The organism is Planctomycetota bacterium (assembly GCA_035384565.1).
GTDB lineage: Bacteria > Planctomycetota > PUPC01 > DSUN01 > DSUN01 > DAOOIT01.
The window spans coordinates 1-57,671 of sequence record DAOOIT010000007.1 but is presented as its reverse complement, the minus strand read 5'-3'; the positions used below and the strand labels follow the sequence as shown (position 1 = coordinate 57,671).

General features: G+C 68.0%; 37 protein-coding genes and 1 riboswitch (1 of these 38 running past the window's edge). Of the genes, 17 read left to right on the top strand and 20 right to left on the bottom strand.

Features of this window, described 5'->3' with window-relative positions:
• The 4 genes from PLE19_04190 to PLE19_04175 all read right to left on the bottom strand — a co-directional run.
• Positions 1–1,839: the 5' portion of a HEAT repeat domain-containing protein gene (locus PLE19_04190; GenBank protein ID HPD14121.1), read on the bottom strand. 1,620 nt of this gene lie to the left of the window's left edge; 1,839 of the gene's 3,459 nt are visible here — the first part of the coding sequence; its start codon is at positions 1,837–1,839; its stop codon lies off the left edge, out of view.
• Between the two features lie 29 nt (positions 1,840–1,868).
• The gene (gene lysA / locus PLE19_04185) at positions 1,869–3,134 is read right to left on the bottom strand and encodes a diaminopimelate decarboxylase (GenBank protein HPD14120.1); all 1,266 of its coding nucleotides are present in this window, start codon (positions 3,132–3,134) and stop codon (positions 1,869–1,871) included.
• A 33-nt stretch (positions 3,135–3,167) separates the two neighbouring features.
• The gene (locus tag PLE19_04180) at positions 3,168–3,563 is read right to left on the bottom strand and encodes an FHA domain-containing protein (GenBank protein HPD14119.1); all 396 of its coding nucleotides are present in this window, start codon (positions 3,561–3,563) and stop codon (positions 3,168–3,170) included.
• Positions 3,564–3,715: 152 nt separating this feature from the next.
• On the bottom strand, positions 3,716–4,777 hold the full coding sequence (locus tag PLE19_04175; GenBank protein HPD14118.1) for a hypothetical protein: 1,062 nt from the start codon (positions 4,775–4,777) through the stop codon (positions 3,716–3,718).
• Positions 4,778–5,045: 268 nt separating this feature from the next.
• Between PLE19_04175 and PLE19_04170 the strand changes: the two genes are divergently transcribed.
• The 6 genes from PLE19_04170 (at position 5,046) to PLE19_04145 (ending at position 11,888) form a co-directional block, all read left to right on the top strand.
• Positions 5,046–6,101 carry a Gfo/Idh/MocA family oxidoreductase gene (locus tag PLE19_04170; protein ID HPD14117.1) on the top strand — a complete coding sequence of 352 codons (1,056 nt, stop codon included), beginning with the start codon at positions 5,046–5,048 and terminating at the stop codon, positions 6,099–6,101.
• A gap of 465 nt (positions 6,102–6,566) precedes the next feature.
• The gene (locus tag PLE19_04165) at positions 6,567–7,574 is read left to right on the top strand and encodes a Gfo/Idh/MocA family oxidoreductase (GenBank protein ID HPD14116.1); all 1,008 of its coding nucleotides are present in this window, start codon (positions 6,567–6,569) and stop codon (positions 7,572–7,574) included.
• A gap of 320 nt (positions 7,575–7,894) precedes the next feature.
• Positions 7,895–8,095 carry a DUF2283 domain-containing protein gene (locus PLE19_04160; protein HPD14115.1) on the top strand — a complete coding sequence of 67 codons (201 nt, stop codon included), beginning with the start codon at positions 7,895–7,897 and terminating at the stop codon, positions 8,093–8,095.
• Between the two features lie 66 nt (positions 8,096–8,161).
• Positions 8,162–9,352, top strand: a complete 1,191-nt coding sequence (locus PLE19_04155) for a VCBS repeat-containing protein (protein ID HPD14114.1) — start codon at positions 8,162–8,164, stop codon at positions 9,350–9,352.
• 104 nt (positions 9,353–9,456) lie between these two features.
• Positions 9,457–10,890, top strand: coding sequence for a Gfo/Idh/MocA family oxidoreductase (locus PLE19_04150; protein HPD14113.1), 1,434 nt, complete (start codon positions 9,457–9,459; stop codon positions 10,888–10,890).
• Between the two features lie 101 nt (positions 10,891–10,991).
• On the top strand, positions 10,992–11,888 hold the full coding sequence (locus PLE19_04145) for an FAD:protein FMN transferase (protein ID HPD14112.1): 897 nt from the start codon (positions 10,992–10,994) through the stop codon (positions 11,886–11,888).
• A 143-nt stretch (positions 11,889–12,031) separates the two neighbouring features.
• Here PLE19_04145 and PLE19_04140 read toward each other — a convergent pair whose 3' ends face one another.
• From PLE19_04140 to PLE19_04130, 3 genes are all read right to left on the bottom strand, one after another.
• Positions 12,032–13,369, bottom strand: a complete 1,338-nt coding sequence (locus tag PLE19_04140; GenBank protein HPD14111.1) for a Gfo/Idh/MocA family oxidoreductase — start codon at positions 13,367–13,369, stop codon at positions 12,032–12,034.
• Positions 13,370–13,517: 148 nt separating this feature from the next.
• Positions 13,518–14,438 carry a twin-arginine translocation signal domain-containing protein gene (locus PLE19_04135; GenBank protein HPD14110.1) on the bottom strand — a complete coding sequence of 307 codons (921 nt, stop codon included), beginning with the start codon at positions 14,436–14,438 and terminating at the stop codon, positions 13,518–13,520.
• A 121-nt stretch (positions 14,439–14,559) separates the two neighbouring features.
• Entirely contained in the window at positions 14,560–15,498 is a 939-nt protein-coding gene (locus tag PLE19_04130) for a hypothetical protein (GenBank protein ID HPD14109.1), read from the bottom strand.
• Between the two features lie 152 nt (positions 15,499–15,650).
• On the opposite strand from PLE19_04130, the gene PLE19_04125 reads away from it, so the two are divergent.
• The 4 genes from PLE19_04125 to PLE19_04110 all read left to right on the top strand — a co-directional run bounded on the left by PLE19_04125 (position 15,651) and on the right by PLE19_04110 (position 21,006).
• The gene (locus tag PLE19_04125) at positions 15,651–16,457 is read left to right on the top strand and encodes a TIM barrel protein (protein ID HPD14108.1); all 807 of its coding nucleotides are present in this window, start codon (positions 15,651–15,653) and stop codon (positions 16,455–16,457) included.
• A 30-nt stretch (positions 16,458–16,487) separates the two neighbouring features.
• Positions 16,488–17,813, top strand: a complete 1,326-nt coding sequence (locus PLE19_04120) for a Gfo/Idh/MocA family oxidoreductase (GenBank protein ID HPD14107.1) — start codon at positions 16,488–16,490, stop codon at positions 17,811–17,813.
• 366 nt (positions 17,814–18,179) lie between these two features.
• Positions 18,180–19,472 (top strand): Gfo/Idh/MocA family oxidoreductase, encoded by a 1,293-nt coding sequence (locus tag PLE19_04115; GenBank protein ID HPD14106.1) that lies wholly within the window; start codon positions 18,180–18,182, stop codon positions 19,470–19,472.
• Positions 19,473–19,695: 223 nt separating this feature from the next.
• Positions 19,696–21,006 (top strand): Gfo/Idh/MocA family oxidoreductase, encoded by a 1,311-nt coding sequence (locus PLE19_04110; protein ID HPD14105.1) that lies wholly within the window; start codon positions 19,696–19,698, stop codon positions 21,004–21,006.
• A gap of 376 nt (positions 21,007–21,382) precedes the next feature.
• Here PLE19_04110 and PLE19_04105 read toward each other — a convergent pair whose 3' ends face one another.
• Together PLE19_04105 and PLE19_04100 are read right to left on the bottom strand one after the other, a co-directional pair.
• A complete protein-coding gene (locus PLE19_04105; GenBank protein ID HPD14104.1) occupies positions 21,383–22,168 on the bottom strand; it encodes a TonB family protein in 786 nt (261 codons plus the stop codon).
• An 18-nt stretch (positions 22,169–22,186) separates the two neighbouring features.
• Complete coding sequence (locus PLE19_04100; protein ID HPD14103.1) at positions 22,187–24,163, bottom strand: TonB-dependent receptor; 1,977 nt, start codon at positions 24,161–24,163, stop codon at positions 22,187–22,189.
• A 188-nt stretch (positions 24,164–24,351) separates the two neighbouring features.
• Positions 24,352–24,554, bottom strand: a riboswitch (cobalamin riboswitch).
• A gap of 145 nt (positions 24,555–24,699) precedes the next feature.
• On the opposite strand from PLE19_04100, the gene PLE19_04095 reads away from it, so the two are divergent.
• Positions 24,700–25,974, top strand: a complete 1,275-nt coding sequence (locus tag PLE19_04095; protein HPD14102.1) for a Gfo/Idh/MocA family oxidoreductase — start codon at positions 24,700–24,702, stop codon at positions 25,972–25,974.
• A gap of 111 nt (positions 25,975–26,085) precedes the next feature.
• On the opposite strand, the gene PLE19_04090 is transcribed toward PLE19_04095, so the two are convergent.
• From PLE19_04090 to PLE19_04040, 11 genes are all read right to left on the bottom strand, one after another.
• Positions 26,086–28,488 carry a HEAT repeat domain-containing protein gene (locus tag PLE19_04090; GenBank protein HPD14101.1) on the bottom strand — a complete coding sequence of 801 codons (2,403 nt, stop codon included), beginning with the start codon at positions 28,486–28,488 and terminating at the stop codon, positions 26,086–26,088.
• 131 nt (positions 28,489–28,619) lie between these two features.
• Complete coding sequence (locus PLE19_04085) at positions 28,620–29,927, bottom strand: Gfo/Idh/MocA family oxidoreductase (protein HPD14100.1); 1,308 nt, start codon at positions 29,925–29,927, stop codon at positions 28,620–28,622.
• Positions 29,928–30,163: 236 nt separating this feature from the next.
• Complete coding sequence (locus tag PLE19_04080) at positions 30,164–31,135, bottom strand: SUMF1/EgtB/PvdO family nonheme iron enzyme (protein ID HPD14099.1); 972 nt, start codon at positions 31,133–31,135, stop codon at positions 30,164–30,166.
• 148 nt (positions 31,136–31,283) lie between these two features.
• Positions 31,284–32,195 carry a hypothetical protein gene (locus PLE19_04075; GenBank protein HPD14098.1) on the bottom strand — a complete coding sequence of 304 codons (912 nt, stop codon included), beginning with the start codon at positions 32,193–32,195 and terminating at the stop codon, positions 31,284–31,286.
• A complete protein-coding gene (locus PLE19_04070; GenBank protein HPD14097.1) occupies positions 32,188–34,662 on the bottom strand; it encodes a cytochrome b/b6 domain-containing protein in 2,475 nt (824 codons plus the stop codon). The genes PLE19_04075 and PLE19_04070 overlap by 8 nt, the downstream gene beginning before the upstream one ends.
• 108 nt (positions 34,663–34,770) lie before the next feature.
• A complete protein-coding gene (locus tag PLE19_04065) occupies positions 34,771–35,565 on the bottom strand; it encodes a M55 family metallopeptidase (GenBank protein ID HPD14096.1) in 795 nt (264 codons plus the stop codon).
• A 75-nt stretch (positions 35,566–35,640) separates the two neighbouring features.
• Positions 35,641–38,454: a hypothetical protein gene (locus PLE19_04060; protein ID HPD14095.1), complete on the bottom strand. Its 2,814-nt coding sequence runs from the start codon at positions 38,452–38,454 to the stop codon at positions 35,641–35,643.
• A 161-nt stretch (positions 38,455–38,615) separates the two neighbouring features.
• Positions 38,616–39,686 carry a Gfo/Idh/MocA family oxidoreductase gene (locus tag PLE19_04055; protein HPD14094.1) on the bottom strand — a complete coding sequence of 357 codons (1,071 nt, stop codon included), beginning with the start codon at positions 39,684–39,686 and terminating at the stop codon, positions 38,616–38,618.
• A gap of 99 nt (positions 39,687–39,785) precedes the next feature.
• The gene (locus tag PLE19_04050; protein HPD14093.1) at positions 39,786–42,323 is read right to left on the bottom strand and encodes a PEP-CTERM sorting domain-containing protein; all 2,538 of its coding nucleotides are present in this window, start codon (positions 42,321–42,323) and stop codon (positions 39,786–39,788) included.
• Positions 42,324–42,647: 324 nt separating this feature from the next.
• Entirely contained in the window at positions 42,648–45,173 is a 2,526-nt protein-coding gene (locus PLE19_04045; protein HPD14092.1) for a PEP-CTERM sorting domain-containing protein, read from the bottom strand.
• Between the two features lie 398 nt (positions 45,174–45,571).
• On the bottom strand, positions 45,572–46,195 hold the full coding sequence (locus PLE19_04040) for a flavodoxin family protein (protein ID HPD14091.1): 624 nt from the start codon (positions 46,193–46,195) through the stop codon (positions 45,572–45,574).
• Between the two features lie 182 nt (positions 46,196–46,377).
• On the opposite strand from PLE19_04040, the gene PLE19_04035 reads away from it, so the two are divergent.
• From PLE19_04035 to PLE19_04010, 6 genes are all read left to right on the top strand, one after another.
• Positions 46,378–46,869 carry a ferritin family protein gene (locus tag PLE19_04035; GenBank protein ID HPD14090.1) on the top strand — a complete coding sequence of 164 codons (492 nt, stop codon included), beginning with the start codon at positions 46,378–46,380 and terminating at the stop codon, positions 46,867–46,869.
• Positions 46,870–47,081: 212 nt separating this feature from the next.
• On the top strand, positions 47,082–48,941 hold the full coding sequence (pilM, locus tag PLE19_04030; protein HPD14089.1) for a type IV pilus assembly protein PilM: 1,860 nt from the start codon (positions 47,082–47,084) through the stop codon (positions 48,939–48,941).
• A 60-nt stretch (positions 48,942–49,001) separates the two neighbouring features.
• Entirely contained in the window at positions 49,002–50,558 is a 1,557-nt protein-coding gene (locus tag PLE19_04025; GenBank protein ID HPD14088.1) for a hypothetical protein, read from the top strand.
• Between the two features lie 69 nt (positions 50,559–50,627).
• A complete protein-coding gene (locus PLE19_04020; protein ID HPD14087.1) occupies positions 50,628–52,190 on the top strand; it encodes a hypothetical protein in 1,563 nt (520 codons plus the stop codon).
• 171 nt (positions 52,191–52,361) lie between these two features.
• A complete protein-coding gene (locus tag PLE19_04015; protein ID HPD14086.1) occupies positions 52,362–54,917 on the top strand; it encodes a hypothetical protein in 2,556 nt (851 codons plus the stop codon).
• 115 nt (positions 54,918–55,032) lie between these two features.
• Positions 55,033–57,417 carry a hypothetical protein gene (locus PLE19_04010; GenBank protein HPD14085.1) on the top strand — a complete coding sequence of 795 codons (2,385 nt, stop codon included), beginning with the start codon at positions 55,033–55,035 and terminating at the stop codon, positions 57,415–57,417.
• The last annotated feature ends 254 nt before the right edge of the window (positions 57,418–57,671 follow it).

Below are 57,671 nucleotides of genomic sequence, written 5' to 3'. Positions count from 1 at the left end.
GAGGTACTGCGGCACGGCCTCGGAGACGATGGCCTTCTTGGCGGGCTCATAGCGCCACACCAGGTGTTCGTAGACGTGCGGCATCAGCACCTTGCGGTTGCCATCGTAATAGTCTTTCGCCAGGTCGAGGAATGCCGCGGGTGCCGGCGTCTGGAGCAGGCTCGGGTCATCCGAGATGCGGGAGAGGGCGCGCTTGGCGCCGGCCACGACGAGCGGATGGGCGTCCGGCTCCTGGACGAGCCACAGAAGGGCGGGCGCGGAGCGCGGGTCTGCGATCACTTCGAGGGCCAGGACGAGGATCTGGCGGATCATGGGGTCGTTGTACTTCAGGGCCTCGCAGATGGCGGGCACCGCGGTGCCGCGCATTCGGGACAGCACGTGGCCCGCATAGGCCCGGAGCTCGGGGTCCTGGTTGTCGATGAGGAATTGAAGGAGGCTGGGCACCGCGTAGTCGCCAGCCAGGGTGAGTTCCTCGATGGCGAAGGTGCGGGGGAGGAAGCCCTTGCGGAGAGCGTCCACCAGTTCCTTGATGCGGTTGGGGTCGCGGAGCTGCTCGATGCGGCCCCTGTAGGCGAGGCGCTGGAGCGCTTCGGCCTGGGCTTTGAGTTCGGGGCTCTTGCTGTCCAGGGCGGCGTCCAGGAACTTGGCGACCACCTGCTCGTAGAGGTTCGAGATGAGCACCGAGTTGGGGTTGAGGGCGATGGCCTTCTGGAGCACCTCGGCGGCCTTGTCGTAGCGCTTATAGTCCAGATGCACGAGGGCGTCGCGGAAGAGCTTCTTGACCTCGGTGGTCGTGGGGTCATCGTTGGGCACTTCGGCGAGGTCGGCCGGCGGCTTCTTCGCGATGGCCGGGGAGGTCATGTCCTCGGCCTCGGGGGCCTTGGGGCGCTTGGGTGCGACGACCTTGGGAGCGGGCTTCTTGGGGGCTTCCTTTTCGGCCGGCTCCGCCTCCTTCTCCTTCGCTGCCGGGGCCTCTGCGGGCGCGTCGGCCTGGGCGAGCAGGATGTCTTCGAGGCGCGAGCTGGGCCGTGTGACCGGCTGCTCAGGAGCCTTGGGGGCGGGCGCCTCGGGGGCCTTGGCCTCGACGGGTGCGACCGGCGCGGGAGCCGGTGCCGCTGCGGGCGCCGGAGGCGCCGGCGCGGCAGGCGCCGCTACAGGCGCGGGGGCGGGCTTTGGCTCGACAGGGGCGGCCAGTGCCACGGTGCCCGCCGGCTGAGCCGGCATGGCGACGGCAGGTGGGGGCGCGGTGCGGTATTCGGCGGTGAGTTCCACCGCGCGGCCATCGAAGAGCTTGTCCGCGACAAGCGTCCAGGTGGCCTGATTGCCGCTCACGCGATCGGCGTTGGACTTGGCGACGGGACCGGGGAACTCGATGGTGTAGGTGAGGCGCGCGCCTGCCAGGCTCTTCTTGGCGTCCTCCATCGCGGCGGCGAGTGATTTCTTCGCCTCCTCGGAGGGCGCCCTGCCCAGGCTTTTGAAGTAGCTGTTCGTCAGCGTTTCGCGGTAGGAGGCGAGGCCGTCCTGGCCCTGGACGAGCGTGGCGGCTGAGGCGAGGAACTCGGCTTGGTGCCGGAAGCGGGTCACGTCGGGGAATGTGATCGCGGCAGAATGAAGGACGAGGTCGCCCGCCGCGGCCTGGACGGTTGGCGGGAGGCAGGTGCCGCCGCTGAAGAGGCCCGGGAAGGCGTCCGTGCGCGCGGTCTTTGGCGCCCGCAGCGTGATGGTTTCGCGGCCCGACAGGTCTGGCGCGAGGGTGCGGCGGACCTCGACCTCCACGCAGCCCGCGACGGCGACAGCCATGGCGAGGCCGAACGTGACACGTGCTCGCAGCGTGAGCATCCCGGAATCCTCCTTAGTGGCTTGGGGCCTCACAGGGTCTCCTGGCGAACCAAGTCCTCATAGGTTTCGCGTCGCCGCGCGACGCGGATCTGGCGTCCGTCCACCACCACCTCGCAGGCGCGGGGCCTGCTATTGTAGTTCGAGCTCATGGCGAAGCCGTAGGCGCCCGCGCCGAAGACAGCCAGCAGGTCGCCCTCGGCGACCTCGGGCAGCGGGCGGTCCTTGGCGAAGTAGTCGCCGCTCTCGCACACCGGCCCAACGATGTCGGCGGGGCTGAAGCCGTCGCTCGCAAAGGGCTGGTCGCTCTCGACGGGCCAGACCCTGTGGTGGGCATCGTAGAGGGCGGGGCGGATGAGGTCGTTCATCGCGGCGTCGCAGATGACGAAGCGGCGGCCATCGCGGTTGCGCTTGACGTAGACCACGCGGGTGAGGAGCACGCCGGCGTTGCCGACGATGAAGCGGCCGGGCTCCATGATGAGCTTCAGCCGCTTGGGGGCCGCCGCGAGCATGGGCAGCAGCAACTCGGCAAACGCGCTGGGCGGCGGCGCCTGCCCGGGCACATAGTCAATGCCGAACCCGCCGCCGATGTTCACCCACTCGATGGCGCTGTTGGCCGGCACGCAATCAGTCGCGAAGGCGATGAGCTTGCCCAGGGAGGCGGCGTGGGGCTTGGGGTCGGTGACCTGGGAGCCGATGTGGGCGTGATAGCCCACGAGGCGCACGTGCGGCCATTCGGCCACCCTGGCCACGAGGTTGCGAGCGCTCTCCAGGTCAATGCCGAACTTGGTTTCCTTCTTGCCGGTGGTGATGTGGCGGTGAGTCTTGGGGTCAATATCGGGGTTCAGACGCAGCGCGACGCGTGCCTGCACTCGGCGGTCGGCCGCCTCGCGGTTGATGGCGGCGAGCTCGGGCTCGGACTCGACGTTGAGCATCAGCACGCCGGCTTCGAGGGCCTGGCGGATTTCGGCGCGCGTCTTGCCCACGCCGGCGAAGACGATCTTGGCGGGGTCGGCTCCCGCGGCCTGGGCGCGGTAGAGTTCGCCGCCCGAGACGATGTCGAAGCCGGCGCCCAGGTCTCGGAGGAGGCGCAGGATGGAGAGGTTGCTGTTGGCCTTCACCGAGTAGCAGATGAGGGGCGCGGCCGGGGCGAAGGCGTGAGCGAGGGCAAGGTAGTTGCCCTCGATGGCCTGGCGGCTGTAGACGTAGCACGGGGTGCCCACCTCGCGCGCGATGTCGGCAGCATCGCGCTCCTCGCACACCAGGTGTCCGCCCCGATAGGTGAACGTGTCGCTCATGCTGTTTCTGGCCGGGGAGGCGGGCCGGGCCGTCTACCCTTGCGATCTCCACTCCAGGCGAAGCCGTTCGCGGGTGCCCAGCAGCAGCTCGTGGCTCTGCTCCTGGAGGTCCTGGACCACGACACGGGTGATCTTGAGCCCGTCCAGATAGGTCCCGTTCGAACTGAGGTCTTCGATCTCGACACAGCGCTCGTCGCTGTAGCTGAGGCGCACGTGTTTGCGCGACACGGTCTTGAAGTCGCGCTCCTCGTCGCGCTGCTCCGGGGCCAGGGCGAGCCACGCCTTGCAGCGCCGCAGCGAGATGTCGCAACTGCGGCTGCGCCCGATCACCACGGTGGCCCCGCGCCACAGCGGGTATTCCTCGCCCTGCACGAATCCGGCGACCCCGACGAGCACAGGTCCCTCGGGCACGGGCAGGCTCCTCACCACCGCCTGGCTCCTAACTCCCGAGAAGGTAACAGATTGGGCTTCAAATTTCAAGCGAAAATCGGCCCTCTCATTTCTCCGGTTGCGACGCCCCGGCCGGCCGGCGGCGGAGGCGACTGCCGGGCGCCCGGCGGGCACCCTGTTGGGCACTACTGTCAGTCGGGAGCCGGGTCGCAGGCTGCCACCTTCCAGTCGCAGCGCCAGGTGGGGCTTGTGGCCTTGAGCAGCGTGAAGCGGTACCGCCCCTCGGAGTACATGGCCATGCCGCGCTGGCGGAACACCAGGTGGCACATGATGGGCTGCACGGTGATCTGGAGCCCGCCGATCTTCCTCGGCGAGTGCTCCTCGGGGATCGCGGGGGCCAGGAGCAGCAGCGTGTTGTACTGGGCGGTGGGAAGGGACGAGGTGTCCAGGAGTGTGAACCAGTGGTCCACCTCGTCGGCCGGGAAGGTGGCGAGGGCCTCGCTGTAATCATAGGTTTGGGGGGGTAACCGCTTGAGGATCTTGTATTCGCGGATTGCGAGGCCCAGATCGGCGATGGCGAGGGTCGCATCGGGGGCCACGTTGGCCTCGTCGCAGCTCTCCAGGTAGGCCCGTAACACGCGCACAGGGGCTGGGGCGGGCCAGAGGGCGATCACGAGCGCCACGGCCAGCAGGAGGGCGGCCGGGATGGTGAAGTGGCGCGTGTGCACGCGGTCGAGCAGGCCCGGCTTGAGGAGGGCCTCGGCCTCGCGGCGCTGGTCCTCTTGTTTCGCAGCGGCCTCGACCGAGCGGCGCAGGGCCGCGCGCTGTTCGTCGGTCACCGGAGCCGAGCGAGGCGTGAGGTCAATCGCCGCCGCTGCGGCGGCGAGCGCGCCGCGGTTCTGCTCGCCCAGCAGCGCGTTGAGTTGCGCCGCCGTGATCAGGCGTTTGCTCACCAGCACGGAGCCGAGGCGCAGGTCCTCCTGCCCCGGCAGCTTGCGGACGCGCTCGAGGTGCCTCAGGCAGGCATCGAGCTGCTCGCGCGTCAGGAGGCCGCGCGAGACGGCCAGTTCGCCGAGCTTGAGCCGGGCGGCCGGGGCGGCGGCGCGAGGCGGCGCCTTCGCCGGCCGGGTTCGCTGCGCGGCATCCGCCGCCGCCACAAAGGCTCGCTTGCATGCGGCGCACTGCACCTTCTGGCCCAGGCGCTCGTCGGCAATGGTATAGCTGCGCCCGCAGGGGCAGCGAACCGTGGCCATGGATTGCAGAGCTCCAGTGCGTGGGAGAACAGGACCTGCCCCGCCACTGGCATCATGCGGCGGCCCGCCCGGGTCGGGGCGCGTCTCATTATAGACCAGCCCCCCCATTCCGAGTCAAGCCGCGAATCGGGTCGCTACCTCCCGCCGCGGGCGTTTGAGGGACAGTTGACTTTTCGAGCCCCCGCGGCTAACCTATGAGGCCATTCGCCGACGGCGGCCGACCTCGGGTCGGGCCTGCCGTCGCACCCACGCAGCCTGGAGAACGCGGATGAGCGAGAAGGTGAGAGTCGGCTTCATTGGCTCGGGCGGCATCGCAGGCACCCACATCAAGTACCTCAAGCTGGTCAAGGACGTGGAGGTCGTCGCCCTGAGCGATGTGTCGCAGGCCGCGATGGACGCCCGCATCAGGGAGCAGCAGCTTCAGGATGTCAAGACCTTCACCGACTACACGCAGATGCTCAAGATGAAGGGCCTCGACGCAGTGAGCGTCTGTACGCCCAACTACCTGCACTACAAGCCGACCCTGGACGCCCTGCGCGCCGGCAAGCACGTGATTGTCGAGAAGCCCATGGCCATGAACGCTCGCGAGGCGAAGGCCATGTGCGAGGCGGCGAAGAAGGCGGGCAAGGTGCTCACGATTGGCTTCCAGCAGCGCTTCGACCCCGGAGCGCGGTTCGTGCGCCGGGCCGTCGAGGAGGGGAAGCTGGGTGATATCGTGTACGTGCGCGCCCAGGCGCTGCGCCGCCGCGGCATCCCGTCGTGGGGCGTCTTCGGCCGCAAGGACCTCCAGGGTGGCGGGCCGCTCATTGACATCGGCGTCCACATCATCGAGGTCAGCCACTACCTCATGGGCAAGCCCAAGCCCGTCGCCGCGAGCGCCAACTGCTACACCTACCTCGGCAACAAGAAGCCCGAGGCCACCGCCCCCTGGGGCGACTGGGACTACAAGACCTACACGGTCGAGGACCTGGCCATCGGCCTTGTGCGGTTCGACAACGGTGCCACGCTCGTCATCGAGGCCAGCTTCGCCGCACACATGGAAGACAACGACATCTTTAAGACCACGCTCATGGGCACCAAGGCGGGCGCGTCGTGGGGCGGCGGCCCGCCGCGCATCTTCACCGACTACTGCGGCAAGATGGTGAACATCGAGCCCAAGGTGCTGGAGAAGGAGGACGGCTTCGCCGTGAAGATGCGGAGCTGGATCGAGAGCATCCACGGTGCCCCGAACCCCGCCCCCGGCGAGGACGGCCTGGCCGTCCAGCAGATCCTCGACGCCCTCTATCTCAGCGCCGAAAAGGGCCACGAGGTGGCGATCAAGTAGGGAGATTCCCTCTCCACAAGCGCCCTCGCGAGGCTTCCAACGCCTTCGGGAGGGGAGCCCTCGTCCCCCTCGCGCGACATCTGCCATGCGCAGCGAAGTTGAGGCATCTCTCCGTGCCCCGGGCGCAAGGAAGGAGAGACTCCTCGACTTCGCTGCGCTTCGCCCGGAGTGACGCCTCTTCGGGTCATGCCGCACCTCGTTGGGCTGCTACCACGCGCACATGCCGCCCGCGATCACCGACCCGCGCCATCGGCTTTCTCCGTCGGTCTTCCCTGCATGCTCCCCCTTACTCTCCCTGCTGCCTCCGCGTGAGACTCTCTCCTTCTGGCCGCGGAGCGGCCGGCCGTCGCGTCCCCACGCGGAGGGCAGGGACGAGAGGAGCAGGGAAGGGCGGGGCCTTTGACAACAGTGGGGGCATTTGGTAAGGATAGGGGGCGGCTCGGAACCAGGGAGAAGGAGGAGACCATGGTCGGCGTGGCCGTGATCGGGGCGGGGAACTGGGGCAAGAACCTGGTGCGGAACTTCGCCGCGCTGCCAGGGGCCGAGCTGCGCTATGTGTGCGACACGAACGAGAAGGCCCGCCTGGCCATGGCTCAGGCCTATCCCAAGGCGCGGGCGGTGACGGAACTGGCCGGCCCGCTGCACGATCCCGCCGTGGACGCCGTGGTGGTGGCGGTGGACGCCCCTGCCCACTATGCCGTGGCCAAGGCCGCGCTGGAGGCGGGCAAACACGTGTACGTGGAGAAGCCGCTTACGCTCGCTGCCGCCCAGGCCCAGGAACTCACCGACTTGGCCGCCTCGAGGGGCCGCAAGCTTATGGTCGGCCATCTGCTCGAGTACCATCCCGCCGTGAACTACATGAAGGACCTGATCGCCCGCGGTACAGTGGGCAAGACGCTGTACCTCTACTTCCAGCGGGTGAATCTGGGGATCGTGCGGAGCACGGAGAATGCCTGGTGGTCGCTCGCGCCGCACGACATCTCGGTGGCCTGCTACCTCTTCGACGCCACGCCCGCCAGCGTGTCGGCCACGGGCCACGCCTACCTCCAGGAGGGGATCGAGGACGTGGTGTTCGCCAACCTGAAGTTCGCCGACGGGCGGATGGCGCACATCCACGTGTCGTGGCTCGACCCGCACAAGATTCGAAAGGTCACCCTCGTCGGCTCGCAGAAGATGGTGGTCTTCGACGACATGGACGCTTCGGAGAAGATCCGCATCTACGACAAGGGGGCCGACGTGCAGCGCAAGAGCGTGGAGAGCTACATCGAGGCGATCACGCTGCGCACGGGCGACATCCTGATCCCGCAGGTGCCCGGCGGCGAGCCGCTCCAGCTCGAGTGTCAGCACTTCATCCAGTGTATCGTGAAGGATACGAAGCCGCGCAGCGACGGGGCGGATGGGGTGCGCGTGGTCAGGGTGCTGGAGGCGGGGAGCAGGTCGTTGGCGCAGGGCGGCGAGCCGGCGAGGGTGTGATGCTTGAGGCGTGTTGACACTCGGCGGGCCTCTCGCTATCCTGGGGGGTGTGCAGGGGTGAAGGGCCGCGTTGTGGAACTTGACTTCACCCAAGACGTGCGGGACGCGATCGAGGAACGTCGGATCCCGATCGAGCGGCGGGGGCGTGTGGTGACGGTCCCCGAGAGGACCGAAGCAGATGCGGGGGATTCGGATCTCGAGCACTTTCTTGCCCGGGTTCCAGAGCACGGCAACCGTGTCCGTCGAGTCGCAGCGAATCCCCGCGTCCGGCCCGTGCTGGTGATCACCGCGTTCTTCGACCGGAGAGTGAGGGACCTGCCATGAGGCTGAAGGTGGACAGGAGCGCCGACGCCCTCTATCTGCGGCTTGACGAGTCCCCTATCGTCGAATCCGAGGATGTAGCGCCGGGCGTTGTGCCGGATTTCGACGGCGAGAACCACGTTGTCGGTGTGGAAATCCTTCGGCTCTCTGAACGTTCGCCCAGCGTCAAGCCTGGCGAGCTCCTGATCCAGACGATGTGACCCACCGCGGTCCCGAGAACGAAGGAAACCCGTCGGACGCGTACCAACAGCAGGAAGGAAAAAAGCATGAAGAGACTGGGGCTTGCTGTGATGGTGGTTGGCGTGGCGAGCGCCTTCGCTGGCGCGGCGCTGCCGAGCTACAAGAAGCTCACGATCACCGACAAGTTCTACTGCGAGGGAGCCTACTACGCCGACTTCAACAAGGACGGCAAGCTCGACGTGGTGTCGGGGCCGTTCTGGTACGAGGGGCCGGACTTCCAGAAGTCCCACGCGGTGCGGCCGCCCAAGGCCTTCGACCCCAAGGGGTATTCGGACAACTTCCTTACCTACACGGGCGACTTCAACGGCGATGGTTGGCCCGACATCTTCTACGTGCCCTTCCCCGGCGCCGCGGGCTCCTGGTATGAGAACCCTCAGGGCAAGGAGGGTCACTGGAAGGCTCACCTGGCCCTCAAGGCCGTGGACAATGAGTCGCCGATGTGGGGTGACATCAACAAGGATGGCAAGCCCGAACTGATCTTCAACATGGACGGCTTCTTCGGCTATGCGACGTATGACACCGCGAAACCCTACGAGCCGTGGACGTTCGTGCCTGTGACGCCGAAGGGCAATTACGGCAAGTTCCAGCACGGCATCGGCTTCGGCGACGTGAACGGCGATGGGCGCAACGACCTGCTCGAGCAGGGCGGCTGGTGGGAGCAGCCGGCCGACGCCAAGCCCGGCGACCCCTGGAAGAAGCACCCCTTCCAGTTCGCCGCCGCCGCCGCCCAGATGTTCACCTACGACATTGACGGCGACGGCCTCAACGACGTGGTCACCACCTGGCAGTGCCATCAGTACGGCCTCGTGTGGTACAAGCAGCTCAAGGACGACAAGGGCGAGATCACCTGGAAGCAGAACGTCATCCTGCCCGTCAAGCCCGACCTCCAGTCCGACGCGCTGCGCATCAGCCAGCTACACGGCTTCGACGTGGCCGACGTGAACGGCGACGGCGTGCTGGACATCCTGACGGGCAAGCGCTTCTGGGCGCACGGCCCGACCGGCGACGCCGAACCTGACGCGCCTGCTGTGGTCTACTGGTTCATCGTGAAGCGCAATCCCGACAAGAGCGTGGAGTTCACGCCGCTGAAGGTGGACGACAACTCGGGCGTGGGCACCCAGGTGGCCGCGGCCGACCTCAACGGCGACAAGGTGCCCGACGTGATCGTGGGCAACAAGAAGGGCACCTTCATCTTCCTGAGCGAGCCGGCGAAGTAGAGCCCAGGCGGTCTCGACAGGGCAAGCGGCTGGCTGCTCTCGTCGGGCAGGTCCGACACGTCCGACTGGTCTGACCCCCATGCTCTCGATGGAGTGCCTGCGCCATGCAAGCTCGATTCTCTCGTCGCCAATGGCTCGGTCGCGTGGCCGGCGCCGCCGGCGCCTGCGCCGTCAGGCGCCTGACCATTCTCGCCGCCGATGCGCCCAACTCGAAGCTCGGCACCGCCCTCATCGGCTGCGGCGGGCGCGGCAGAGCGCACCTGCCCATCGCCGCCCAGGAACGTCTCGTCGCCCTCGTGGACGCCGATGAGAAGCAGGCGGCCAGCACGCTCAAGTGGATCGCCAGCTACGCCGAGAAGAACAAGCTCACCGACTTCAAGCCCGAGAGCGTGAAACTGTTCACCGACTACCGGCAGCTCTTCGACAAGATGGGCAGGGACCTCGACGCGGTGTTCATCGCCACGCCCGACCACCATCACGCCCTGCCCTGCACGCTGGCGGTGAAGGCGGGCGTGCACGTCTACTGCGAGAAGCCCGTCACCCACAACATCGGCGAGGCCAGGAAACTGGCCGAGACCTGCCGCCAGAACCCCAAGGTGATGACCCAGATGGGCAACCAGGGCCTCGCCGCCGGCGGCGACCAGGCCCTGGCCGAATACCTCGCGGCCGGCGCCATCGGCAAGCTCCTGGAGGTCCACTCCTGGCACGCCTGGACAGGGCGCTTCGGCGGCTCGATGCAGCGGCCCCCCGCGCAGCCCGTGCCCGCGGGGCTCAACTGGGACCTCTGGCTCGGCCCCGCCCCCTACCGCGACTACCACGCCGGCCTCCACCCCGGCACCTGGCACGGCTGGTGCGACTTCGGCACCGGCTCGATCGGCGGCTGGTCCACCCACATGCTCGACGCCGTCTTCTTCGCCCTCAAGCTCGGCGCGCCCAGGACGGTCGAGGTCCTCGAGATGGACGACGCGAGCGACGACCGCTTCCCCGCACGCGTCATCATCCGCTACGACTTCCCACAGCGGGGCGACCTCCCGCCCGCCACCGTCATCTGGTACGACGGCAGTTACGCGAAGGCCAAGGACCCAACGAAGAGCCAGGGCGCCCCGCCCGAGCAGCTCAACCGTCCGAAGCTCGCCCTGGAGCTGGAGAAGAAGTACGAACGGCGGCTGGGCGACGCCGCGTCGCTCTTCGTCGGCGAGAAGGGCATCATCCACGTCGGCTCCCACGGCGGCGCGCCCCGCATCCTGCCCGAGGAGCAGCACAAGGCCACGCCCGTGCCGCCGCGGACTCTGCCGCGCCCCAAGGGCGGCATCCACGGCGACTTCATCCGCGCCTGCAAGGAGGGCGGCGAGCCGCCCATCTCGAACTTCCCGGGCTTCGCCTGTCCGATGATGGAGTGCATCTACGTCGGCCACGTCGCCATCCGAGCGGGTGTCGGCAAGAAGGTCGAGTGGGACGGCGAGAAGCTCCAGTGCACCAACCTCCCCGAGGTCAACCGCTGGGTCAGCCGCGAGCCGAGAAAGGGATGGGAACTGTGAGCGCTTGCCCTTGAGCGCACAAGTGCGACAGGTGGGACACGTCGGACAGGTCAGGCAAGCCGGACTGGTGGGACAGGTCTGACGGGTTGCCCCAGGACCCCATGCGCACCACCCTTACCCACGACGCGATGGCGACGACCTTCCGGATGGTCATCGCCGATGAGGAGGCGGCCTATGCCCGTCAGGCGGCGGCCGAGGCATTCGCCGAGTTGGACCGCGTCGAGGCCCGCCTGAGCCGCTTCGCCGAGGGCAGCGACATCTGGCGCATCAACCGTCTGCGTGTTGGCGAGGCTACGTTCGTCCATCACGACACCCTCGAGTGCATCCGCATCGCCGAACAGGTCCGCTGCGACACCGCCGACGCCTTCGACATCGCCTATGCTGGCAGGTCAGAAGGGGTCACGCCCCGCGGGCGCGCCCGTAGCCGCAAGCATCCCGCTTGCGGGCCGACGACAGGCGGGGCGTTTGTCGCCACGCCCATGCGCAGCGGCGCAGCACCCCCACTGATCGAGTTCGACGGGGAGGCTCATACCGTTCGCGTCCTCGCCGAGGGCGTTCACCTGGACCTCGGCGGCATTGGCAAGGGCTTCGCCCTCGACCGCATGGCCACGCTGCTCCGCGAGTGGGGGATTGGCTCGGCGCTGCTCTGCGCCAGCACGAGTACGCTTCTCGCGCTCGACGCCCCGTCCGACGAGGAAGGCTGGGCCGCGGAACTCGGCCCCGGCGATGCCCCGCAGCGCCTCGTGCTCGCGAACCAGGCCCTTGGCGCCTCGGGCCTTGGGGTCAAGGGCAGCCACATCATTGACCCGCGCACCGGCCGCCCCGCCGAGGGCCGCCTCCGCGCCTGGGCCATCGCTCCCAGCGCTGCTGTCGCCGATGCCCTCTCCACCGCCTTCATGGTGATGGGCGACGAGGAGATTCGCTCATGCTGCCGCCGCTCCGGTGCTTCGGCACGCCTGCTCTGCCCCCCAACGGGCATCTGTACAACGATACCGTGATTGCGCCTGCTGCACGGCGTGGCCGTGGTGTAGTGGTGTCGCGCTTTCGCGCGAAAGCGCCAGGCAGTTTTGCATACTTGTTCAAGTATGAAATCCTCGTTCCAATAGGGGCCGGGGGGAGCAGCCGACAGGCCAACCACCCATCAGGTAGCGTAATCCGCGGGGGATAGGACGACCAGGCGTTTCGCCTCGATGGCCTCGTTCACCTTGAGGGCGGCGACGGTGGCGGGGAAGGCGGCTTCGGCGGGGCAGGTGAGCTTGGCCTTGCCGCGGACGGCGTCGAGGAAGTTCTCCAGGTGCGGCTGGTGGGGCAGCTTGTCGAGGACGACGGGCAGGTCATAGCTCAAGACCAGGCCCGTCTCGCGGCTTTTCACGACGTTGGGGTCCTCGGGCTTGCCCTCCTCGATCTCCTTCTTCTCGGGCGCGGGCAGCGGCTCCTTGACCACGTAGTTGAGGCGGGCCCACTTGTCCCAGTCGGGCGCGTGGGCTTCGTGGAAGAGCTTGGTCCACCTGGGGAACTCGGAGATGCGCAGGGAGCCTTCAGTGCCCATGAACTGCTCGAAAGCGGCCACGCCGCCGGCCGTGGTGGTGGTGAGCACCTGGTAGGCGGCGCGGATGACTCCATCGGGCGTCTCGTAGTCCATCACGGCCATCACGTTGTCGGGCCACTCGCGGCCTTTGTAGAAGTCGGTGCCGCCTGCTGCGAGGATGCTCTTGGGGGGCGCGCCGAGGAACCAGTTGGCGACATCGAGCGCGTGGCCGAGGAGGCCGGCGAAGAGGCCGGCGGAGTGCTTGCGGAAGTGCCGCCAGTTGCGCAGCTCGTGCATGCTGGCGTAGCCGAACGGCTTGAGCTCGGCATCGCCCATCGCGGCGGCCTTGGGCCAGCCGAGGTCGTCGGCGACCGGCTGACACCACTGGGCGTTGAGGTGGGTGAGGCGCCCCGGGAGTTTCGCCTCACGGAGCAGTTTGTCGAGGGCGTGGATGTAGCGGGGGTTGCTGCGGCGCTGATAGCCGATCTGGAGGAGGCGGCCCGTCTCCCTGGCCGCCCGGGCCATCGCGCGGGCGCTCTCGACGGTGTTCGCCATCGGGCATTCGCAGTAGACGTGCAGCCCGGCTTTGAGGCAGGCGACGGCCTGCTCGGCGTGGACGTCGTCGGGCGTGGCGACGAGGACGGCGTCGAGGCCCTTCTCTTTGTCGAGCATCTCGCGATAATCGGCGTAGTCGTTGGCCTTGTGCTTGTAGACGCTGAGGTAGTACTTCGTGCCCTGGCGGCGATAGGGCCAGGCATCGCAGATGGCCTGAAAGCGGACGCCCGGGATGGGCAGCGTGGAGTTGATGAGCACGCGCCCCTGGTCGCCCGCGCCGACGAGGGCGACGTGGAGGGCATCGGAGGGCGCCTTGCCCGACTCGGCGGCGTGGGCGCCGAGGAGCACAAGACCCGCTCCGGCGGCGCCGGCCTCGAGGAACTCCCTGCGTTTCACGTTCTCAACCGCCTAGCGATGGGAAAAGACCACACGGACATTCATGGACACTCACCGACGAGCCCACCTCTACCTGGAGTGGCTTCAGACCGTGTGAGTCCCTGTGTGTCCGTGCCATTCCATTTGCCGCCTCAGAAATGGCGGCCGGCTATCCCCTCCACGGCCTCTTGCGGTCCTTGATGCCGGCCAGCACGCGCCTGGCGATTGCCACATCCTCGGCGATCTCGAAGTCGAACATGCCGGCCAGGCTGAAGTCGGCGCCCCCCTCGAACACGTAGCGGAAGGCGTTCTCGGGCGGGATCGCGCCGGCGGCCATCACCTTGAAGGCGATCCACGGCTTCTCCACCGCCTCCATCGTCTGGATCGTCTCCTCGGGGTTCGAGCACCAGCTCGAGTCGTGGTTCAGCTTGGCGCTGGGGTAGTTGTGGTGGTGCAGGGTCTTGATGTAGAAGTCGTTGGGGATCTTCTCTTTCTCGCAGGCCTGGACGACGGCGAGCTGGTGCGCGCCGACGCCGCACAGGGCGCCGCTGGCCTTGATGATCTCGACGGCCTTGGCCAGGACGCCCACCTTGGCGCCCGCGAGGCCGTCGGCGTGAACGCCCCACACGTAGATCGCGTCGGTGCCCATGTCCACGAGTTGCTGAACGGACTGGCTGTACTTGTTCACGTCCTCGATGGGCGCGGTGGAGCAGATGATCCACTGCATCTTGCCGCCGTTCTTGCGGTGTTGTTCGAGGAGCTTGAGGGCGGCGGGCACGGTGTGGATGACGAGGGTGTTGATGCCGTTGGCCTCGGCGACGGCCATGGTCTCGATGATCTTCTCGGGGGTGTTGTAGCGTGCGGCGAGGGCGTAGACGTAGCGCAGGTCGCGGCTGTGGGTGAAGTGGGTGAGCAGGTTGCCGCCGAGGAGGATGCGGCTGATCTCCATCTTGCCGATCTTGCCCTTCGGCAGCGCGTCGCCCGCGGGGGCCGTGGGCGCGGCCGCTCCGAGCGCGCCCGCCCCAGCCGCCAACGCCGCGCCAGCGACCGAACCCTTCACGAAGTCACGTCGGCTGAGATCGCCAGGCATTGTGCTCTCCTTTGGCTATGCTCCCTCCCGAAGGTTCCAATACCTTTGGGAGGGTAACGCAGCGGACGCCCCAACCTACCCTCCCGAACGGATTGGAACGTTCGGGAGGAAGCGATTTCCTTCACGCCCGCCACGGCCTCGAGCGCTTCGGCTCGCCCGCCAGGATGTCGCGGGTGATCTGCACGTCTTCGGCAATGTCGAAGTCGAACATCCCCGCGAAGATGAAGTCGGCGCCGCCCTCGAAGGCGAAGCGGAAGGCGTCCTTCGGGGGGATGGCCCCGGCCGCCATCACCTTGAAGGCGATCCAGGGCTTTTCCACCGACGCCATGAATGCCGCCGTCTCCTCGGGATTGCGGCACCAGATCGAATCGTAATCCATCTTTGCGCTGGGGTACTTCAGATGGTGGAAGGTCTTGATATAGAAGTCCACGGGCACCTTGGCCTTCTCGCACTCCTGGATCACGCGGAGGTCGTGTGCGCAGACGCCCGCGGGCATGCCGTTGGCCTTGATCAGCTCGACGGCTTTGGCGACGACGTCGAGCTTGCCCTTCGCCACCAGGCCGTCGGTGTGCACGCCCCACACGTAGCAGGCCTCGGCCCCGTCGTCGGCGATCTGCTGCACGTCGCGGCTGTAGCCTGCCCAATCCTCGATGTTGCTCGTCGGGTAGAGGATCCACTGGAGCTTGCCGCCGCGCTTCTCGCGGTGCTCCTTGAGCAAGCGACGGGTGTCGTTACTCACGTGGACCGACACGGTGTTGATCCCGCTGGCCTCGGCGAGGGCGAGGGTCTGGAGGATCTTCTCGTCGGTGTTGTACTCCTTCACCAGTCGGAGGACGTAGCGCAGGTCGCGCGCGTGGTTGTAGCGCCCCAGCAGGTTGCCGCCCAGGATCAGGCGTGTGATGGCCAGTTTGCCGATCTTGCCCGTCGGCAGCAGCGGCTTGGCCGGGCCGGCCGGCGCCTCGCCCGCCCGTGCGGCGCCGGCGCCGAACGCCAGCGCCGAGCCGGCCGATGCGGCGACGGTGCTCCTCACGAACTCCCGGCGGCTCATTCCTTCGCGCATGCTCCATCTCCTGGTGTGCGGCCTTCCCATCCCCCGCATTGTAGCCGAGGCACGGGCAATCCTCAAGTCAATCTTGACATTCGCGGCCGCGGGCGATAGCCTCAGTGTCGCGTGTGCGAATGTGGAGCGGCCGACAGGAAGGAGTGAAGCCAATGAGGACGGCGTGTCTACTCTTCGGCTCGGGCGTGATGGCGTGGGCATTCGCGGCGGCCGCGGCGGGCGAGGCCGCCGAAAGCGGCAAGGGGCTGACGAACCCGTTCTTCCCCTACTGCGCCACGCTGCCCGACGCGAAGCTCACGGAGCTCGGCTACGCGACCATCAAGAACATCTACACAGGCTTCAACGTGGACAAGGATCCGCCCTACGCCGCCAACCTGAAGGACCAGATTCGCAGCATCAAGGGCACCGACACCGTCTTCTGGCTCACCGTGAGCGGCAACCGCGCGAAGATCGAGGAAGAGGATGCCAAGGCCGTCGAGATTCTCCGCGACCTGGGCGCCGTGGCCGAAGAGGCGGGCGTCCGCATCTCCATCTATCCGCACACCGGCAACTACATCGCCACGGCCCGCGAGGGCGCGAGGCTCGTCAAGAAGGTCGCCCACAAAGCCGTCGGCCTCACCATCAACCTCTGCCACGAGCTGATGAACGACCAGGGGCCGGAACTCGACAAGATTCTCGAAGAGGTCGCGCCCTACCTCTTCGTCGTCACAGTCAACGGCGCCGACAAGAAGGAGAAGGGCCAGAGCATGGGCTGGGACCGGCTCATCCAGCCTCTGGGCAAGGGCGACTTCGACGTCTATGGCTACCTGAAGAAGACCAAGGCCGTGGGCTTCAGGGGCCCCGTCGGGCTTCAGTGCTACGGCCTCAAGGGCGACCCGCTCGTCTTCCTCACCCAGTCGGCCACGGCGTGGAAGGAGTACTCCGAGCGTCTCGCCGCCGAGGAAGCCCAGGCGAAGTAACCCGCATCCGGCTCGTGTCGGGAGAAGGCCATGAGCAGACCGCGAGCCCAGGCGTGCAGCCGCCGACGCTTCCTGGGAAGTCTCTCAGGATGCCTGGCCGCGCCGTACGTCCTCACCTCGGCGGCGCTGGGGGCCGAAGGCCGCGCGCCGGCCAACGAGCGTGTGGCCACCGGCTACATCGCCGTCGGGCCGCGCGGACTCCAGAACGCCCGCGAGCAGATGGCCTGCTCCGACGCCCAGGTGGTGGCCGTGTGCGACGTGTGGAAGCACGTGCGCGAGCGCGCCAAGGCCATCGTGGACCAGGGCTACGGCAACAGAGACTGCGCCGCCTACGCCGACTTCCGCGACCTGCTCGCCCGCCCCGACATTGACGCCGTGGGCATCGCCTCGCCCGACCATTGGCACGTGCCGATGGCGGTGATGGCGATGAGGGCCGGCAAGGACGTGCACGTCGAGAAGCCGCTCGGCGTGAGCCTGGCAGAGGACATCGCGTGCCGCGAGACGGCCCGCCGCCTGGGCCGCGTGGTGCAGTACGGCACCGAGGCCCGCTCGATGGGCAACTGCCGCCTCGGCTGCGAACTCGTCCGCAGCGGCCGCCTCGGCCAGATCAAGGAGATTCGCGTCAAGGCGCCCAACAGCGCCCGCGGCGGCAACACCAAGCCCGTGCCCGTGCCGCCCGAACTCGACTACGACCTCTGGCTCGGCCCCGCCCCCTGGCGGCCCTACACCGGCTGCGCCAGCGGAGGCGACTCCTGGTACCACTGCTACGACTACGCCCTCGGCTTCATCGCCGGCTGGGGCGCCCACCCGCTTGACCTGCTGGTCTGGGCCTACGACCTCCACACCCTCGGCCCCTGGGAGGTCGAGGGCACGGGCGTCGTCCCCACCCAGGGCCGTTACGACGCTGTGGTGGACTGGAACTGCCGCCTGCGCCTGGCCAACGGCCTGGTCATCACCTACCAGGCATGGGGAGTCACCCCCGAGACCGAGCCCAAGCTCGCCCGCCTCGGCAACTACACGCAGTTCATCGGCACCGAGGGCTGGCTCGCCGTCTACTACGGCGGCATGTGCTGCGAGCCGGATGCCCTGCGCGCCGCGCCCCTCGGCCCCGGCGACGTGCACCTCAAGGAGAGCTACGGCCAGGAGGCCGACTTCATCCAGTGCGTGAAGACCCGCCAGACGCCTGTCAGCCCCATCGAGGATGCCGTGCGGAGCGACACGCTCAGCCACCTGTGCGATCTGGCGGTGCGCCTCGGCCGCCCGCTGAAGTGGGACCCGCTCGCAGAGCAGTTCCTCGGCGACCCCGATGCCGCTCGTCTCAGCCGCCGCGCCCTGCGCGAGCCGTGGCGGCTGTAGGCCCGCTCACGCACGCCCGTGGGCCGGGCGGCCCTTGCCGTGGCGGGTGTGAGCCATTTCTGTAGGTAGCTTCTGCTGCGGGTTCTCGTAGCGACAAGCGTCCCACTTGTCGAACGGATGAAGGGAGCCGCAAGCGGGACGCTCGCGGCTACCTCTGCCGCGGGCCTTCCCCTGTTCCAGGGATTCTCGCATCAGAAACCACCTACGATTCCGGCCCGCACCCTTGCGGTGGCTCCGCACTTGACTTCCGCGCGGCGTCGCGCTACTGTTGGGCGCGTTCCGCGGCATCGGCGCGCGCCGACGGCGGACGACCCGGCCGGACCCACCCCGAGTTTGACCGGTTCAGGCACCGTTAGGAGACTTGAGGTGACGCAGCAGCGCGAGGTGACGAGGCGTGACTTCATGAAGGGGGCCGCCGCGGCCGGCGCCGCCTTCGGGGCGTTCCAGATCCTGGGCGCCACGGCCAAGGGCCAGGGCAAGGTGTTCCGCGTAGGCCTCATCGGCTGCGGCGGGCGCGGCAGCGGCGCGCTCAGCCAGCACGTCGAGGCGGCGAAGATTCTCAACGATGAGCTCAAGCTCGGCATCGAGATCCAGGTGGTGGCCTGCGCCGACTTCTTCAAGGACCGCGCCGAGGGCACCGGCAAGCGCCACGGCGTGCCCGCCGACAAGTGCTTCGGGGGCGCCGACAACTACAAGAAGCTGCTCGAGGTGCCGATGGACACGGTGCTCATGGCGCAGGCCCCCGTGTTCCGCCCGCCGCACTTCGAGGCCGCGATCAAGGCCGGCAGGCATGTGTTCATGGAGAAGCCGATCGGCGTGGACGCGCCCGGCATCCGCAAGGTCATGGAGGCCGGCAAGCTGGCGAAGGAGAAGGGCCTCATGGTCGTGGCCGGCACCCAGCGCCGCCACGAGCAGGGCTACAACCGCCAGGCCCAGCTCATCAAGGAGGGCGCCGTCGGCAAGGTGCTCGCCGGCCGCGTGGCCTGGAACATGGGCAAGATCTTCCACAACAACCCGATGAACCCCACCAAGCCCGACGACCTGGTGCGCGGCGGCAACTGGCAGCTCTGGATCGAAATGTCGGGCGACCACATCTGCGAGCAGCATGTGCACAACCTCGATATCGCCAACTGGTTCATCGGCCGCCACCCCGTCTCCGCCGTCGGCTTCGGCGGCCGCGCGCGGCGCAAGGCAGGCAACATGTACGACTTCTTCAGCGGCGACGTGGACTACGGCGACGGCGTCCACATTCACTCGATGTGCCGCCAGGTGGGCGGGTGCTGGGACTGGGTGGGCGAGAGCTTCGTCTACGAGAAGCAGGCGCCGAAGGACTACAAGTTCCAGGAGCCGATCCGCTACTCCGAGATCCCGCAGAAGGGCGGGGGGCACATGCAAGAGCACATCAACATGCTCTACTACCTCGTGAAGGGCAAGGAGCTCAACGAGACGCAGAGCGTGGCCGAGGCCACCGCCGCGGCCATCATGGTGCGCGACTCCGCCTACACCGGCAAGATGATGACCTGGGAAGAGATGTTCGGCGACCCCAAGAAGAACCCCGCCCTCTACAACAAGATGCTCAAGCCGTCGTGGGAAGACTTCGAGACCGGCAACATCGAGTACCCCAAGGACGGCGATGCGCCCATCCCGGGCACGGCGTGAGACATGCAGGTTGCTCCCTCCCGAAGGCTACGCAACGCCTTCGGGAGGGTAGCCTGACACGTGATGCGTGACGCGTGAGAGGAGAAGGCATTCCCCCTCCCGAAGGTTCCGGTACCTTCGGGAGGGTAGTCATAATGCGTGACGCGTGCCCCGAGAAGAACGCAAGTCCTGCTCGCCGTTTCTTGTCACGCGTCACGGGGTACGCATCCTGAGGAGACCACGAATGAGCCGAACTGTGCCATCGAGGCGTGACGTCATGAGGGGCGCCCTCTCTGCCGGGGCCGCCTTCACGATCCTCGGCGCCACGGCCAAGGGCCAGGGCAGGACCTATAAGGTCGGCCTCATCGGCTGCGGCGGGCGCGGCCGCGGGGCGCTGGCCGATCACTTCCTCGCCGCCAAGCTCCTCGGCGTCGAGGCCAAATGCGTCGCGCTCGCCGACTACTTTAAGGAGCGCGCGGAGCAGACGGGCAAGAAGTACGACGTGCCGCCGGAGCGCTGCTTCGGGGGGCCCAAGTGCTACGAGGGCCTGCTGGGCACCGACGTGGAGATCGTGCTGATGGCCCAGGCCCCGCTCTTCCGCCCCGTGCACCTCGAGGCCGCCGTGAAGGCGGGCAAGCATTGCTTCGTCGAGAAGCCCGTGGCGGTGGACCCGCCGGGGTGCCGCCGCGTGATCGCCGCGGGCGAGGAGGCCAAGAAGAAGGGCCTCGTCATCGTCTCGGGCACCGAGATGCGCCACGAGCACCCCTTCCGCCTCACGCATCAGGCCGTGGCCGTCGAGGGCGCCCTCGGCAAGCTCGTGGCGGGCCGCGTGTCCTTCTGCATCGCCCACATGTTCCACCGCAGCCCCATCAACCCCAAGACCGCCGACGACCTCGTGCGCTCGTGGCAGGACTGGACGGCGCTCTCGGGCGACCACCTCGTCGAGCAGCATGTCCACAACATAGATATTGCCAACTGGTTCGCCGGCCATCCGCCCATCTCGGCCGCGGGCTTCGGCGGCCGCGCCCGCCGCAACGCGGGCGACATGTACGACTTCCACAGCGTGGACTACGACTACGGCGACGGCGTGCACATCCACTCCATGTGCCGCCAGATCAACGGCTGCTGGAACTGGGTGGGCCACGACCTGGTCTACGAGAAGGGCCGCACCAGCGGGAACGACTTCCCGAAACCCGCCAAGTCGCCCATCCCGGCCGACCTGCCCAAGGCGCCCAGCAGCAGCCAGCAGGAGCAGGTGGACGTGCTGTACGCTGTGCGCAAGGGCGAGCCGCTCGACGAGGCCAGGGCGGTCGCCGAGTCGTCCGCCACCGCCGTTCTCGGGCGCGTAGCCACCTACACGGGTAAGCTGGTCCGCTGGAACGAGATGATGGTGGACCCGCAGAAGAACCCCGACCTCTACAACCTCACGCTTCACCCCACGGCCGAGGATTTCGAGAAGGGCACGGTCGAGATTCCCGCGGAGAACGTGGTGCCGATCCCGGGCGACGACGAGCCGCGGTCGCGCCCGCCGCGCCCCAAGGGCAACAAGAAGTAGGCTCCCCAGGGGTTGGGTAACCTGACCCGATTGCCCCGGCGGGTGGTGTGGGTTTGCCTGGCCCTTTGGACCTGGCGGCTCCGCGCAATGCCTCTGGCGGGTGCCTGGTGGGCGCGCTCCGCCCATAGTTGCTCAACCCTGTGAGGGGGGAAGTGAGCAAGTATGGGTAGATAGGCGAGGATTGGCGATTCTCGCCTATCCGGCCATTGGCGCTCAGATGTGGGATGAGCAAGTATGCGATGGGGAATGCCTGGAGAGCGTAAGATATTGCTGCGTATATAGTTATGTGGCGGCAATCGTTAGGTAGGCACGCTACGAGCGAGACCGCGGAGACAGGGAAGCTGGCCTCCGGGCGGTTCCTAGCCTTCCTGCCTCGTCAGTCGTCTTTCGGGTCGTCCAGCCGGTAGGTGACGTCCATGCGCTTGGTGGTCGGGACGGGCTTGCCGCGGCGGGTGGCGGGGGCGAAGCGGGCGTTCTTGACCGACACCTGGGCCGCGCGATCCAGGTCGGGGTAGCCGCTGGACTTGACGATCTCGACATGGCCCACCGTGCCATTCACATGGATCTCCAGGAGTAGGCCCACGGTTCCCTCCTCGCCCCGCGCCTTGGATTGCGGCGGGTACCGCTGGGGGAAGCTCAGGAGCCTGGAGGGGATGAGAGGGGCTGTCTCGTCCGCCATCTCGGGTTGCGATGCGCTCGGAGCCTTGTGCTCCGCCTCGTCCACAACGCGGGGCTGGCCGGTCACTGGCTGCTCCTCAGGGATGGGCAGGGCCGGTGGGACCAGCGCCATGTGCTCCCGGATGCCTGGGGCCGTTGGCAGCGAGACCGCGACCTGGCTGGACGCGGGGGCGGGCGTCGCCGCCTCGCTGCGGGGGGCCCAGGCGGGGAGGGGAGCCGCAGGCGTGGGGCGGCTTACCTCGGACGGGGCCGCGGCGGCGCGGCTGGGCGGGGTGGAGGCGGGGCGGGGAGTCCACACAGGCCGCGGCTCGGGGGCCGGGGGCCTGGGCGGCTCGGGAGCGGCCTGCTCGTCGAGGATTCGCACGGCCACCAGGGCGACGCCGGGCTCGGGCGCCGATGGCGAGTAGAGCACGCTCGCTGCCCACAGCAGCGCCGCGTGGGCGGCGGCCGATGCGGCCAGCGGAAGACGGAAGCGGGTGCTCATGGGCATCGTGTTCCGCCGTCAGAAGGCGGCGCGCACGCCGGTGAAGAAGCCGATGCCGGGCGCGCCGTAGCCCTTCACCTCCTGGTAGTGCTGGTCGAGCACGTTCTCGACTCGTCCGTAGACCTGCACGTTCTTGGTCACGTCGTGGGTCACGGCCAGGTTGACCAGGAGGTAGCTGTCCAGCGTGACCCTCGAGCTGGTGAAGGTGGTGTTGTCGAAGAAGAGGTCCTTGCGCGGCCCGATGTAGGCGGCGCTGAGGTGGATGTTGGTGGCCTTCAGGAGGCGGTAGTTGGCTTCGACGCTGGCCTTGTGCCGGGCGCGTCGCAGGAGTTCGAGGCCGGTGGCTTTGTCCTCGGTGTCAGTGTACGTGTACGTCGCGCGCAGTGTCAAGTTCTCGGTCGGCCGCATGGTGGCGCCCAGCTCGACGCCCTTGGATTCGGCCTCGGCGACGTTCTGGTAGCTGCCCGACCAGCCGACGAAGACGAAGTCAATCAGGTTCTTGAACCGGTTCCGGAAGCAGGTGGCATCCAGGGTCACGAGGCCGCCGAAGAGGTCCTGTTCGACCCCGAAGTCGCAGCCCCTGCTCTTCTCGGGCTGGAGGTCGGGATTGCCGTATAGGGGGTCGTAGAGCTGGTAGAGGGTGGGCGCCTTGAAGCCTGTGCCGACCGAGCCCTTGATGCGGGTGCCTGTCTCGGGAATCACGACCGTGGGCGCGACGCGGTAGGTGAACGCCGAGCCGAACTGCTCGTGGTCGTCGAGGCGGAAGCCCACGGTGGCGAAGAACCGCTCGAAGAGGGCGATGGAGTCCTGCACGTAGACGCTGTGGGTGCGGGCGCTCTGGCGGGGGAAGGCGCTGTCGTAGGGTCCCCACATGCCGTCGGAGTGGTACCGCGACTTGCCGCTCTCGCGCTCGGTTTCGAGGCCGACGGTGAGGGTGTTGGTCTCGTGGAGGCGGAAGTTGTGCTGCCAGTCGAAGCGCGCGATCTGCCCGTCGTAGGCGCTGCGCTCGAGGTCCAGCGGGTGCGCGGCGTCGGGGTTGTTGCGCGTCGTGCGATGGTGGTCGGAGTACGACACGCCGAACTTCTGCTCCCAGTCGCCGCCGAGCAGCCGGAGGCGCCCCTGGGCGCGCACGAAGTGCTGCTCGACCTCGCTCGTGTAGTTCGGGTCGTCGCCGCCCGGGCCGCCGAAGTTGTCGTTCTCCGTCCTGCCGCGGATGCAGCGGACGATGAGGTCCACGTCGAAGTTCTCGGCGGGGGAGAAGCCGAGCCTGGCCGAGCAGGTGCTGTTGCGGTAGCCGTCCTTCTCGCGGTTGCCGTCGCGCCGCTCGGCGGCCGAGATGCCTCCCGTCTCGAAGTGCGCGGTGCTCAACGCATAGTTGAAGACGGGTGTGCTGCCCATCACGGAGAGGGTTTCGCGGAAGGTGCGGCGCGAGCCGGCTTCGGCGCCGAGGGTGACGCGGGGCGGCCCCTGGCCCTTGCGCGTGATGATGTTGATGACGCCCCCGATGGCGTCGGAGCCGTAGAGCGTGCTCTGGGGGCCGCGGAGCACCTCGATGCGCTCCACGTTGTCGGCGGTGAGGTGCGCCCAGTCGAAGGAGCGGCCGGGCGTGATCGGGTCGTTCAACTCCACGCCATCAAGGAGCACCAGCGTGTGTTCGCTCTTGGCGCCGCGGAGGAAGACCGACGACTGCCCGCCCGCGGGGCCGGCCTGCACCACGTCCACGCCGGGGACCGTGCGGAGCAGTTCCAGCACGGTCGCCTGCTTCTTCTGTTCGATCTCTTTGCGCGTGATGACGGTGATCGAACTGCCGACCTGTTTGGCGGGCGTCTCGAGGCGGGTGGCGGTGACCATGACCTCTTCGGGCTTCTCCTCCTCGGTGGCCTCGGCCTTCGGCGTGTCGTCGGCTGGCCCGGGTGGTGGCGCGGCGTCCTCGGCACGCGCGAGGCCGAACGCCCCGGTCAGCAGTGCGATGGCAACGATGCTCCGCGTTGTCATCTGCGGCTCCTTGCCCCGAACGGGGCCGCCCTGGGTGACTGTGCGCCCCGGGCACAGGAGACCAGGCCCTGGCCCGAGCGGGGCGAGAACGAAAAATCCCCGGACCTGTGAAACAGGCCCGGGGATGCCGTTTTCCATCCTCGGAGCTCGGGCGCAGAGCGGAGAGGCCCCTGTCCGCGAGGGCCACACCGATGCGACGTGTCGTGGGCAGGTCTTCTGGCTTCCGGCTCGTCCTACTGGCCGCGCCTTCCCGTCCCCTTCGCCCCAGGCTCAGGGGGACAGTGGCCACTTGCGGCGGTCGTCCCCGGTCACAGCGGCGGGACCGCGACGGACTTGCACCGTCTTCCCTCTTCGAGCCCCGCGGGGGGCTACCCACGTGTCGCCCGCTATGATACCCGGCGCCGGTTGGAATGTCAAGGCCGGACCCGTCCGCTTGACGGGGGTGGGCGATTGATCTATACACGAAGCGATGGGTTTCCCGCATGTGCGGGTCGGCAACGGCTGGGCAGCAGGACGATGTGTGAGAGGAGCCTGCGATGAGACGACGCGACTTCCTCAAGGCAGGGGCGGCGGGCGCGGCGGCCGGCCTGGCGGCGCAGGCGATGGGACAGGAGCCGTCGAGGCCCGTACGGCTCGGGGTGATCGGCGTCGGCGGCCGGGGCTCCTACCTCCTCGGCGTCGCGCTCAAGGCGGGTGTCGAGGTGCCCGCGGTGTGCGACATCAGCCCCGCCGCCCTCGCCCGCGGCGCCGACATCGTCGAGAAGGCCGGCGGCAAGAGGCCCGAGGGCTACGGCAACGGCCCGAAGGACTACCAGCGCATGCTCCAACGCGACGACCTCGACGCGGTGCTCGTGACCACGCCGATGCAGGTGCACGCCCCCATGTCCATTGACGCCCTGCGCGCCGGCAAGCACGCCCTCAGCGAGGTGGCCGCGGCGATGACCCTCGAGGAGTGCTGGGGCCTCGTCCGCGCCGCCGAAGAGACGGGCAAGGTCTACATGCTCGCCGAGAACTGCTGCTACTGGTACCACTGCCTCATGATCGGCAACATGGTGCAAAGGGGGCTGTTCGGCCAGCTCACCTACGCCGAGTGCGGCTACGTGCACGACTGCCGCTCGCTGCTCTTCCAGGGCGACGGCTCGCTCACCTGGCGCGGCGAGATGGCGCGCGACTGCGGCGGAAACGTCTACCCCACCCACTCCCTCGGCCCTGTGGCTCAATGGCTTGGGATCAACCGCGGCGACCGCATGGTCTCGCTCGTGGCCGCCGGGACGCCCTCGGCCGCGCTCAACGACTACGTGGCGAAGCGCTTCCCCGCCGAGCACCCCGCGCGCCAGATCCGCTTCAGCCTGCCCGACTCGACGAGCACGCTCATCCGCACAGCCAAGGGTGCGCTCATTGACCTGCGGTTCGACATGTGCTCGCCCCGCCCCGTCGTCTCCACCACCTACCACACGCTCCAGGGCACCAGGGCGAGCTACGACTCGCGCCAGCAGTTCCTCTGGCTCGACGGCCGCACCGAGGGGCATCGTTGGGAGGAACTGAGCAAGTACATGAAGGAGTTCGAGCACCCGCTCTGGACCGAGCACGGCGCCGAGGCGAAGGCCACGGGCCACGAGGGAGCCGACTACTTCCCCATCCGCGAGTTCATCCAGTCCATTCGCAAGGGCACACCGCCGCCTATTGACGCGGCCGATGCCGCGGCCTGGAGTGCCATCATCCCGCTCTCGGCCAAGAGCATCGCCGAGGGCGGCGCACCCCAGGAAATCCCCGACTTCACGAAGGGGAAGTGGGAAACGAGGAAGGCGTAGCGTGTCAGGAGTGGATGAGTAGATGGGTGGATGGGTGGATGAATGTCAGGCAATCATCCATCCAACCATCCATTCATCCCCCTTGGTTACGCCCTTCGGCCGCGTTGAGCACTAGGGGCCGGCCTGGAAGCGCATGCCCTCAATCACTGAGCCGTCGGCGTTGCGCACCCGCACGCAGGCGGCGAAGCCCATGTTGTTCTGCGTGACCTTGAGCAGGAAGTCGTTCGGGCCCTCCTTGAGGGTGGCCTGAGCCTTGTCTTGCCCGGCCGCGATGGGGCGCATGACGTTGTTCGCGTGAACCAGCTTGCCGTTGAGCCAGAGCTTGACGCCATCGTCGGAACCGATCTCCAGGCTGGCCTTCGTCTCCTTCGGGACGATGACGCGGGAGCGGAGGTAGACAACGCACTGCTCGCCATCGGCGATGGGCAAGAGGTCGGCCTGCCAGGCGAGCGCCGGGTCGGCGGGGGCCGGGAGCGGCTTCCACTCGACCTTCGCATCCGGCTGTTCGGGGGGGAACGGGATGTCGAAGAGCTGCTGGCACGACTTGCCCTGCTGGCGATAGGGGCCGGCGACCTGCCAGGCCGTGATGAAGCCCACGAGTTGGTCGAGGGTGTCCAGGGCCTTGCGCGCGGCGGCGCGTGTAGAGGGGCTGCCGTCGGCGGCCAGGCGCTCGAGCGCGGCCTGGGCCTCGGCCCTGTGGCTGCCGAGGAGCGCGGCGGCGATGCGGACCGCTGCCGCCTCGGCCTCGGCCCTCACCGCGGCGTCGGCGCGGAGCGATTCGGCAAGCTTCAGGGCGTCCGGGTGCGGGACGCTGGCCAGCTCGGTGAGGCCGAGTTTCCTGTCCTCGGGGCGAGCCGAGACGGCCATGCCCGCTTCGCACATCTTCAGGCGTTCGTCGAGCGGCTTGTCGGCGGCGAGGCCGACGAGGCGCCAGTAGCCTCGGAGGGCGAGGACGCGGTGGGCCGGTTCCGCCGCTTTGTGAGCGAGCCGCAAGAGGTCGGGCGCGGCCTCCAGCCCCCCGTTCTCGGCCAGGGTGCGAATGGCGGCATCGCGGACGGTCGGTTCCTTGTCCTCGGTGGCGGCCCGAAGAGCCTGGAGGGCCTCCGGGGCGTTGAGGCGCCCGAGGGCGCGGAGCAACGAGGCGCGTGCCGGGACTGCGGCCGTCTTCAGGGCCGCCAGGATCGGCGCCGCGCACGCATCCGCGCGCTTGGCTCGGGAGCAGATCGCGGCGAGCGCCTTCTCGACCGGGTCGCGATCGGCGTCGGCTACGGCGCGGCCGAGAAGGTCCACGAGGTCGCCAACCGCCGCCTCATCGGCGAGCTGTGCGAGGGAGCGAAGGGCCGCGGTGCGGGCCGCCGCGTCGTTGCCCTTCGCCATCTTGAGGAGGGCTGGGACGGCTGCCGTGTCGCGGCGGGCGCCGAGCGTTCGCACGAGCTCCGCCTGAACAGCCGGGTCGGCATTGCTCAACTGCGCGGCGAGGGCCTCGCGCACGCCTTTGCCCGCGATGCGGGCGAGGGCGTCCCTGGCCGTCTCCTGAGCGACGCCTTCCCCCTTCGCGGCCGTCTCAAGGAGGACAGGCACCGAGGCGGGATCGCCGAGGAAGCCGAGGGCGTGGAGCGCGGCGATGCAAACCGCTGGCTGGGCGCTCTTCGTGGCCTCGATGATCGCCGGCGCGGCGGCGGCATCGCCCCGCTGGCCGAGCACCTCGATGAGTGCGACCTGCACCTTCGGCTCGGCCTTCGCAATCTGGGCTGCGGCGGCCTTCGTCACGGCCTCGCCCGTCAGCTCGTGGAGGGCGTCGAGCGCCGCGCGGTGAGCCGCGCGGTCGCTGCCCGACAGGCTGCCCTCGAGCATTGGCAGCGGGTCGTCGGCGGCGAGGAGCATGCCGACCATCGCCGCGGTGCGGACATGCTCCGGCTCGGCAGGTTGGTGGACCTGCTTGAAGAGGGCCGCGGCGGCCGGCTTGTCGCCCGCCCTGAGGAGTTGGTCGGCGCACCGGAGCAGGCCGTCGGCGACGGCCTGCTTGGCCGCCTCGGGGGCCTTCGCCCGCGCGGCCTTGAGGGCTGCGATGGCCTCGGGGCCGCCGATCTTGCCGAGGGCGACCGCGGCGGAGGAGGCGACGTTCGGGTCGGCGTCGGCGGCCAGAGGAGCCAGGAGCGGCACGGCCTCCTTATCGCGCCTGTCGCCAATCGAGTCAAGGATGCCTGCCTTCGTCAGCCCGGTGGCCTTGGGTACGGCGTCACGGAGCGCGGCGGCGGCCTCGGGGTAGGGCATGGTCTCGAGCGCATAGCGGGCGGAGTGGGCCAGCTCCTTGTCGGGCAGGCACGCGGCAAGCGCCGGAACCGAGGCCAGCGTGCCCGCGAGCTTGAGCTTGCGGCAGGCCCAGGCCTTCTCGTTGGAGGGCCGGTCGGACTTGAGGATGGCGATGAGCTTCTCCTCCTCGCTCTGTGCGGCAACGAGGCGCGTGGCGCCAAGGAGGAGAAGGGCGGAGAAGAGGCGGACGCCGGCTCTCACAGGTTTGCTCCTTTACGAAGGAGGATGATTGGATGAATGGATGATTGGATGAAAGAGAAGCCCAAGAAGGTGCTCGCTCGATCCCCCGTCTTTCCTTCATCCATTCATCCACCCATCCATTTATCCATTCGTCACACGCGCCAGGGTTCGCGGAAGGCGGCGCCGAGATAGCGGTTGGCATCGGGGTCGCCGACGAACTCCTCTTTCTGCGGGTCCCACTTGAGGGGCCGGCGCAGCAGGTTGGCGATGCCGCCGAGGAGGATGACGCTCATCGAGCGGTGGGCGATCTCCTCGTGGCAGATGGTCTTCTTGCGGGTGCGGATGCAATCGAGGAAGTTGCCCGAGTGGCTGTTGGAGAAGTAGACGTGGGCCTCGTCGGCAGCGATGGGCTGCGCGCCGATGCTGGCGGGCACGGTGAAGAAGGTGTCGCGGTCGGCGGTCACGCGCCCCTCGGGGCCGACGAAGCACACGCGCCCCGGCCCCCAGCCCTCGCCGGGATAGGGGCAGGCGTAGAGCGTAACGCCGTTGGCGTAGCGGAAGGTCAGCGTGCCCTTCTCGTGGAAGATCTCGACCGGCCCCGTGTCGTCGGCGCCGATGCCCCACTGGGCGATGTCGTAGTGGTGGGGCGACCAGTTGGTGTCGCCGCCCGCCCCCCCGAAATACGTGGCGCCCGCGCCGTGCGGCGCCCAGCGGGCCGGGCCGAGGAACAGGTCCCAGTCGAAGCCCTCGGGCACGGGCGTGCCCTTGGCGCCCGGCGGCGCGCCGTCGGGCACGAAGCCCGTGCCGCAGCTCTGGTAGGCGTAGACTTTTTCGAGCTTGCCGATGCGGCCGCTCTTGACGATCTCGACGGCGAAGCGGAACTTGCCGCCGTACTCCGACCGCTGCTGCGTGCCCGCCTGGTAGACGCGCCCATAGCGGCGCACGGCGTCGGCCATCGCCCGCCCGCCGCGCACGGTGAGCGCGATGGGTTTCTCGCAATAGATGTCCTTGCCCGCCTGGGCGGCCATGGTGGACATCACCTCGTGCCAGTGCTCGGGCGTGCCGATCAGCACGGCGTCAATGTCGGGGCGGGCCAGCACCTCGCGGAAGTCCACATAGTCCTGGCAGGCCTTATAGCCGTCCTTGCCGAACTTCTGCGTGTAGTGGTCGTTGACGCGCTTGGTGTGGGCTTCGCGCTTGGCGCGCACGACGTCGCACACGGCGAGGATCTGCACGTCGTCGCGCCCCAGGTATCCGCCGGGGAGATAGGTCCAGGCCCCGCCGGCCAGGTGGCCGCCGCCCTGGCCTCCCACGCCGATGAAGCCCATCGTCACGCGGTCGCTGGGCGCAACCTTGCCCTCGGCGCCGAGTGCCGTGCGTGGCACGATCCAGGGCGCGGCGATGGCCGTCGCCAGGGTCTTCAGAACGCTTCGCCTCGATGGCCGGCTGATTCGTCGCATGCGCGTCGGCTCCCGATGGCTTGGAATACGCAGCCTCCCGCAGAAGAGGAGCATAGCCCGACGGGCGGGGGGAGTCAAATGCGGGACGGGTGGGACCGGTGGGACACGGTGGAACAGCGCGTCCGCTTGTCCCACGGGTCCCACTCGGCCGATATCCAGCCAGCCAACGACGCGGCCCCCGACAGCGCTGGTGCTGTCGGGGGCCGGTGTTTTGACGACGGGCGTTGCGGGCGAAGTCACTTGGCCTCGACGTCACAGGCGATGCGGAAGCCGATGAAGCCCATCTTGGGCAGCCACCACTGGCTCTTGGGCTCCTGAGGGTCCTCGTAGCGCCAGAAGGGCTCTTCGAAGACGCGCGCGGCCGACCGCAGGGCCTCGGAGGGGCTGTTGTAGGCGCCGCCGCGGGCCACGTGCACCTTGCCCTCTTTGGGGCCGGTGGGGCAGGTGACCGGGTTGTTCTTGGCGGCCTCCTCATAGGCTTTCGGCGAGTAGAAGTCCGACACCCACTCCATCACGTTGCCGTGCATGTCGAAGAGGCCGAAGGCGTTGGGCTTCTTCTTGGCCACTTCCTGGGTCTTCTCCTCGGCATTGTCCTCGAACCAGGCGAAGTCCTCGATCTGGTCGGCCTCGAACGAGTAGGGTGTCTTGGTGCCGGCGCGGCAGGCGTATTCCCACTCGGCTTCGGTGGGCAGGCGGTACTTCTTGCCGGTCTTCTTGGCCAGCCACTTGCAGAAGACGTCGGCGCAGTGCCAGGAGGCGCCGATGGCGGGCCGCTTGCCGGCGCCCCAGCCGAGCGTCGGGTCGCCATAGAGGGGGGTGGGGCCGCTGATCGCGTCCACGCCCTTCGCCTTGGCCTCCTCCTCGGCCTTCGCCTTGGCCGCGTCGCCGCGCTTCTCCTGCACGGTCTCGTCGTAGAAGGCCATGAACATCTCCCAGGTCGTCTCGGTGGAGCAGAGGTAGAAGGGCTTGAGGACGGCTTCGAACTGCGGCCCCTCGTGCTCCTTGCGCCCCTTCTCATCCTGGGGGCTGCCCATGGTAAACTTGCCGCCCGGGATGAGGATCATGTCGAACGAAACGTCCTTGCCCTGCTTGTTCTTGATGGTCTCGGTGAACTTCTTCGCCGGCTCCTCTGCCAGGGCGAACGATGCCAGCAGCGCCGCGACGCACCCGAGCCCGGCCCATGACCTCTGCCCGACCACGCACTTCATCCCGTTTCCACTCCTTTGCGGATCCCGTACACACCGGCGGCCGGCTGGCGATCCGGGCCAGCCACCGCGACTCTTACCTCCTCTATGATCATCGCCTTTTTCGGCTCGGAAGTCAAATGAGACTTGAGCGCCGGAAGCCGGGGGCGGGTCAGTTCTTCGCGGGTTCGGGCGCGGCCGGCGGGTCCCCGGCCTCGGCGGCTCGCGCGGTGAGCACGAGCACGATGCGGCCGGGCAGGGGATAGCCGCGCGAGTCGGGCTTGGCGAGGAACTTGATGGCGCCCGAGAGCTCGACCGTGACCGGCTGGTCGAGTCGCTTGCGCACCTCGGACACAACGACGCGCACGCAGTCCTTCATGGGCACCGCCAGGCATTCCCCCTGCTTCAGCAAGGGCCTCGCGCCGGCGGGAAGAGCGCCCTCCGAGGCGAGGAAGACGGGCTCCTCCCAATCCAGGGACGCGGCCCCCTTGTCGGCGGAGATGCGGCTCTTGCACTGTCGGGTGCCGAAGAGGCTGGCCATTCGCGGGGCGACCTCGGTGAAGGCCACCTGCTCGCCGTCCAGCTCTGCGCGGACCGCGAGGGTGAAGCCATTGTGCACTGTGCAAAGGGCGGCCGGCCCGGGGGCGGGCGCGTCGGGCTTTCCCGGCTTGTAGCCGCCGATGTAGTTGTACTCGCGGGCAATCGTGACCGTGGCGTTCTGGCCGGGCCTGGCCACGATGCGTGGGGCAGCAAGCACCTGCCCCCGACGCTCGCGCACCAGTGTATCGAATGCCTTCGATGCGGAACCCGGGAGAACCGCGAAGGGCTTGTCGAAGTCCACCCCCGCCTTCGCCAGGTCGGGGCCGGGTGCGGCGAGGAGGCGCGCGGCAACGAGGATCACCTTGCCTTCCTTCTCCGCGGGCGCGGCCGGCGGCTGCTGCGCGGGCAGCACGAAGGGCCACGCGGCGTCCGCGGCGCGCTCGACGATGGGCACGAAGACCGGTTTACGGCTGGGGCCGAAGCTGCAACCCGAGAGCGCCGCGGCTGCCGCGGCCAGGCTGGCGGCGAGCAGGAGCTTACGCATGTGGGGTGTTCTCCTGGGTTCCCTTGGGCTGGTAGTCGGGGTGGTGGTGTTCGAGCCACGCGCGGGCGACCTTGCCGTTGAAGACCGACCCGATGCAGCCCGGGTTGGCGAACGAGCCGAGATAGGCGTGCGCGAGCACGCACAGGATCATCAGGTAGGCGCAGGTCAGGTGCAGGGTGTAGACGGTGACCTCCCACGCGTCGCCGCCCAGCTCGTACCGCATGGCCAGGCCCGTGGCCGCCAGGCAGGCGACGACCAGCAGGATGAACCAGAAGAAGCCCTTCTGGCCGGCGTTGAAGCGGCCCGCGGGCACGTGGCCCTGGTAGCCGAGGTAGCCGCCCATCACCTTCACCCAGCCGATATCCACCCTTGAGAAGACCATGTCGCGCGCCCAGAGCAGGAAGGCGAGCAGCGCGCCCGCCATCAGCGCCCACGAGGCCAGGTCGTGCATCCGCGCCACGCCCTTGCCGAAGATGCGCTCGACCCCGACCCCGAGGAGGATGCCGGTGGCGGCGAGGCACAGGAACGAGCCCAGCAGCGTCAGGTGCACCAGGCGCTCGATGACGCTGAAGCGTTGGACCAGTTGCTCGGGAATCCGCTTATCGTAGCGGCGCGGGCCGAAGACGACGTAGTGCAGCACGAGCACGAGAGCGACCAGGCCGATGGCGAACCGGCCATAGGGGCGAATGTAGCGCTCGCGGAGGCCCGCCAGGCGCACGTCGGAGGCCGAGCGGTCGAGGCGGGCGTAGAGCGGCTCGCCCTCGGGCTTGCCATCGGCCGCGGCGACCCGCGTGAGGCCCAGCGAGAGGAAGAACGGCGCGTCGGCACGATGGCACTCGGTGCAGCCCTGCGCCCCCAGGGCCTGGGGCGCCGGACGCACGTTATGAGCCAGCGGCAGGTCCAGCGGCGCGCCCAACTCGGTCGCTTCGCTCGCCACGTCGCCCTTGTCATCGAGCCAGTAGAGCTTGGCGCCCGCGATGTAGACGGGGCTGACGTCCTTCTTCTTCAGCGCGCCGAGCACGGCCTTGATCTCGGCGTCGGTGTTCACCTCGGGCACGCCGTCGCCCGTGTCGTCCTTGATCTCGCTCTCCACCCTGCGCACGCGGCTGGCGATGTACTGGGGGTCGAGCGGGGTGAGGCTCTTGTCCTCGCGGCGGTTGGCGAAGTAGGTGGGGAGCATGCGGGCGAAGACGCCGATGGGGCCGGCCTCGGTCTCCTTGTAGACGGGGGCGTAGAAGGGCGGTCCGCTGGGCTTGCGCGTCGTGAGGATCACGCCCCAGGTGGGGTCGGTGGGCTGCTCGAACCCCGGCGGCACTCTCTGGGGTTTCGGCCCGGAATGGCAGGTTTCGCAGGCGATCTCGCGCAGGTGCAGCCTGGGGAGGCCTTTGTGCGCGGGCACGGGGGCGCCCAGGCGGCCCGTCTCGTGGCAGCCCTTGCACGTGAGCGAGCGGAAGTCGGGATTCGTGCTCGTCGGGTCGCCGGCGATCACGTGGTCGGGGCCGGCGCGATGGCAGTCCACGCACTTCAGGCCGGCCTTCGAGTGCACGTCGGCGTCGAGGCAATCGGTCCACGCTGCCGAGCCCTTGGCGGGGCGGCGGTGGCAGGCGAGGCAGTTGGCGTCGGGCGGCTTGCCGATCTCCAGGTGCACCTTGCCGTCGGGGCCGAAGAGGGCGGGGTTGTACTTCACCTTGATGGCGGGTGCCGCCGACTCGTCGGGCTTGGCGTCGGGGCCGGGCAGGGGCAGCGAGGCGGTCTTGCCCTCCACGTGGCCGAAGCCGGCGCCCACGGTGGGAGCCCACCGGAAGTTCATCGAGGCGATCTGGCCCGCGCGCTCCACGTGGTCATAGCCGTGCAGGGCGTGGCAGGCCATGCAGTCGTTCTCCAGCACGCCGCTCTGGTCCCAGCGGGCCTGGTGGTAGTCGGGGTTGGCGGCGGGCTCGGTGGCGGTGCGGAGGGCGGGGTTCTCTGCCAGGTGGGCGTCGTAGCGGTTGCCCGCGGCGTCGAGCTCGAGGCGCCCGCCGCCCGGGTGCCAGGCGCCGAATTGCAGGGCGAACTTGAAGGGCGTCAGATGCGCCTTCGGGTCGAATGCCTCCGCTCTGGCCGGCTGGTAGCCGTGGGAGAGGGGCGCGGCCATGCCCGTGGCCGCCTCGAACATCGTCCACGCGAAGCCGTCGGGGCGGCCCTTGGGCGGCACGGCGCTGGGGAACATGCGTGTGTGGGTGCCCTTCGCCACGGTCTGATAGCTGTGGCAGCGCGAGCTGGAGCAGGTGGTGTTCGGGCTGTACGGCACCTCGCTGGCGGGGCCGATCGGGTTGCCCTTCGCGTCGAGCAGGGCGATGCGGTGCACGAAACGCGACTGGTCGGTGCGCGTGACCTCGGGCAGCGGGGGCTCCGCGGCCAGGGCCACAGTGCGCACAACGAGCATCAGAGCGGCAACGAAACCTGCGAGCCGGCTCCCGCGAGTCAAGGAAGTGCCTCCTCATGGCATGGGCCAGTGATTGGGACTGCTCGGAGGGTGGGGATTCTACCAAAGCCTGCTGTGCCGCGCAAGCGGCGGCGGGGCCGTGCCTCGGGGTCAGAAGCGCACGATGTCGAGCGGACTCTCGATGGTTCGCTCGTAGGTGGTGGCGTCTACCCGCTTCGAGAGGCGGCAGCCGGCGGTGTCGGCGATCTCGGCGGTGAGGTAGCGGAGGCGGGCGTGGATGGGCAGCCCCGTGGTGTAGGGCTTGCACTGGGCGACACGGCTGAGGGCCTCGGCCGCGGCCTTGCGGATCAGTTCCCAGGCGCGTTGCGGGGCGACCATCTCGCAGCAGGTGATGCTGATGCCCTTCTTGACGGCCACCGTCGTGACCGCCTCCCCCAGAAACGCCTTGGCCTCGGCACAGGCGGCCTCGTCGCCGGTGACCATCACCACGGGCACGCCGAAATGCCCGCACACGAGGGCGCTCTGGGCGATCTCGCCGCTCTCGCGGCCGTTGTACCAGTAGCGGCAGCCAGCCTTGGACGACTGGGTGTGCGCGAGCACGGCCTGCGGCGTGCCGGCCATGGCGTGGTAGCCGAGGAGGATCGCCGCGTCGAACGACTCGTCGAGGCCCGGCAGCATGGTCGGGCGGTTGGGGCCGGTCACGTAGGTCGCCTCGGGGTGCAACTCGTCGGGCACGAAATTGAACCCGCCGCCGTGGCCGTCCATCACGACAATCTGCTTCGGCTCGGCCACGTTCCACTCGAGGCAGCCCTGGACGCAGGCATTGACCTCGCGGGTGAGCAGGTGGCGGGCATGCTGGTAGGCGGCAGTGGTCATCTCACGGGTCTGGTCCCAGTGGGTCACGCCGCTGATGCCTTCGAGGTCGGTGCAGATGTAGACCTTCATGACGGTGGCTCCTTGCGGTGGGTGATGGACCGTATGGACAGGATGGACACGATGCCGGTTCTGGGCGGCAGGTCTCTACTTGAGCGGCTCGCCCAGGGTGATGACGGTCACGTTGGCTCGCGCGGCGTGGCCCTCGGGCGCGCCGCAGGAGAAGACGAAGGCGTTGTCGCCGGGGACCACGGTCGCCGCGTCGCCTTGTGGGGTCAGAGCCTGGATGAGTGCGCCACGCTCGTCGTAGAGCTTGCAGTCGGTCGCCGACTCCATCTCGATGTACTGGCCGCTTTCGAGGGCGACGGGGAAGGTGACCGTGGCGCCGCCGACGGTGATCGCGGGGTTGGCGAGCTGGACCTTGGCGACGGGCAGGGCCTTGACCTGGCCGATGAGGCAGCTCGTTGCGTCTCCAGGCGGCAGGTTGTTGACGTAGAGGTTCAAGGCGCTCACGTGGCTGCGGATGAGGGGCGAGCGGTAGACCGCGTAGATATCGCCATAGGGCCAGGTGTAGTCGCCGAAGCGCTCGGCGTCGCGCTCGCGGAGGTGCAGTTCGACCCAGCGGCGGCCCGTGAAGTCCACGTCCACGTAGTGCTCGGCGAACGTGCCCCAGAACTGGGGCGGGTTGGTGAGCTGGAAGTTGAGGAGCTGGCCCTTGGCGTCGCCCTCGACCCAGAACCCGAGTGCGCCGTGCTTGCTGAGGTTGAGCGGCGGGGTGAAAGTCCTGGTGAACCTCGCCCAGGCGCCGGTGCGCGAGGGCGCCTCGCTCTTGGCCTTGAGCTGGGCGCACAGCTCGGGCGGGCCCTTGCGGTTGCCGTGAATGGCCATGGGGGCCCACTCCGCCGTGATGCCCTTGGCCGCCCCGCTCACGGCGAACTCCTCCTGCTTGTCGAAGCTGGCGAGCACCACGGCGTCGGGCGAGTCGTAGGGCGCGGCGGAGTAGAGGGCCTGGATGCGCAGACGCAGCGGTTGGGCCGCGAAACGGTTCCTCACTGTCCAGGTTGCCTTGCCGTCCCGGAGGCCGGTGACCTTGTGCGTCAGGTAGTCGGTGGGGACGAATCGGGGGTTGCCGCCCGCCTCGACGAGGCGGAAGTCGGCCTTCGGCGTGCGGAGCTGCTTGCGGATGGGTTCGGGCACGGTCCGAGCGAGGCGGAGGCGCTCGTAGCGGCCGATGAGGTCGAGATACTCGTCCTGACGGGCGTTGGCGGGCTTGCCGAGGCCGACGCCCTGGAAGGACATCGGAGCGTCGGTGGCGAGGGCCTTGACGCAGAGGTATTCGATCTCGTCGCGGAACTCGGCGTCGTGGTCGGCGCTCGGGCCGAGGATGGCCCACCAGCCGAGCTGGGAGGGCAGCAGGCTGCTCGCGCGGTTGCCGTCGTTGTGGTCGCAGTGGATGTCAATGAAGCGTTTGAGGGCCCAGTGCGGGTAGTCGTAGGCGCCGATGCGCGAGTGGAAGGGCCACGAGTGGTAGCCCCATTCGCTGGCCTCGACGAGCACGCGGCCCTTGAGCCGCTGGAAAATGGCCGCCCGCATCTTCGAGACCCCGTGCCAGCCGCCGAACATTCCCTCCGCGCCGTCCATGTAGATCATGTCGAAGCCGCAGGTGTTGTAGACCCGGGCGATGCACTCGGCCACGTCGTCCACCAGCGTCGAGGCGGGGTCGGGCTGGAACGCGCAGTATCGGACGAAGAGGTGGTGGACGGGTGTGCCCTGGGCGTGGGGCGCGGCCTTGGTGCCGAAGGCTCCGCGTCTGCACGCGGTGAAGCCGGTGGGCGCCAGACCCTCGAACTGGATCAGCTCATCGCCAATCTGCACCACGTTGCCGTGGGCGGCGTAGGCCCAGAGGGTGTCGAAGCCCTTCGGCTCGGTGGTGGTGGGGACGGCCCTGTCGGTCTCGTTGACCGCCTCGGCGAGAACGAAACTCGCGTCCTTCGCCAGCCGCTGGTCGGGCACGGGCGTGGCGAAGGGGTCGTGAGGCGCGATGCAGCCCGTGAGCGTGTGCATGCCCGCCCGCATCCCTGCCGCGTGAATCTTGTCCACCACCCCCTTGAGGCCGGCGAGGCCGTTGGGGAAGAGCTTGGGGTTCGGCTCGTAGTGGCCGAGGGACTTCTCGAAGCCGATGAGGTGAACCTGCGCGAAGCCCGCCTTCTTCGCCAGGGCGACCCACTCGTCGGCGTTGGCCTCCGACAGGCCGTAGGCGAACACGTAGGAGCCGCGATTCTCCTCCGCATCGAACGCAAAGGGTCCGCCGAGGGGCGAATGGAGCACCCCCTCGTCCTTCAGCACCTCCTGAAGCACCGAGCGAAGCCGACCCGTCGGGCAGCCGACGAGGGCGAACCTCGCCCCCACGATGCCCTGCTTCGCGTCGCATTGCACCTCGAAGCGAGGCGATGGCCCGCCGTGGACGAGAAGGTTGCTCTTGAGGTCGAGCACGCGCACGCACGCCGCGAAATCGTCGTCCGCCACCATGCCCGAGATATAGCTCCGCACCTTGCCCAGGTTCACCATGGCGGGGCAGAGGCTCAGCAGGTCGGGCTTCTCCTCGCCGACCGACACGACCTCGAAGACCAGGTAGCGCTTCTTCGCTGTCACGGCCACGACCGCGGGCGTCGGGTGGCCCTTGAACGTGAGGGTGAGCTTGCCATCGGCGAGCGAGCGGCCCGCGGAGGGGAACGTCTGGTTGGGCCGCCGCAGAATGGCGAACGGCGTGGCCACGGCATAGTTCTTCCCCGTTCGCTTGTCGGTGAACTCTGCGGCTTTGCCGTCGGCGCTCAGGCCGAGGCGGAGGAACTCGGTCTCAAACAGGATAGGCGCTGCGTCCTGAGCCGGCTCGCCTGCCGTTGCGGCCATCGCTGCGCCCACGCCGAAAGCGAGAATGCCCGCCCAGCACGCCGCGTTCATGGCACTGTGCCTCCTTTGCCTGGAAGGGATCCATGCCGAGTATCATACTCGGTCGGGGCGCAACGGGCAACTGCCCGGGGAGATGGGCCGGGGGAACAGGCCGCCTGCCCTCCCGCAGGTATTGGAACCTGCGGGAGGGTGGAACGCGCAACGCAAGGGGATCAGCCCTTGATGGCGAGGTCCCTATAGCCGTAGCCGGCCTTCTTAAGGATGGCCGCGCAGTCGGCGACCTTGCGGGTCTTGCCGCTGAGGAGCATGCCGTCGGTCAGCAGGGCGACCTGGGCGCCGAAGAGGGCGGGGACGTGGTTCTCCTTGACCTGCCCCGTGATGAGGCGGATGAAGTTGGACGGCGGGTTCGGGGGGTAGTCGGGCGGCAGCTTGGCCTCGATCTTGATGGTGTCCTTGCCCTCGCGGGCGAGGGTGATCAGATTATCGGCGGTGGACATCGAGATCATGCCCTTGTCGCCGAGGATGCGGACGTCGTCGGTGAAGCCGCGGATATAGTCGCCGATGATGATGAGGCGGCCGGCGGCGCCGTTGGTGAGGGTGACGCAGAAGGAGCCGTTGGTCTCGACCTTCGCCCGCTCGCCGCGGTAGAGCATGTCGTAGGCGCCCTCGACGCTCCTGGGCATCAGGCCAGTCATGTAGAGCAGGATGTCCTGGTAGTGCGAGCCCGAGTCGTTGAGCTGGCCGCCGCCGGAGAACTTCGGGTCGCCGCGCCAGCCGATCCGCGGGCTGGGCCAGTCCTGGGCCATGTACACATAAAAGCTCTTGACCTCGCCGATCTCGCCGCCGCGGATCAGCTCGCGGGCCTTCACATACTTGGCCTCGAAGTGGCGCTGGTAGGTGATCATGTAGACCAGCTTCTTCCTGGCGGCGAGCTTGGCCGAGGCGATGGCGTTGCCGACGCCGCAGACCATGGGCTTCTCGATGAGCACGTGGAGGCCGTGTTCCAGGGCGTACATCGCGTGGGGGAAGTGCAACGTGTGGGGCGAGAAGACGCCCACGGCGTCGAGCTCGCACGTGTCAATCATCTTCTGGTAGCCGTTGGGGCCGAGGAAGCGCTGGACGGGCTTGCCGACCTCGGCGTCCAGCTTGTCGAGGCAATCGGGGTTCGTGTCGGCGCCGGCGACGATCTGGGCGGCGGACTCCTTGATGAGTTCACGCACGCGCCAGCGTCCCGCGCCGCCTGGGCCGATGATGCCCACACGCACGGTCTTGAGCGCAGCCACACCGATCTCCTGAACGGGAGGAAGGGCCGCGCGCTGGCCCACGCCCGGTGCGTCGGCCAGCGGCGTGCGGCTCAGCATACAGCGAAGAGGGGAGCGGGGTCAAGCGCGGCGCCGTCGCCGGGGGAGCGCGGCGAGGCCCAAGCCGAGGAGACCCAGCGTGGCCGGCTCCGGCACATAGGTCAGGCGGAGAATCTGCGCACCCCCGCCGGGGGCGTTGATGATCTCGTGCAGGAACCAGCCGCCCAGGTCGTCGGTGACCTGGAAGCTGTTGCCCAGCGTGATGCTGGCGGCGCGAAAGACGTCGAATGTGTCGAGGACGTTGGGCAGGAAGCCCAGAATGGAGCTGACGTGGAGGATGCCGTCAATGGTCGCCGCGCCCGTGGCCGTCACGTAGTCGTAGGTCGAGCCCTGCGCGTAGCCCGCGAGGTCAATGGCCAACTGCGCCGTCTGGCTCTGGGTGTAGGTGCCGAAGATGTCGGTCTGGCCGACGGGCGCGCCGGGCGCCAGGATGCCGATATTGGCGTTGACGAGGTTGAAGGGCACCGAGGCCGTGCCGAACGAGCCCACGTGGAGGGCGCCCGCGTTCCAGTTGAAGGCGGTGGAGGCCGTGCTGTACTGCCCCTTGGCGATGGAGCCGGCGTAGAGGTCGCCGCCGTTGAAGTTGAAGATGCCCGTGGCCCGCTGGCTGGTGCCCTCCTGGCTGTCGCCCAGGAGGATGGAGAGGGCGTTGATGGTTCCAGTGGTGCCCGTCGTGAAGATGCCGGTGGCCGAGCCGGCGCCGCCGCCGCTCTTGTGCCCGATGATGACGTTGCCCAGCCAGGCGTTGAGCGAGCCGCCGGTCATGTCGAACGACGAGGTGGTGACGGTGCCGGTGTTGATGGCCACGTTGTAGCCGACCTGGAGGGCGGTGCGGGCGGCCGAGGTGCCGAGGTTGAGAACGCCGCCCGGCTCGATGGTGACCTGGGCGTTCCCCTTCTGGCGGCCGACGGTGAAGGTGCCCGCCAGCACCGTGTTGGTGCCGCCGCCGAAGACGAGGCGGCTGCTGTCGCCCGTGAGGCCGGCATTGGGCGACTGCGCCATGTAGATCGTGGTCGCGTCAATGTAATTGTTGTCCGCCAGATAGACCGTGCCGTAGGCGGCGCTGTCGGGGGTGCCGCCGGTGGTGACCGAGCCGATGTACAGGTTGCCGATGTAGGCGGTCAAGTTCGTCGCGTCGCGGAAGTCGGCGATGCCGCGTGTCACGGGCAGGCTCGATACCGTGCGGCGGCCGACGTAGACCGTGGCCCTGCGGGACGGCGAGCCAATCACGACGTCCGTGCCGTTGACGTCGAGGAGGGCGGTCTTTGCGGCATCGCGGGAATCAATGCCGACGTAGAGGTCGTCAACAGCGAAGCTGCCTGCGATGTTGGCGGTGCCCATTTGGAGGTTGAAGGTGCTCACGCCCACGCCGTCCACCACGTTGCCCGCGACATTCAGGACCGGCGCGGGCGTGACGTTATTGGCCGAGGGGAAGCTGATCGTCCCCGTGCTGGCCGCGGTGCCCGAGGCCAGAGTCACATCGCCTGCGACATTGAAGATGCCGCCCTGGAGGTTCAGCGTGCCGGCGCCCCGGCCGGCGCCGTCCACGGGATGGGTGCCGGCCAGGCCGAGCGTCAGCGTGTTGGTGTTGACCGTGCCGGCGCGGAAGGTGAGGGTGCCGGTGCCGCTGCCGCCGCTCTTGCTGGTGTGGAAGCCAATGACGAGGTCGTCGAGAGTGGCGTTGAAAGTGCCGGCCGAAACGTCCATCGTGCCGACGGCCGGATACCCCGTGTTCGAGTTGTTATAGCCGATCAGGAGGTCGGCCGCGGCGCCGCTGGACCCCCTGAGGTTCAACGTGCCGCCTGCGGGCAGCGTCACCTGCCCCGTTCCCCGCACGCCGGCCACGGTGAAGGTGTCGGCCTTGATCGTGTTGCTGGCGCCCAGGGTGAGGGTGCTCTGGGGCGGCGCGACGCCGAACATGCCCGTGTAGGAGACCATGATGCTCGTGGCGTCAATCGTGTTGGTCGGGGCGAGCACCACGGTCCCTTGCGCGTCGGGGTCGTTGGCGCCCGAGAGCAGGCGCACGCCGATGTTGAAATCAGTGAGGGTGGCGCTGAATTGGGTGAGGCCGCTGAGGTCGAGGGTGCCGGCCACCGTGGCCGACGGGTCGCCGGTTGGGGCGTAACCGACGTGGATGTTGCCGCGCGAGGCCAGCGAGCCGACGCTCAGCGCGCCGCCCGTGAAGTTGGCGACGACGCTGGTGAGCTGGTTGCGGTTGACGATCAGGTCGCCGTTGACCTGGAGGGTGCCTGCGATGCTGGTGGTGTGGAAGCTGCCCGTGGGGTTTAGGAACTCGATGCCGCCGATCACGCCGCCAAAGGGGGCATCGGCGATGTTCGTCACTGTGCCGGCGGCGCCCGCCGCGCCCGAACTGAGGAACCGCACCTGGTCGGTGCTCAGCGGCGGGGTGTTGACCCCCGTCCAGTTGGCGGCGGCACTCCAGTTCTGGTTGCCCGCCCCGCCGCCCGCGGTCCAGTCAATCACCGCGGCGGAGGCTCCGATGGCGAGGTGCAGCAATCCCAGCGCGATCAGCGGCTTGCGGATGGGGTGTCGTCGCATTGGCAGTCTCCTGATGCGTCTGGCTGGCCATGGCTCTCTTACCGACTTCGTCTAGCAAATACCGTGCCAGTAGCTATGCTCCTCCCCTCATATCCCGGAGCTGCCGTAAGTGTAGTTGTAGGCTTTACATATGCAGGGCGAAGCGTTGAGCCGTTGGCTGGGCCGCAAACGAAACGTCGCCACCCGCGATGACGGCGCATGCAGAACCTGACACCGCCGTCCACGAACCTGGACTGCGCCGAGCAGGCGAGTGCTCACGCGACCGAGTCTCTATGAGCTGCTCCGCTTGTGTTGCGCAGCGGGAGCCGGCCTCAGCAGGCGTGTTCAACGGGCCTGGTGGCGACGACGGCGCGCGATGGCGAGCGCGCCGAGACCGAGCACCGCCAGGGTGGCCGGCTCGGGCACAAAGGTGAGCCGCAGGAACTCGCCGCCCGACGGCCCCGGTACCACTCTCGCCTCGAAGAGGCCGACGTTGCTGTAGGCGTCCACGCCCAGGTTTGTGATCCCGCCTGTGGCGAACATCACGTCGAAGTAATCGCCCACCATGGGCATGTACCCGCTGGGGAAATGGAGGTTCAGCAAGCCATCCACGGTGCCGACCCCGAGGACGTTCAGGACATCGTACTGGCCGGCCAACAGCCCCATGACGTCAATCTCGAATTCGGCGCCCGCGCCTTGCACGTAGTTGCCATAGACGGTGGTCGTGCCGACGACGCCGGGGCCGGCCGGCGAGAGGATGCCCGTGCCGGTGTTGAGCAGGTTGAATGCCTGCACCGCGTTGCCGAACGTGCCGACGTTGAGCTTGCCGCCCAACCAGTTGAAGGCGACGGTCTCGCCGGCCTTGTTGACGTTGACCGGGCTCTTCGTGATGGTGCCGGCCGTGATGTAACCCCCGAGGAAGTTGAAGATGCCGTTGATGGTGCCGCCCGTGCCGGCCTGGGTGCGGCGGGCCAGGACGATGGAGTTGGCGTCCACCAGGCCATCGCTCATCCACACGGTGCCGGTGGTGGTGCCGGTGGCATCGTTGGGCTTGCTGGCAATGACCCACTCGTCAATCCAAGCGTTGAAGGTCCCGTTCCTGAGGTCGAGAGTGCCCGTGCTGCCGCCGCCGGTGCCGACCGTCTGGTTGGCGACGAACACATCGGCTCGCTGGCCGGACGTGCCGAGGTTGAGCACGCTGCCGGGCGCCATGAAGTCCACCGTGCCCTGGCCCTTGCTGCCGCCGATGGTGAACGTGTCGGTGAGGATTGTGTTGTTGGCGCCGAGATGGAGCTTGGAGTGCTGGGCACCGAGTCCCACGGAGACCGAGTGCGCCAGGGTGATGGCCGTGGCGTTGATGTAATTGAGGTCGGCGAGCCACATTTCGCCGCCCGCCTGCCCCTGGGCCGTGGCCGTGGCAGGGCCGATACCCAACCCCAGGATGTTCAGGTAGGCGGTGAAGCTGTCCGCGTTCCTGAGGTCAAGTGTTCCGATCGAGTGGGCGGCAGTCTCGGCGGTGCGACGGCCGACATAGATTTCGGACCGCCTCGTAGCCTCGCCCGAGGTCACGGCCGTGCCGTTGATCGTGAGGGAGCCGGTGAGGCCGTTCTGGCCGACGCGGATGTTGTCGGCCGTGGCCGAGCCGGCGATCACCATCGTGCCGCCATAGATGTTCAGACTGCTCACGCCGCCGCCATCGGTCACGTCGCCCAGCACGGTGAAGATGCCGCCCCCCACGGTGGGACTGGTCATGGTGATGATGCCCTGGGTGTTATAGGGATTGGTGCTCGTGCCGCCGGAGCTGGGGTCGGCCAGGAGCACGCTGTTGGCGCTCACGGTGCCCAGCGTCATGCGAAACTCGCCGATGCTGTGTCCCGCGCCGCGGTTGTGTCGGCCGATGATCACGGTGTCCAGCAAGGCATCCACCGTGCCCAGGGTGGTGTCGAAGATGGAGGTGGGCGTGGTGCCGGTGTCGGCATCGTTGTCGCCGATGAGGAGCTCGGCCCGTCCGATGCCCGATAGGTCGCGGATGGTGACCGTGGGATTGGTCAGGCCGGTGTTGAAGTTGAGGTTGCCGGCGGACTTCCTGTGGCCGACGTAGATGGTGTCGGCGTTGATGGCGTTGGTTTGGCCGAGGCGCACGGTAGAGGTGTTGCCGCCGTTGTTGTAGGAGTCGGCGATGTTGATGGTGTTGGCATTGAGGGTGTTCGAGGCGGCGAGGAGCACTGTGGCGTTGACCGGGCCGTCGTACCCGCTGAAGCCCACGGCGAACTCGTCCACATTGGCGATGAAGGTGGCCAAGGCGGCCATGTTGACGTTGGCGGCCACGCCGCCGCCGCCCGCGGCGGCGCTGGAGCGGTGGCCGATGGCGATGTCGGCGGTGTTGGCGCCCGTGGCGCCGATCTGGAGCGTGCCCGCGCCAGTGAACGTGACGTTGACCGTCTTGGTGCCCGAGTAACTGGTGAGGTCGTTGCCGACATTGAAATCGGCCAGGGTCAGGCCGCCGTTTGACCCTGCCGTGCCGTCGCCATCCACGCGCAGGGTGACGCCTGGGTTGATCGTAGTGTAGTGGTCGGTGAGCACGGCTCCCACCGCGCCGTAGGTGAGCTTCTGGATGGGAGCGAAGGTGACGTCCACCACGTTGTTGCCGGTGATGCCTGGGAAGCCGCCTACGGAGCCGGTGGCCGTCTGGTCGAAGAGCGCCGTGTCGGCCGCTCCGGGAGGCGTGCCGCCGCCCCAGTTGGCGCCATCGCTCCAGTTGTCATTGGTCGTGGAGCCCGACGTCCACGTGATCACGGCTCCCCATGCCTGGCACGCAATGCCCAGAGAGAGAAGGGCGAGGAGAGCCAACCCAGACCATCTGCTGCGCATCCGTAGGCTCCTGTGCTGATCCATGCGCATCCCCGCGTCACGCGGCCCGCACGCAACTGGCCACGCTTTGCTTATGGAGGCCCCACAGGGCCGGAGACACCCTCGCGCGTCTCCGACAAAGGCAGGCACATGCCGCCGCGGGTCAACACGGACCCCGCGGGGACGCCCATCGGGGGCAGGATTACATTAATGGCTTTATTATAGAGGGGAGTCGCACAGGATTCAAACTGAAATCACGGAGTGGGAACGCTCGCGAAGGCCGCCGCCACAAGTCTGGCATGGCCGGACCCCGGGACGTGCAGATCGCGATGAAGCTCATGGCAGACCTGGCCACCGCGAAAATGAGGCTGCCTCTGGGGCGGATGGGTGAAGCTGGCCCAGTGCCCTGGCACGCGGTGCTATGAGGCCGAGGGCAGGGAGGGAGTGGAGCGGATGGGTTGCCCCGTAGCCAGAGCGCGGCCAGCCGCGTAGGCGTCGGCGAGCGCCGTGGGGTGCTTCTGGATGTCGCCCCGCGCGTCAATGTGCTTGTAGCACAGCTCGCCAGCCCACTCGAATTCGAGGACGTTGAAGAGAGCCTTCATTGTGCGGCGGGGGCCGTCGAACATCCAGCGCTTGTCGAAGCCGCAGCAGGCGAGCCAGAGGCCCCTGCGCCCCAGGCGAGGCGGGTCGAAAAGGGGCTTCCTCATGACGTACTTGAGCGACCAGAAGCACTGGCAGCGATCAATGAGCACCTTGGCCTGGGCGGAGACGGCGGCGAAGAAGATCGGCGTGGCGAAGATCAGGTGGTCCGTGGCGAGGAGCTTCTCGTGGACGGCCAGGGCGTTGTCCTGCACCACACAATGGCCCGTCGTCTGGCAGCGGTCGCACTCGATGCAGGGTCGCATCCGCAGGGAGCGCGCCGCCAGGAACTCCGTCGCGGCCCCGGTGTCCGCCGCCCCGCGCAGCGCCTCCCGGAGGAGCGTGTCGGTGTTGCCCCCCTTGCGGGGGCTGCCCGCGATGCCCAGGATGCGGATGGTGGCCACAGGAAACTCCCTGGAACCGGCTCCACGCCGCCCGTGGCGGCTCCCGGCGGGCAGCAATTTTGCAGTGGCGCCCTGCCGCAGGTTATGCTATCATACCGCCCGATGCCGGGCAAGGGACGCAACCGGCCGACTTGTAAGTCGCCGTGCGCCGACCCAGGAACGCGCACCACGAGGAGTTCGCAATGGCAGAGGCAGATGCCCTTCAGTACGCGATCCAGTTGGAGCGCGACGGCTTGGCCTTCTACACCGAGGCCGCCGCGAAGACGAAGAACCCTCTCGGCAAGCGGATGTTCGAGGGGTTGGCGGCCGACGAGCGGCGGCACGAGGCCGTGCTCGTGGGGATCGCCCAGAAGATGCATGTGCCACTCGAGGGCGACATGCCCAAGCGACGCCTCGTGACGCTGTTCGCGGAACTTGGGCCTGCCCTGAAGACTGAGCTTGGCGCCGACGCGAGCGACACCAAAGCCGTCGAGAAGGCCCTGGAGATGGAGAAGGCAGCCATCGTGCTCTACGAGAAGCAGGCGAAGGCCGCCCAGGATGCCAGGACTCGCGCCCTTTACGAACGCCTCGTGAGCGAAGAACACCAGCACGCCGACATCCTCCAGAACTGCCTGGCCTACCTGAACCGGACGGGCCAGTGGTTCCTCTGGGAGGAGAAGGCGCTGCTCGACTAGCCCCCGTTGTGCGGGGCGGCGAGTGTGCGGGCCGCGGCACGCCCCGCGCGCAGAAACGCCAAGCGGAACATCCGCCGGCCCGCCGGTGAATGCACTGGAAATTGCGCTTGACAGGCCGGTGCAGCAATGTATAATCGCAACAGACCAGACGGTTTAGGCGTCGGACCGCGCTGACCGTCCAGATGGCGGCGGGGCGCCCAGGAGCGCGAACCTTGGCTCAGAAGATCGCCTGGGGCATTGATATTGGGGAATCCGCTGTCAAGGCGGTGAAGGTCCGCAGAGCCGGCGACACGGTGATCGTGCAGGAGTACCACACGGTCGCGTGCGAATCGCGGGCGGGGGAGGCTCAGGCGGCGGACAGGGAGTTCCGGGTCCGCAACGCACTCACCGAACTCCAGTACCAGGCCGACCTCAAGAGTGCGGCGACGGCGGTCTCGCTCCCGGGGCGCGATGTGTTCCCCCGCTTTATCCCGTTGCCCCCCGTCGAGAAGAAGCGCATCCCCGAGATCGTGCGCTACGAGGCCCGCACCCAGATGCCCTTCCCGATCGAGGAGGTCATCTGGGACTACCAGCCGATCTCGGGCATGGACGCGCCCGGCGAGGAGGTCGAGGTGGCCTTCTTCGCCGTGCGCAAGGCCACGGCCTACAGCTTCCTCACCAACCTGCGGCTGGCCCACGTGGTCCCCAACCTCGTGGAGATCACGCCCCTCGCCCTCTTCAACTTCCTCGCCTACGACCGCACGCTCGAGAGCGGCACCGTGGTCATTGACGTGGGGGCGGCCAACACCGACCTGGTGATTGTGGACGGCGAGCGCTTCTGGACCCGCAGCGTGGCCATCTCGGGCAACGACATCTCGCGCGCTCTCCAGGAGAAGTACCAGATCTCCTTTGAGGAGGCCGAAAACCTCAAGCGCAAGGCGGCCGGCTCGAAGCAGGCCGAGAAGATCTTCGGCGCCATGCGGCCCATCGTGGACGACCTGATCGGCGAAATCCAACGCTCGATCGGTTACTACAAGGCCCAGGCGCGCAATGTCCGCATCGAGCGCGTCGTCCTCCTCGGCAACTCCTTCAAGCTCCCGCAACTGGTGGACTACTTCCGCAAGAACCTCGACTACGAAGTCAGCGTGCTCGACCGGCTGAACCGCGTGCGGGTGGCCAGCGGGCTGGACTCGGAGAAGTTCGAGGCCGAGCTGCCCAGCTACGCGGTGGCCCTGGGGCTGGGCATCCAGGCCCTTGGCCTCGGCCGGGTCAACATAGACCTGATGCCGCGCGACCTCGTGCGCGAGCGCCTGCTGCGCGCGAAGATCCCCTACGCCGCCGTGGCGCTCGTGCTCCTGGCCATGCCGCTCCTGGTCGGCTACCAGTCGGCTTCCCGCGAAGTGGCCCGGTGCAATGACGAGATCAGCCCAATCGAGCAGGAGACCAAGCGGTACCAGGACCTCCTGGCCAAGGAGCAGGAAGCCGCGGATCTCGGCCGACTCGCAACCGACCTGAACATGCTGACGACCCTGGGCCCGGGGCGCAGCGAGTGGGCGGAGTTCGTCAGTGACCTCAACCAGGCCGTGAACCGCCTGGAGCGCGAGCCGTTCCGCCTGAACAGCGTGCGCCAGATCTCCGCGACCGAGGCCGCGGGCATGGCCACCGCCACGTCGGACAGCCTGGGAAAGGTGGGCGGACGCGTGATTGACGAGAAGTCCATTGACTATCTCACAATCGAGGTCCGCTTCGAGAAAGATACCGCCTTCACCGCCGACGATGTGCGGCGGCTCCGCGCCCTGCTCGAGGAGCAGCGCCCGCGCGTGATCGCGGTCGAGGGACGCCAGCAGGAAGAGCGCGCCGAGGTGGCCGAGCGTCGGCGAGGCGGCGAGACCGCGGCCACGGGCGCGGCCAGCCGCCCGGCCGCCTCGGGCTGGTCCTACACCTTCTGGGTGACATACCGGTCGCGCCCGGGTGCGCTGCAAGGCGGTTCCCAGACGCCCACGGCGCCCAAGGCCGCGCCCCAGGCGCCGCCGCCGAAGCGGCCCGTGAAGCGGCCCGCCAAGAGGGCCGACGACCTGAAGCGGATCGACTGAGCGTGCGGCCCCAGGCTCCTCGCGAGCCCCCGGCTGCCGAATGGCGAGGAAGGGCGACGAATGGGCCTGATTCGCAAATACTACGCCTGGATCATCATCGGCGTCGTGCTCCTCGTGGAACTCGGCGCCATGTTCTTCGTCTGGAGCAAGCAGAGCGAGGCAAAGGCGGCGCGCGACCACCTGGAGGAGCGCCGCAACACCCGCGATGACCTCAAGCGCAAGACGGTGGGAGTGGATGAGCGAATCAAGATCCACAACGAGCGCAAGGCATTGGTCCAGCGCGACCTCGGCGACTGCGCTCTCTTCCTCTGGCACCAGGGCCAGGCCATCGAGGACCTCTTCGAAGACAAGGCTCTCGCCGCCTACGAGGTCTATCCCTGGCAGGCTCCCCGCAGCTTCGACGTATTCAAGGTGGAGTACCAGGGCGTCTACAATCGCGAGGTTGCCAAGCTCGAACCCCTGTTCGAAAAGGTCGGCACGGACCCCGGGGCGCTCGGCCTTGCCGACGCGGCCGGCTTTGCACAGGCTACCGTGCAGATTGGCGACATCTACGCACTCCAGAAGGAGTGGTGGGTCAAGCGAGAACTCGTAGAGATCCTCGGCGCATCGAACGCGGTCCTTCAGAGCATCACCTACGGCGTCGCTGCGACTCCCGCCTCGGTGCGACGCGGCCCGCCGGTGCCTGCCGGCACCCCCGTGCGGGGGCCCGCCGTGCTGGCGGAGCCGATTCCCATCCAGATGGCTTTTGCTTGCGACTATGCGCACCTCGGCGAGGTGCTGGATGCCTTGCTGCGATCCCGGCTATGCCTGAGGATCACGGCGATCCAGAGCGTCGTCCGGACCGTGGTGGCCGAGCGTACGGCTCCTGCCCCCACCCCCGGCGCCAAGGAGCCCGGGCCAAAGGCCAAAGAGAAGGAGAAGGAAAAGGAAAAGGAGAAGGAGGCTGACGAGGCCGCGATGGCCGCCGCGAGCGCGGCGGACCGCCGGCAGTTCGTGGCCGTGACCATGACAGGGGAGATCCCCGACATCAACATCGAAGTGCAGGAAGTCGCCTTCCCGAAGGCCGTGTTCGGCGAGAGGCCGAAAGTCCTGGGATGGCTCGACCGGCAACTGAAGCTGCTCGAAATGCGCATCAAGCGATTCAGCACAGAGGAAGCGGCTGCCGCCGGCGGCAGTCGGCCCGAGATGGGGGTGGCCTGGATCACCCGCGAGTTGCAGAAGGCCGAGAAGGCGGCGGCCGCCGAACCAGGCAAGCCTCTGGTTGTCGAGGACGAGTTGACGATTAAACGCGAGTACATCTTCGCGGACCTCAAGGCCGCCGCGGAATGGCTGTCGCACCGGTATGATTTCGAACTGGCCCGCCTCGAAGCCGAGCAGGAGCTCTGGCGGCGCGTGCGCAAGGTTGTCGCGGCCGGCAAAGGCGACGAGAAGACGCGCCTGGGCGTCCTGGATGCCCCCGACGCGGTGGTGGTGACGTTCCGGCCGCTGGACCAGTTCGACGCGAACCAGATGTTCACCATCCACTTCGATGCAGGCGCGCAAGCGAAGCTGGGCATCGTCGTGGTCAAGCCGCAGGAGAGCCGCGAAGGCGTCAAGCGGGCCGCGGTGACCCGGTAGCTGAAGCCCTGCCGCCGCGCGCTTCCCCCGAAGTGCGGCGGCCGGCATCCCCTGAATGAGGGGCCTCGGATGGATATGGCAGGAATCAAGAGCTTCCTCTTCCGCCACGTCGAGAAGATCGTGCTGGCGGTCGTGGTGGTTTGGGTGTCCTATCAGGTCTACTCGTCGCTTTTCCGCGCGGAGCTCGTGCAGCCCCCGCCGGTGGGCCCCGGGGGGGCGGGGGGGGCGAAGCCCGGAACCGCCACGGAGGACTGGTTCCGCCGGACGGCGGGCCCCTTCGTGGTCATCCCGCACATCGAGGATGCCAGGTACAACTGGTTCTATCCGCCCGCCACTCGGTGGCTGCGCCGCGTGGAGCTCGAGGAGGAGAAGAAGCCTGTCGAACGCCGCTCCGTGCGCGGGCGGGTTCTCGGCACCGCCCTCATCACGCCTCTGGCAGAGGATGACCGCAAGGACCTCGGGATCCTCGCGCCACCCGAGACTCTCACGGAGCCTTGTGAGGTGGAGGTCGAGGTCGAACGTGGCGCCGCCGGCAGCCCTCAGGGCGACACGCTCGTCTTCCAAGGCAAGAAGCCCGGCTACTGGGTCAGGGTGATGTTCACCCTCGAGAATCAGGACCGAGTGTGCGTGGCCGTCATGATGTCGAGGCTGGGCGAGACCCAGACTACTGAACTCGCGCGCGCGACGATCCTCGACGTGAAAGAGGAGCCGCTCAGCACTGTCCAGATCCGCTTCACAGCGCCCGAGGGCTCCATCAAGTCCAAAGACGGCAAGAGCGTGGTGACATTCATCGAGCCGACCTACTATGAGATCCTAAGAAAAGGTGAACAAGACGCGAAAGAGATCAGCGTCGGCAGAGTAGAGGGCCGCGTGGCCAAGGCGGCAGAACCCGGCATCCCTGCGGCGCCTGCGCCAGCCCCGAAGGCCGCGCCCACTGGCTTCCCCGGAGCGAAGGCCGCCCCGCCGAAGAAGGAGGTGGCCCCTCCGACAAAGGGCGGGCCTCCGCAGGAGCCGGGCGTCCTGGCCTTCTCTGACCACGATGTGGAGGCCGAAACGACCTACACCTATCGGGTCCGCAGCGTCCTCGTCTCCAAGGAGGAGGGCGATCAGACCCGATCGGTGGATGGCGAGGCCAAGACTTATAGGACCAAGGAGCGCTTCAGCTTCGCGTACACCGGTGGCGATGCGCTGCGGGCCAACATCATTGTGTTGATCGGTCCCAAGGACAAGCCGTTGGGCGGGAAGCTATTCGAGCGTATCCCCATCGGCGGCTGGATAGGCGATGTGCCCAAGGAGCTTCGCACCACGGCCCAGTCCTCGGAGACTGAGGACGCGCCTGCGGCTGAGGACGCTCCGCCACCCCCGCGCGAACGCGACGACAGCCCCGCCTCGCGCTATGTCACGCGCTACAGGCTGGTGGACATCGAGCAGGGGGTCCTGCGCCTCGTTGACTACACGATTCGGGTTCCCGGGAAAGACGCATTCGGGCGTCCCCAGTTCAAGGAAATCATGGCCTACCGCGAGACCTATGACCGTCGCGTGATCATCTGCGACACCAAGAAGAACCGCCTCCACTACCTGTGGCTGGACACTAAGGCGGTGGTCCCTGCCGCCCCTGGGCAGGGCAAATAGAGGAGCGCCTTGGGTGCGCCGCCGGGCCGCTTCGGCTAAGCGCAAGACATGATTGACGTTCCGCCATCTACCGGATAGAATACCAGCCGCCTCGACCAGAGCCGTGCCGAGGCGGTCGTTGCGGGGTGAGCCTCGCGCGAACGCGGGTTGAACAACGAAAGGAGCTCGGGCGTGACGACGCCGAAACCTCTCTCCTCAATGCCCAGCACCGCGGCGCTGGCCAGGGTGTGCGGAACCAGCGCCCTGGTTGTCCTGCTCATCGTGGCAGCCTTGGCCGCGGTGGCCCCGCGCGCGCGCGGCGAAGGGGCGGGCGACCCGGCTAGCGTCCTCGAAAGCCTGCGCGAGAAGCGCAAGCTTCAGGAGGAGGAGCAGCAGCGCGAGTTCCAGCGCCTCCTCGAGGAGGGCAAAGGGCTCCTCGCCCAGCATGCCTACGGCCAGGCCAAGCAGGTGCTCGCTCGCGCCGCGAAGCTGCGGCCCGGCGACGAGGAGTGCGCGCGTCTGACGGCGCAGGCCGAGGCCGGCAGTCCCGTCGCCTCCTCCGAGCAACTGCTCGAGCGCATGAAGACCGACCAACAGACCAAGAGCGCCATGCTCCAGGTGCAGTTGGGCGCCAGCCTCTTCGAGGCCGAGAAGGCACTGAAGGCCGGCGACCACGCCCGCGCCCGCGAGCATGCCGAGCGGGTGCTCGATAGCGTCGCCTACGTCAGCGAGGTTGACCGTGCGGCCAAGCTCCGCGCGCAGGCAGAAGCCATCCTGGCCAGCGCACGCGTCGCCGGTGACAAGGCCCAGACCGCCGAACTCCAGGGAGCGCTGGCCGCGCACAGAGAGCGCGCCGCGCACGACAGGGACGCCTCCCTGCTCGCCCTCAACCGCCAGGGCTGGCAGCATCTTGACAAGGGCGACGCCAACGCGGCTCTCGCTGTGGCCGAGGACATGCTCCGGCTCGAGCCGGGCAATCGCCGGGGCATCTACCTTCGTCAGGAAGCCCAGCGGGTGTTGGACGGGCGCCGCAACCCTGAAGCTCTCGCCGCCGAGCGCAAGGACGCCAGCCGCAAGATTCTCGTGGACCAGATGAACGAGGAGATGACGGTCCCCAGCAAGGACGACCGAGCCCGCATCGTGCTCCCCGGCAAGAGCCAGGCGAAGGACTATGCGGCGCGTCCTGGCGAGAAGGCACGCGAGCCATGGGAAGAGCAGCTCCGAACCAAGCTGCGCCAGCCCGTTGACGTGGACTTCCGCAACACCACGATAGCCGAGGCGTGCCGCTACCTCTCGCAGGCGGCCGACTGCCCCATGGTGGTTGACCCCTCGGTGGCACAGGACACCAAGCGCCTCACCCTCCCCACGATGACCATCAGCCTCGAGCATGCCCTGCGCTGGCTGTGCCGCTTTGGCAAGGCCACCTACACCCTCCGCGACCACGCCATCCTGGTCACCACCCGCGGCGGCGTGCTCGACCAGCCGGTGACCCAGGACTATGATGTCAGCAGCCTGCTCATTCCCAACCGCTCCATCCGCACGACGTTCAACGGACCCTCCCAGACCGACGAGCAGGCCTGGGTCACGAAGGAACTCCTCGGAAAAGCCTCTGGGCAGGCCCCTCGCGCCGAGGAAGGCCGCCCCGTGCCCGAGGACGCGTTGGGCGAGGCGTGGGTCCAATTCATCCGAAGCACCGTGGCGCCAGAGACCTGGGATGAGCCGGCCAAGGAGGGCGCGGTTCTCCAGGCCCAGCAGCCTTATACCATCAGCTACCGCAACGGCCGCATCGTCGTCGTCCACACCCCCGAGGTGCAGGAGCAGATTGGCAACCTCCTTGACGACTTCCGCCGCGCCCGGAACCTTCAGGTCCACATCTTCGCCCGCTTCCTGGTGGTGCAGACCGACTTCCTGGAGCGGATGGACCTCGACTTCACAGGACCGAACTTCGACCTGGCATCCAACGACCTCAGCCTGGCGCCAGGCGCATTGACCCCTGCGGAGGTCAACAACACATATGGATTCGTGAGCGAGCCTGGCGATCCGTGGCAGGCAGGCGTCAACCCGCCACGCCGCTCGACCATTGGCTACCTGTACAACGACTCCCAGGTGAGCGTCGGCGGCGAAGGCGAACTGAGCGCCTCGGGGCCCCTCCAGATCCGCTGGGCGCACACCGGCAGCAACACCGTCAACGCGATCCTTCAGGCCGTTGTCAAGCGGCGCAAAGGCACGATCCTGGCGGCCCCCCGCCTCACGTGCTTCAACACCCAGCGCGCCAACTTCCAAGCCATTACCAACTACAACTATGTGCGCTCCGTCTCATCCGACGGCGAGCCCGAGATCGGGAACGTGCCCGATGGCATCATCTTCGACGTCCAGCCCTTCGTGAGCACTGACCGTCGCTACATCACACTCGTGCTCCAGCCGCAGATGCGCACGCTGCGCAACCGCAGCAGCCTCCAATCCACAGGCTTCGGCTATGCCATCGGGCCCGTCGTGCAGCGCAACGTGAACCTGCCAGACACCGAGCTCCGCAGCGTGGCCACCACCATCAGCGTTCCGGACGGCGGCACGATGCTTGTGGGCGGGCTCTCGACGGTCCGCGAGCGCGCCGGCGAAGCGAACGTGCCCATCATCAACAAGATGCCGCTCCTGCGATACATCTTCCGTGAGTGGACGCAGTTCGACAGCCGGCAGAGCCTCATCATCCTGGTCACCGCCGAGATCGTGCCGGATGTTTTTGAGGAATAAACCTGCACAGTCAGCGACCCCCGGCGGGGAAGCGCGTGCTGCTCGTAAGCAAAGGAGGCGCTTTGTGAGATCGCCTGAGCTCCGTACCCCTCGTCCCGCGGCGCCCTTTGGGCCCATGCGGCGTGGCACAGTCTCCTTCCTCCTTCTGACCGCCGCGCTGTGCGCCGCAGCAGGGTTGTTGCCGGTGCCCGTGACGGCCGAAGAGGGCGGCGCCGCGCCCAACGTCGAACAGGGCGATGCCGCGCGCGAGGCCGAAGTCGCCCGCCAACAGCGCTTGCACGAAGCCGAGGTGCTGGCCGTGCGCGGACGCAAACTCGTGGCCGCCAGGGCGTTTGCCGAGGCACGGGACGCCCTTCGCGAGGCCGTGCGGCTGAACCCCGACGATGCCGCATCGCGCAAGCTGCTCTCCCAGGCCGAGGCCGCCCTGGGCACGCCCAGCAGCGAAGACGTGCTCGCCCAAACCCGCGAGCGCCACGGCTTCAAGGCTCAGGTCCTTCGCCAGCAGATACAGTTGGACCTCTTCGAGGCTGAGAAGGCCCTGAAAGCCGAGGAGTATGCCCAGGCTGTCCAGCTTGCCGAACGGGCGCTCAGCGCGGTGGCCCAGGTGGACGATGCGGCAAGCGCCGCTGAACTCAGGGCGCGAGCCGAGGCCCTTGTCACGGACGCCCGCAGCGCAGGTTCGAACACCGCTGCGGCCAAACGCCAGTCGGAACTCGACAAGGCGAAGGCGCGCGTAGCCGCCGAGCGGACGCGGCGGGCGCGCGACGAGGCCGAGGGCCTGCGCGCCTTGCGCGAGCAAGCCACAAGGCATCTCGAGGCCAGAGACTATGATAAGGCCCTCACCCTGACCGATGAGGCGCTGCGAAGCGCCCCTGGCGATCGCGATATCCAGCAGTTGCGCGAGAGGATTCTCGCGGCCAAAGCCGCTGCGATCGGGCCGCGCAGCAAGAGCCGCGAGCGTCGCGACAACGAGAGCGATCTCATGGCCGACATTGACCGCGAGATGACCCCCCTCAAGCCCAACGTCGTGGTCGCCGCCGACCCGACGCGCGCCAAGTCGCGCTTCGTGACCGGCCCGAAGGAGCGCTGGGAACTCGAGTTGCGCTCGAAGCTGGCCAACCCCGTGACCCTGGAATTCCGAGAGACGCCGCTGGCCCAGGCCATCGAGCAGCTCGGCGCGGTGGGCGGCGTGAATATCGTCGTTGACCCCGGCGCCCTGTTGCCGAACACGGCGGTGACCATCCCGCGCGCCCAGATGCCCCTTGAGAGCATGATCCGCTGGGTGGCCCGTTTCGGCAAACTCCAGTACTGCCTGCGCGACGGAGCCGTCTTTCTCACCGGGCGCGTCGGCACCCTTGACGAGCCCACCACGAAGATGTATGACATCGCCACGCTGCTCACCGCCCCCACGACCTCCGAGCCTGTCCGGTCGCCGGGCCCCGTGGAGCCCGGGCCCCGCGTCGAGCAGGTCGTGGAGGCCGTGCGGCCCGACCCCGAGCTCATCGGCAACGGCTGGGTCCGGTTCATCAAGGCCAGCGTTGCCCCGGAGACCTGGGAGCGCGGGGACACCCTCCAGGGCAGGCCGCAGTACACCATCCAGTACCGGAACGGTCGGATCGTGGTCGTCCACACCCCGGAGGTCCAGAAGCAGATCGAGGATCTCCTCAACGACTTCCGCAAGGCGCGCAGCCTCCAGGTGCACATGCTCGGCCGGTTCATCACCATCGAGCGCAAGTTCCTCGATTCGCTGAACATCTCGTTCACGTACGACAGCGGCACCACGCAGCTCCAGCGGGATGGGACAGGTGACCTGTTCGTGGGCGGCCTGAGTCCTGCCACAGAGGTGCCGGCCCTGGCCGAGTTCGACAACTATGCGGCCGTCGGCGGCCTGGCCCTGCGGTACTCGCTGGTGGACGAGGACACGCTGGTGCTCCTACTGCGCGCGGTCGCCAACGAGGGCAAGGGCACGGTGCTGGAGGCCCCGCGGCTCACCTGCTACAACACCCAGCGGGCCAACATCCAGGTCCTGCGCAACCGCAACTACATCCGCCGTGTGAGCTCCGACTACATTCCGGAAATCGGCAACATCCCCGAGGGCACGATCTTCGACATCCAGCCGTTCGTCAGCGCCGATCGCCGCTACATCACCCTGGTGTGCCAGCCCCAGATGCGCACGTTCGTCGGCTTCACCACGATGACATTCGCCCGCGAAGTGATCGAGGTTGCCCAGGACCTCTTCACGTTTGTGGACTTCACGATCCAACTGCCGACCACGACCCTGAGGTCCATCGGCACCACCGTCACGGTGCCCAATGGCGGGACCATCATCATGGGCGGCTTCACCAATGTCCAGGAGTACACCGGCAACGCCACCGTGCCGTTCATCGAAGGGATTCCCGTCCTGCGGCACCTCATGCGCGGGCGCGATCACATCGAGGGCCGCCGATCCCTCATCATGCTGATCACGGCTGAGACGGTAGAAGACATCTTCGAAGAGTGAGCGCGGCGTCAGGGGTGGGAGGAGTGCCGGTACGCCCGTGACGTGGCGCGATAGTGGCCCCGTTCCCGCCACGCGGGCGACCGGTGAGTCGGAGTTGCCCATTTTCCAGGGGCCGCGGGATCCGTATTGGACTGATCGCGAGGCGCTCCACGATGACATCTCGCCCGGCGCGAATAGCAGGCTTGGCCACGGCAGCGGTGCTGGCCGTGGCATGCGCGGCACAGGGTGGCAGCGTCACCTGGAAGCGACATCTC

What these genes read in the sequence shown, in the direction of transcription:
- lysA (HPD14120.1), bottom strand. Translation starts at nt 3,134, where the DNA reads ATGAGCGACACGTTCACCTATCGGGGCGGACACCTGGTGTGCGAGGAG.
- PLE19_04175 (HPD14118.1), bottom strand. Translation starts at nt 4,777, where the DNA reads ATGGCCACGGTTCGCTGCCCCTGCGGGCGCAGCTATACCATTGCCGAC.
- PLE19_04170 (HPD14117.1), top strand. Translation starts at nt 5,046, where the DNA reads ATGAGCGAGAAGGTGAGAGTCGGCTTCATTGGCTCGGGCGGCATCGCA.
- PLE19_04165 (HPD14116.1), top strand. Translation starts at nt 6,567, where the DNA reads ATGGTCGGCGTGGCCGTGATCGGGGCGGGGAACTGGGGCAAGAACCTG.
- PLE19_04160 (HPD14115.1), top strand. Translation starts at nt 7,895, where the DNA reads ATGAGGCTGAAGGTGGACAGGAGCGCCGACGCCCTCTATCTGCGGCTT.
- PLE19_04155 (HPD14114.1), top strand. Translation starts at nt 8,162, where the DNA reads ATGAAGAGACTGGGGCTTGCTGTGATGGTGGTTGGCGTGGCGAGCGCC.
- PLE19_04150 (HPD14113.1), top strand. Translation starts at nt 9,457, where the DNA reads ATGCAAGCTCGATTCTCTCGTCGCCAATGGCTCGGTCGCGTGGCCGGC.
- PLE19_04145 (HPD14112.1), top strand. Translation starts at nt 10,992, where the DNA reads ATGCGCACCACCCTTACCCACGACGCGATGGCGACGACCTTCCGGATG.
- PLE19_04135 (HPD14110.1), bottom strand. Translation starts at nt 14,438, where the DNA reads ATGCCTGGCGATCTCAGCCGACGTGACTTCGTGAAGGGTTCGGTCGCT.
- PLE19_04130 (HPD14109.1), bottom strand. Translation starts at nt 15,498, where the DNA reads ATGCGCGAAGGAATGAGCCGCCGGGAGTTCGTGAGGAGCACCGTCGCC.
- PLE19_04125 (HPD14108.1), top strand. Translation starts at nt 15,651, where the DNA reads ATGAGGACGGCGTGTCTACTCTTCGGCTCGGGCGTGATGGCGTGGGCA.
- PLE19_04120 (HPD14107.1), top strand. Translation starts at nt 16,488, where the DNA reads ATGAGCAGACCGCGAGCCCAGGCGTGCAGCCGCCGACGCTTCCTGGGA.
- PLE19_04110 (HPD14105.1), top strand. Translation starts at nt 19,696, where the DNA reads ATGAGCCGAACTGTGCCATCGAGGCGTGACGTCATGAGGGGCGCCCTC.
- PLE19_04105 (HPD14104.1), bottom strand. Translation starts at nt 22,168, where the DNA reads ATGAGCACCCGCTTCCGTCTTCCGCTGGCCGCATCGGCCGCCGCCCAC.
- PLE19_04100 (HPD14103.1), bottom strand. Translation starts at nt 24,163, where the DNA reads ATGACAACGCGGAGCATCGTTGCCATCGCACTGCTGACCGGGGCGTTC.
- PLE19_04095 (HPD14102.1), top strand. Translation starts at nt 24,700, where the DNA reads ATGAGACGACGCGACTTCCTCAAGGCAGGGGCGGCGGGCGCGGCGGCC.
- PLE19_04085 (HPD14100.1), bottom strand. Translation starts at nt 29,927, where the DNA reads ATGCGACGAATCAGCCGGCCATCGAGGCGAAGCGTTCTGAAGACCCTG.
- PLE19_04080 (HPD14099.1), bottom strand. Translation starts at nt 31,135, where the DNA reads ATGAAGTGCGTGGTCGGGCAGAGGTCATGGGCCGGGCTCGGGTGCGTC.
- PLE19_04075 (HPD14098.1), bottom strand. Translation starts at nt 32,195, where the DNA reads ATGCGTAAGCTCCTGCTCGCCGCCAGCCTGGCCGCGGCAGCCGCGGCG.
- PLE19_04065 (HPD14096.1), bottom strand. Translation starts at nt 35,565, where the DNA reads ATGAAGGTCTACATCTGCACCGACCTCGAAGGCATCAGCGGCGTGACC.
- PLE19_04060 (HPD14095.1), bottom strand. Translation starts at nt 38,454, where the DNA reads ATGAACGCGGCGTGCTGGGCGGGCATTCTCGCTTTCGGCGTGGGCGCA.
- PLE19_04050 (HPD14093.1), bottom strand. Translation starts at nt 42,323, where the DNA reads ATGCGACGACACCCCATCCGCAAGCCGCTGATCGCGCTGGGATTGCTG.
- PLE19_04045 (HPD14092.1), bottom strand. Translation starts at nt 45,173, where the DNA reads ATGCGCAGCAGATGGTCTGGGTTGGCTCTCCTCGCCCTTCTCTCTCTG.
- PLE19_04035 (HPD14090.1), top strand. Translation starts at nt 46,378, where the DNA reads ATGGCAGAGGCAGATGCCCTTCAGTACGCGATCCAGTTGGAGCGCGAC.
- PLE19_04025 (HPD14088.1), top strand. Translation starts at nt 49,002, where the DNA reads ATGGGCCTGATTCGCAAATACTACGCCTGGATCATCATCGGCGTCGTG.
- PLE19_04020 (HPD14087.1), top strand. Translation starts at nt 50,628, where the DNA reads ATGGATATGGCAGGAATCAAGAGCTTCCTCTTCCGCCACGTCGAGAAG.
- PLE19_04010 (HPD14085.1), top strand. Translation starts at nt 55,033, where the DNA reads ATGCGGCGTGGCACAGTCTCCTTCCTCCTTCTGACCGCCGCGCTGTGC.